The 56,318-nt window shown below is 72.0% G+C and carries 48 protein-coding genes (1 of these 48 cut by a window edge); 26 read left to right on the forward strand and 22 right to left on the reverse strand.

Annotation, left to right across the window (positions count from 1 at the left end; genetic code table 11):
• From IF20_RS29955 to IF20_RS29975, 5 genes are all read left to right on the forward strand, one after another.
• Positions 1-436 carry the final stretch of an ROK family glucokinase gene (locus IF20_RS29955; RefSeq protein ID WP_052868509.1) on the forward strand. 686 nt of this gene lie to the left of the window's left edge, so the window shows 436 of its 1,122 coding nt (coding positions 687-1,122); its start codon lies beyond the left edge, outside the window; the stop codon is at positions 434-436.
• A 20-nt stretch (positions 437-456) separates the two neighbouring features.
• Positions 457-1,104 carry a hypothetical protein gene (locus IF20_RS40605; protein WP_199896789.1) on the forward strand — a complete coding sequence of 216 codons (648 nt, stop codon included), beginning with the start codon at positions 457-459 and terminating at the stop codon, positions 1,102-1,104.
• A gap of 210 nt (positions 1,105-1,314) precedes the next feature.
• On the forward strand, positions 1,315-2,604 hold the full coding sequence (gene pcaDC, locus IF20_RS29965; RefSeq protein WP_052868510.1) for a bifunctional 3-oxoadipate enol-lactonase/4-carboxymuconolactone decarboxylase PcaDC: 1,290 nt from the start codon (positions 1,315-1,317) through the stop codon (positions 2,602-2,604).
• Positions 2,605-2,666: 62 nt separating this feature from the next.
• Positions 2,667-3,308 carry an MBL fold metallo-hydrolase gene (locus tag IF20_RS29970; RefSeq protein ID WP_052868511.1) on the forward strand — a complete coding sequence of 214 codons (642 nt, stop codon included), beginning with the start codon at positions 2,667-2,669 and terminating at the stop codon, positions 3,306-3,308.
• A gap of 39 nt (positions 3,309-3,347) precedes the next feature.
• Positions 3,348-4,127 carry an exodeoxyribonuclease III gene (locus IF20_RS29975; RefSeq protein WP_052868512.1) on the forward strand — a complete coding sequence of 260 codons (780 nt, stop codon included), beginning with the start codon at positions 3,348-3,350 and terminating at the stop codon, positions 4,125-4,127.
• A 67-nt stretch (positions 4,128-4,194) separates the two neighbouring features.
• Here IF20_RS29975 and IF20_RS29980 read toward each other — a convergent pair whose 3' ends face one another.
• Positions 4,195-5,985: an SGNH/GDSL hydrolase family protein gene (locus IF20_RS29980; protein WP_052868513.1), complete on the reverse strand. Its 1,791-nt coding sequence runs from the start codon at positions 5,983-5,985 to the stop codon at positions 4,195-4,197.
• 182 nt (positions 5,986-6,167) lie between these two features.
• Here IF20_RS29980 and IF20_RS29985 point away from each other — a divergent pair, with 182 nt between their 5' ends.
• Complete coding sequence (locus IF20_RS29985; RefSeq protein WP_052868514.1) at positions 6,168-6,590, forward strand: DUF6278 family protein; 423 nt, start codon at positions 6,168-6,170, stop codon at positions 6,588-6,590.
• 102 nt (positions 6,591-6,692) lie between these two features.
• On the opposite strand, the gene IF20_RS29990 is transcribed toward IF20_RS29985, so the two are convergent.
• Positions 6,693-7,448, reverse strand: coding sequence for a GntR family transcriptional regulator (locus IF20_RS29990; RefSeq protein WP_052868515.1), 756 nt, complete (start codon positions 7,446-7,448; stop codon positions 6,693-6,695).
• A 179-nt stretch (positions 7,449-7,627) separates the two neighbouring features.
• Between IF20_RS29990 and IF20_RS29995 the strand changes: the two genes are divergently transcribed.
• Genes IF20_RS29995 through IF20_RS30010 form a run of 4 tightly spaced genes read left to right on the forward strand, consistent with a single transcriptional unit; the run spans position 7,628 to position 10,818 of the window.
• Positions 7,628-8,371, forward strand: coding sequence for an amino acid ABC transporter ATP-binding protein (locus tag IF20_RS29995; protein ID WP_052868516.1), 744 nt, complete (start codon positions 7,628-7,630; stop codon positions 8,369-8,371).
• 7 nt (positions 8,372-8,378) lie between these two features.
• Positions 8,379-9,302: a glutamate ABC transporter substrate-binding protein gene (locus tag IF20_RS30000; RefSeq protein ID WP_110944666.1), complete on the forward strand. Its 924-nt coding sequence runs from the start codon at positions 8,379-8,381 to the stop codon at positions 9,300-9,302.
• A gap of 17 nt (positions 9,303-9,319) precedes the next feature.
• Positions 9,320-9,964: an amino acid ABC transporter permease gene (locus IF20_RS30005; RefSeq protein WP_052868517.1), complete on the forward strand. Its 645-nt coding sequence runs from the start codon at positions 9,320-9,322 to the stop codon at positions 9,962-9,964.
• The gene (locus tag IF20_RS30010) at positions 9,961-10,818 is read left to right on the forward strand and encodes an amino acid ABC transporter permease (protein WP_052868518.1); all 858 of its coding nucleotides are present in this window, start codon (positions 9,961-9,963) and stop codon (positions 10,816-10,818) included. The genes IF20_RS30005 and IF20_RS30010 overlap by 4 nt, the downstream gene beginning before the upstream one ends.
• Positions 10,819-10,854: 36 nt before the next feature.
• On the opposite strand, the gene IF20_RS30015 is transcribed toward IF20_RS30010, so the two are convergent.
• Together IF20_RS30015 and IF20_RS30020 are read right to left on the reverse strand one after the other, a co-directional pair.
• Positions 10,855-12,435, reverse strand: a complete 1,581-nt coding sequence (locus IF20_RS30015; protein WP_052868519.1) for a CocE/NonD family hydrolase — start codon at positions 12,433-12,435, stop codon at positions 10,855-10,857.
• Positions 12,436-12,554: 119 nt separating this feature from the next.
• Positions 12,555-13,286 carry a hypothetical protein gene (locus IF20_RS30020; RefSeq protein ID WP_052868520.1) on the reverse strand — a complete coding sequence of 244 codons (732 nt, stop codon included), beginning with the start codon at positions 13,284-13,286 and terminating at the stop codon, positions 12,555-12,557.
• Positions 13,287-13,432: 146 nt separating this feature from the next.
• Here IF20_RS30020 and ggt point away from each other — a divergent pair, with 146 nt between their 5' ends.
• Together ggt and IF20_RS30030 are read left to right on the forward strand one after the other, a co-directional pair.
• Positions 13,433-15,256 (forward strand): gamma-glutamyltransferase, encoded by a 1,824-nt coding sequence (gene ggt / locus IF20_RS30025; RefSeq protein ID WP_110944667.1) that lies wholly within the window; start codon positions 13,433-13,435, stop codon positions 15,254-15,256.
• Positions 15,257-15,386: 130 nt separating this feature from the next.
• A complete protein-coding gene (locus IF20_RS30030) occupies positions 15,387-16,793 on the forward strand; it encodes an amidase (RefSeq protein ID WP_052868521.1) in 1,407 nt (468 codons plus the stop codon).
• A 69-nt stretch (positions 16,794-16,862) separates the two neighbouring features.
• Here the strand turns inward: IF20_RS30030 and IF20_RS30035 are convergent, their stop codons facing one another.
• Complete coding sequence (locus tag IF20_RS30035; RefSeq protein ID WP_052868522.1) at positions 16,863-17,414, reverse strand: isochorismatase family protein; 552 nt, start codon at positions 17,412-17,414, stop codon at positions 16,863-16,865.
• A 2-nt stretch (positions 17,415-17,416) separates the two neighbouring features.
• Positions 17,417-17,848, reverse strand: a complete 432-nt coding sequence (locus IF20_RS30040; RefSeq protein ID WP_052868559.1) for a MarR family winged helix-turn-helix transcriptional regulator — start codon at positions 17,846-17,848, stop codon at positions 17,417-17,419.
• Between the two features lie 211 nt (positions 17,849-18,059).
• Between IF20_RS30040 and IF20_RS30045 the strand changes: the two genes are divergently transcribed.
• The 4 genes from IF20_RS30045 (at position 18,060) to ligD (IF20_RS30060) (ending at position 22,931) form a co-directional block, all read left to right on the forward strand.
• Positions 18,060-19,484 (forward strand): hypothetical protein, encoded by a 1,425-nt coding sequence (locus tag IF20_RS30045; protein WP_052868523.1) that lies wholly within the window; start codon positions 18,060-18,062, stop codon positions 19,482-19,484.
• A gap of 176 nt (positions 19,485-19,660) precedes the next feature.
• Positions 19,661-20,503 (forward strand): nitrilase-related carbon-nitrogen hydrolase, encoded by an 843-nt coding sequence (locus IF20_RS30050; RefSeq protein WP_052868524.1) that lies wholly within the window; start codon positions 19,661-19,663, stop codon positions 20,501-20,503.
• A complete protein-coding gene (locus IF20_RS30055) occupies positions 20,500-21,831 on the forward strand; it encodes an aspartate aminotransferase family protein (protein ID WP_052868525.1) in 1,332 nt (443 codons plus the stop codon). The genes IF20_RS30050 and IF20_RS30055 overlap by 4 nt, the downstream gene beginning before the upstream one ends.
• 119 nt (positions 21,832-21,950) lie before the next feature.
• Entirely contained in the window at positions 21,951-22,931 is a 981-nt protein-coding gene (gene ligD, locus IF20_RS30060; protein WP_052868526.1) for a non-homologous end-joining DNA ligase, read from the forward strand.
• A 15-nt stretch (positions 22,932-22,946) separates the two neighbouring features.
• Here the strand turns inward: ligD (IF20_RS30060) and IF20_RS30065 are convergent, their stop codons facing one another.
• Positions 22,947-23,252 carry a hypothetical protein gene (locus tag IF20_RS30065; protein WP_199896790.1) on the reverse strand — a complete coding sequence of 102 codons (306 nt, stop codon included), beginning with the start codon at positions 23,250-23,252 and terminating at the stop codon, positions 22,947-22,949.
• Between the two features lie 134 nt (positions 23,253-23,386).
• A complete protein-coding gene (ligD, locus tag IF20_RS30070) occupies positions 23,387-24,280 on the reverse strand; it encodes a non-homologous end-joining DNA ligase (RefSeq protein WP_052868528.1) in 894 nt (297 codons plus the stop codon).
• A gap of 72 nt (positions 24,281-24,352) precedes the next feature.
• On the opposite strand from ligD (IF20_RS30070), the gene ku reads away from it, so the two are divergent.
• Entirely contained in the window at positions 24,353-25,417 is a 1,065-nt protein-coding gene (gene ku, locus IF20_RS30075) for a non-homologous end joining protein Ku (RefSeq protein WP_052868529.1), read from the forward strand.
• Between the two features lie 105 nt (positions 25,418-25,522).
• Here ku and IF20_RS30080 read toward each other — a convergent pair whose 3' ends face one another.
• The gene (locus IF20_RS30080; protein ID WP_052868530.1) at positions 25,523-25,933 is read right to left on the reverse strand and encodes an ATP-binding protein; all 411 of its coding nucleotides are present in this window, start codon (positions 25,931-25,933) and stop codon (positions 25,523-25,525) included.
• A 594-nt stretch (positions 25,934-26,527) separates the two neighbouring features.
• The gene (locus tag IF20_RS30085) at positions 26,528-27,613 is read right to left on the reverse strand and encodes a nitroreductase family protein (RefSeq protein WP_052868560.1); all 1,086 of its coding nucleotides are present in this window, start codon (positions 27,611-27,613) and stop codon (positions 26,528-26,530) included.
• Between the two features lie 203 nt (positions 27,614-27,816).
• Between IF20_RS30085 and lpdA the strand changes: the two genes are divergently transcribed.
• The 6 genes from lpdA (at position 27,817) to IF20_RS30115 (ending at position 37,103) form a co-directional block, all read left to right on the forward strand.
• Positions 27,817-29,220 (forward strand): dihydrolipoyl dehydrogenase, encoded by a 1,404-nt coding sequence (gene lpdA / locus IF20_RS30090; RefSeq protein ID WP_052868531.1) that lies wholly within the window; start codon positions 27,817-27,819, stop codon positions 29,218-29,220.
• 197 nt (positions 29,221-29,417) lie between these two features.
• A complete protein-coding gene (locus IF20_RS30095) occupies positions 29,418-31,403 on the forward strand; it encodes an ATP-binding cassette domain-containing protein (protein ID WP_052868532.1) in 1,986 nt (661 codons plus the stop codon).
• Positions 31,381-31,575 carry a hypothetical protein gene (locus IF20_RS30100; protein WP_052868533.1) on the forward strand — a complete coding sequence of 65 codons (195 nt, stop codon included), beginning with the start codon at positions 31,381-31,383 and terminating at the stop codon, positions 31,573-31,575. The genes IF20_RS30095 and IF20_RS30100 overlap by 23 nt, the downstream gene beginning before the upstream one ends.
• 216 nt (positions 31,576-31,791) lie before the next feature.
• Positions 31,792-32,628 (forward strand): endonuclease I family protein, encoded by an 837-nt coding sequence (locus tag IF20_RS30105; RefSeq protein WP_234426867.1) that lies wholly within the window; start codon positions 31,792-31,794, stop codon positions 32,626-32,628.
• A 487-nt stretch (positions 32,629-33,115) separates the two neighbouring features.
• Positions 33,116-34,666: a M4 family metallopeptidase gene (locus IF20_RS30110; RefSeq protein WP_110944674.1), complete on the forward strand. Its 1,551-nt coding sequence runs from the start codon at positions 33,116-33,118 to the stop codon at positions 34,664-34,666.
• A gap of 172 nt (positions 34,667-34,838) precedes the next feature.
• Positions 34,839-37,103, forward strand: coding sequence for a terpene synthase family protein (locus IF20_RS30115; RefSeq protein ID WP_052868535.1), 2,265 nt, complete (start codon positions 34,839-34,841; stop codon positions 37,101-37,103).
• A gap of 61 nt (positions 37,104-37,164) precedes the next feature.
• Here the strand turns inward: IF20_RS30115 and IF20_RS30120 are convergent, their stop codons facing one another.
• Entirely contained in the window at positions 37,165-37,362 is a 198-nt protein-coding gene (locus IF20_RS30120; protein ID WP_052868536.1) for a hypothetical protein, read from the reverse strand.
• 367 nt (positions 37,363-37,729) lie between these two features.
• Here IF20_RS30120 and hydA point away from each other — a divergent pair, with 367 nt between their 5' ends.
• From hydA to IF20_RS30135, 3 genes are all read left to right on the forward strand, one after another.
• A complete protein-coding gene (hydA, locus tag IF20_RS30125; protein ID WP_052868537.1) occupies positions 37,730-39,136 on the forward strand; it encodes a dihydropyrimidinase in 1,407 nt (468 codons plus the stop codon).
• 88 nt (positions 39,137-39,224) lie between these two features.
• Complete coding sequence (locus tag IF20_RS30130) at positions 39,225-40,229, forward strand: TIGR03842 family LLM class F420-dependent oxidoreductase (RefSeq protein ID WP_052868538.1); 1,005 nt, start codon at positions 39,225-39,227, stop codon at positions 40,227-40,229.
• Between the two features lie 11 nt (positions 40,230-40,240).
• Complete coding sequence (locus IF20_RS30135; protein WP_199896791.1) at positions 40,241-41,767, forward strand: NCS1 family nucleobase:cation symporter-1; 1,527 nt, start codon at positions 40,241-40,243, stop codon at positions 41,765-41,767.
• Between the two features lie 43 nt (positions 41,768-41,810).
• Here IF20_RS30135 and IF20_RS30140 read toward each other — a convergent pair whose 3' ends face one another.
• From IF20_RS30140 to IF20_RS30190, 11 genes are all read right to left on the reverse strand, one after another.
• Complete coding sequence (locus IF20_RS30140) at positions 41,811-42,314, reverse strand: nucleoside deaminase (RefSeq protein WP_052868540.1); 504 nt, start codon at positions 42,312-42,314, stop codon at positions 41,811-41,813.
• 392 nt (positions 42,315-42,706) lie between these two features.
• Positions 42,707-43,519 (reverse strand): xanthine dehydrogenase accessory protein XdhC, encoded by an 813-nt coding sequence (gene xdhC / locus IF20_RS30145; protein ID WP_199896792.1) that lies wholly within the window; start codon positions 43,517-43,519, stop codon positions 42,707-42,709.
• Position 43,520: 1 nt separating this feature from the next.
• Positions 43,521-45,911 carry a xanthine dehydrogenase molybdopterin binding subunit gene (xdhB, locus tag IF20_RS30150; RefSeq protein ID WP_052868542.1) on the reverse strand — a complete coding sequence of 797 codons (2,391 nt, stop codon included), beginning with the start codon at positions 45,909-45,911 and terminating at the stop codon, positions 43,521-43,523.
• Entirely contained in the window at positions 45,908-47,389 is a 1,482-nt protein-coding gene (locus tag IF20_RS30155) for a xanthine dehydrogenase small subunit (protein ID WP_052868543.1), read from the reverse strand. The genes xdhB and IF20_RS30155 overlap by 4 nt, the downstream gene beginning before the upstream one ends.
• A gap of 594 nt (positions 47,390-47,983) precedes the next feature.
• Positions 47,984-49,312: an erythromycin esterase family protein gene (locus IF20_RS30160; RefSeq protein ID WP_052868544.1), complete on the reverse strand. Its 1,329-nt coding sequence runs from the start codon at positions 49,310-49,312 to the stop codon at positions 47,984-47,986.
• A gap of 86 nt (positions 49,313-49,398) precedes the next feature.
• Positions 49,399-50,154: a thioesterase II family protein gene (locus IF20_RS30165; protein WP_052868545.1), complete on the reverse strand. Its 756-nt coding sequence runs from the start codon at positions 50,152-50,154 to the stop codon at positions 49,399-49,401.
• Positions 50,155-50,169: 15 nt separating this feature from the next.
• Positions 50,170-50,985: a winged helix-turn-helix domain-containing protein gene (locus IF20_RS30170; RefSeq protein ID WP_052868546.1), complete on the reverse strand. Its 816-nt coding sequence runs from the start codon at positions 50,983-50,985 to the stop codon at positions 50,170-50,172.
• 51 nt (positions 50,986-51,036) lie between these two features.
• Complete coding sequence (locus IF20_RS30175) at positions 51,037-52,215, reverse strand: cytochrome P450 (RefSeq protein WP_052868547.1); 1,179 nt, start codon at positions 52,213-52,215, stop codon at positions 51,037-51,039.
• A 58-nt stretch (positions 52,216-52,273) separates the two neighbouring features.
• Positions 52,274-53,548: an MFS transporter gene (locus IF20_RS30180; protein ID WP_110944671.1), complete on the reverse strand. Its 1,275-nt coding sequence runs from the start codon at positions 53,546-53,548 to the stop codon at positions 52,274-52,276.
• Positions 53,548-54,528: a TauD/TfdA family dioxygenase gene (locus IF20_RS30185; protein ID WP_234426868.1), complete on the reverse strand. Its 981-nt coding sequence runs from the start codon at positions 54,526-54,528 to the stop codon at positions 53,548-53,550. The genes IF20_RS30180 and IF20_RS30185 overlap by 1 nt, the downstream gene beginning before the upstream one ends.
• Positions 54,529-54,553: 25 nt before the next feature.
• Positions 54,554-56,318: condensation domain-containing protein (locus IF20_RS30190; protein WP_234426869.1), on the reverse strand; the 1,765-nt coding region annotated here is incomplete at its 5' end.

Below are 56,318 nucleotides of genomic sequence, written 5' to 3' on the forward strand. Positions count from 1 at the left end.
TGCCGACTCCCCGGTCGCGTACAACATCATCGAGCGGGTCGGCGGGCACATCCCGGACATCACCGGGCCGCTGATCACCGAGCTGGCCCGCGAGGGCGACGCGATGTGCGTCGAGCTGTTCGCCGAGATCGGCCAGTGGCTGGGCGTGGGCATCGCCAACCTCGCCGCCGCGCTCGACCCGTCCTGCTTCGTCATCGGCGGCGGCGTCAGCGCCGCGGACGACCTGCTCATCGGCCCGGCCAGGGACGCGTTCCGGCGCACCCTCACCGGGCGCGGCTACCGCCCCGAGGCCCGCATCGCACGGGCCCAGCTCGGCCCCGAGGCCGGCATGGTCGGCGCCGCCGACCTCGCTCGCCTGGTGGCCCGCCGCTTCCGCCGCGCCAACCGCCGCCGGGTCGAGCGCTACGAACGCTACGAACGGGCCGGCCGCCGATGACCGACGTGGAACAGGCTCCCGTGAGCGAGCACCCCGAGCGCCCCGACCGGGCCGAGCCCGTCGACGGCCCGGGCCCGAGGGGCCCGGCCGGCCCGTCCGGGCCCGCCGGCCCCGAGGGGCCCGGCACTCCCGAGGGCGGGACGCACGCGCCGCGACCGAGCCGGCGCCGCCGCTGGCTCACCGGGTTCGTCGTCTTCCTGCTGATCGTCATCCCGGCCGGCTACCTCGCGCTCTCCGCCGCGCAGAGCCGCGACAGCGGTCAGGAGAAGGAGGAGCGGGCCGCCATGGCGGGCCTCACCTGGCACTGGCCCTCCAAGGTGCAGCGGCGCATCTACGACGTGCGGATACCGGCCTACTCGTACCCGGTCGCCTTCTTCGAGACCAACTCCTTCAAGACCAGCTCGCTGTACGTGACGTTCCGTACCTCCCAGGCGGGCCTGGACGAGTTCCTGCGGAACTACGGGCGCACCCGCGCGGACCTGAAGAAGGACGCCGTCACGATCTCGCCGGAACAGGCGAAGCGGGTCAAGTGGGACTTCACGATCGGGGACGGCTACGCGGGCATGGTCCACAAGGAGCAGGCCCCGCGGCCCACGCAGCGGATAACGGTCGACTTCGCCGAGGACGGCCACCCCGTGGTGTACGTGGTCTCCACGACCCGCTTCTGAGGGCGCGGCCGGCCGCCGCCGACGGCCCGGACGGACGGATTCCGGTGGCGAAACTCTGATGGAGAACGCCGACCGGATCACAGTCGGACGTTCCGGGCCAGCCGGTTATGAGCCGAATCCGCCGCCATGACCGACTGTTCCGGCCGTCCCGGCGTCCGGTTGCTGACCCGGGTGTCAAAAGCGCACGGTTTGATTGGGTAGCGTGGCCGGGTGAGCGAGAAGACCCTGCAGCACCGGATCGACGGCCCCGACGACGCGCCCGTACTCGTCCTGGGCGCCTCGCTGGGCACCACATGGCACATGTGGGACCGGCAGATACCCGAACTGACCCGCCAGTGGCGCGTCATCCGCTTCGACCTGCCGGGCCACGGCGGCTCCCCCGCTTACCCCGCCGCCTCGATCGCCGAGCTCGCCGACCGGCTCGTCGCCACCCTCGACGACCTCGGCATCGACCGCTTCGGCTACGCCGGCTGCGCCATGGGCGCCGCCATCGGCGCCCAGCTCGCGCTCGCCCACCCCCAGCGCCTCTCCTCGCTCGCGCTGGTCTCCGCCTCGCCCCGCTTCGGCACCGCCGACGCCTGGCGGCAGCGCGGCGTGGTGATCCGCACCAACGGCCTGGACCCGATCGCCCGCACCGCGCCCGAACGCTGGTTCACGCCCGGCTTCGCCGCCGCCCAGCCCGCCATCATCGAGTGGGCCGTACAGATGGTGCGCACCACCGATCCCGGCTGCTACATCGCCGCCTGCGAGGCGCTCGCCGCCTTCGACATCCGAGGCGAGCTCGGCCGGATCTCCGCGCCCACCCTCGTGGTCGTCGGCTCCGAGGACCTGGTCACCCCGACCGCCGACGCCCGCACCCTGGTCGCCGGGATACAGGACGCGGCTCTCGCCCTGGTGCCCGGCACCTCCCACCTCGCCCCGGTCGAGCAGCCGGCCGCCGTCACCGAACTGCTCATCCGGCACTTCTCCACCTCCTGGCAGGACAAGCCGGCCGGGCAGGCCGCGCTCGGCGCCACCCCTCCCAAGCCGGTCCTCGACCCGGCTCCGCCGCAGCAGCCGCAGCCCCAGCCGCCGGCCGTCGCCATAGAGGCGCCCGCCGAGCAGCCGGAAATGGTGCGCACCGGCTCCTACGAAGAGGGCATGAAGGTCCGCCGCGCGGTGCTGGGCGACGCGTACGTGGACCGCGCCGCGGCCGCCGCCGACGACTTCACCGGCGACTTCCAGGACTTCCTCACCCGCGTCACCTGGGGCGAGGTGTGGACCCGCTCGGGTCTGGACCGCCGCACCCGCAGCGTCATCACGCTCACCGCGCTGGTCACCGGCGGCCACCTGCAGAACCTGGCCGTCCACGTCCGCGCCGCGCTCCGCAACGGCCTCACCCCGGCCGAGATCAAGGAAACCCTGATCCACACCGCGGTCTACAGCGGCATGCCGGCCGCCGGCGCCGCCTTCGACGTCGCCCAGCGCGTCATCCGCGAGGAGACCACGCCGGAGGACTGAGCGCCGGTGGCACGGCCCCTCGGGTCCGCCCGCCGCACAGGGCGGCGCGGCAGGATGGGGACATGGAACTCGAACTGACCAAGAAGACCCACGCCTGTGTCCGGCTGGCCAAGGACGGGCGGACGCTGGTCATCGATCCCGGTGGTTTCAGCGAGGCGGACGCGGCCGTCGGCGCGGACGCGATCCTGATCACGCACGAGCACCCGGACCACTTCGCGGAGGACCGGCTCCGGGCCGCCATGGACGCCAACCCGGCCGCCGAGATCTGGACCCTGGCCTCCGTCGCCGAGCAGATCTCGGCCGCGTTCCCCGGCCGGGTGCACACCGTCGGCGAGGGCGACGCCTTCACCGCCGCCGGCTTCGAGGTGGAGGTGCACGGACAGCTGCACGCCGTGATCCACCCGGACATCCCGCGGATCACCAACGTCGGCTACTTCGTGGACGGCACCGTCTTCCACCCCGGCGACGCGCTCACCGTCCCCGGCCGCCCGGTCGACACCCTGCTGCTGCCCGTGCACGCCCCCTGGAACAAGGTCTCCGAGGTCATCGACTACGTGCGCGAGGTCCGGCCGCGGCGCGCCATCGACGTCCACGACAGCCTGCTCCAGGAGCACGCCCGGCCGATCTACGACCGGATGATCGGCCAGCTCGGCGGCGCCGACCACGACCGCCTCACCCCAGGTCAGACCCAGTCGCTGGGCTGAGGACGGCGACTGTCGGAGGCGGACGGTAGGTTGGCACTCATGCGCATCGCGACCTGGAACGTCAATTCGATCACCGCCCGCCTTCCCCGGCTGCTGGCCTGGCTGGAGAACACCGGCACGGACGTGCTGTGCGTGCAGGAGACCAAGTGCTCCAAGGAGCAGTTCCCCTTCGACGAGCTGCGCGAGCTGGGGTACGAGGCCGCGGTGAACGCCACGGGCCGGTGGAACGGCGTGGCCATCCTCTCCAAGGCGGGCCTGGAAGACGTGGTCGAGGGCCTGCCCGGCGACCCCACGTACGACGGCGTGGCCGAGCCCCGCGCCGTCTCGGCCACCTGCGGCCCGGTCCGCGTCTGGTCGGTGTACGTCCCCAACGGCCGTGAGGTCGAGCACCCGCACTACGCCTACAAGCTCCAGTGGTTCGAGGCGCTCAAGGCGGCCGTCGCGGGCGATGCGGCGGGCAGCCGCCCGTTCGCGGTCATGGGTGACTACAACGTCGCGCCGACCGACGACGACGTCTACGACCTCGCCGCCTTCGAGGGCGCCACGCACGTCACCCCGGCCGAGCGCGCCGCCCTCGCCGACCTGCGCGGCGCCGGCCTGACCGACGTCGTACCGCGCCCCCTGAAGTACGACCACCCCTTCACGTACTGGGACTACCGCCAGCTCTGCTTCCCGAAGAACCGCGGCATGCGCATCGACCTGGTCTACGGCAACGAGCCGTTCGCCAAGGCCGTCTCGGACTCCTACGTCGACCGCGAGGAGCGCAAGGGCAAGGGCGCCTCGGACCACGCGCCGGTGGTCGTGGACCTGGACGTGTGAGCTACCGGTCGGTCCGGCCGTGTGAGCGCCGGGCGGGGCGGCCCGCATCGCCGCCCCGCCCGTCGCCTCACGGCACGAGCTTGCGCAGCTCCACCGACTCCGCGAGCGCCTTCAACCCCTCGTCACCGGGGTGCAGGTGGTCGCCGCTGTCGTAGACCGGCAGCATCCGCTGCGGCCGCTGCGGATCGCGGATCACCGCGTCGAAGTCCAGCACGGCGTCCACGGCGCCGCCGCTGTCCCGGATGAAGGCGTTGACCGCCTGCCGCCGCTGGTCGACCTCCGGGGAGCAGTCGGGGTAGCCCTCGCACGGCGCGACCGTCGCGGCCACCACCCGCAGCCCCCGCTCGTGCGCCCGCCGGGCGATGTTCCGCAGGCCCTCGATCACCTCGGCCGCCGAGGTGCCGGACCGCACGTCGTTGATGCCCTCGAAGACCACGACCGTACGGGCCGAGGTCTGCGCCAGCACGTCCCGCTCCAACCGGTGCTGGGCGCTGACCCCGCCGGTGTCGGTGCTGATCCCGTCGCCCTTGTAGCGGTCGGTGACGATACGGTTCGCCGAGATGCCGTGGTTGATCACGCCGTACTTGGGCAGCGCGGTCTGGTTCTGGAAGCGCCGCGCCAGGGTGTCCGGCCAGCGCCGGTTGGCGCCCTGCGTCGACTTCACCCCGTCGGTGATCGAGTCGCCCAGCGCCACGATCGAACCCGGCCCGCCGGTCACGTCGACGCCCGAGAGGAACGGCCAGGTGGTGAGGGTGCCGGTGTAGGCAGCCGCGCCCGCGTCGCGGGTACGGTCGCCGCTGCCGGTCGCGCTCACGTACGACCGCTGGATGGCCTCCTTGTGCACCGGGGCCGCGCCGACCGGGCCCGCGAGGTGGAAGCTCACCAGGAGGTTGGTGTCGGCGGGCACGGTGAAGCGGACCGGGTCACTGAAAGCCTGTGCCCCGGCGGGGACACGGGTCGCGCGCTTGCCGCCGAAGGTGAGCGGCACCGGCTTGCCGACCGCCTGCGCGCCGTCGCGCTGCACGGCGACGCTCGCCGCGCCGATGTCGACGGGCGTGGCCGCGAAGGTGTTCTCCAGTCGGATGCGGGCCTGCCGGCCGCCGGCGCCCGCGTGCACCACCAGCCGCAGCGTCTGGTCCCGCCACGGCCCGACCGTGGTGTAACCGGCGCTGCTGGCCGCCCAACTCCCGGTCCAGCCGGGGGTGTCGCGGCGCAGCGCCGCCGAGAAGACGTGCAGGTCACGGTCGGGCCCGGGGTCTTTCGGCAGGACGACCGAGCGCACCTGCCGGCCGGGGCGCACCGGCACGGTGACCGCGTACAGCCGGACCGCCTCCGTGCGCTGTCCGGCCGCGGAGTTGGTGTGCGGCAGCGCCACCGCCTTGGTGCTGAGCGGTCCGCTCCGCCAGTCCGGCGCGGTCAGTTCGTACGCGCTGCGCGAGCCGTCCCGGTACTGCACCGTGCCGGTGCCGGTGACGTCCCCGCCGGTCGCGGCGACCAGGAAGGTCAGCGCCGTGCCGGGGCCGGAGAGCTGGACCGCCTGACCGTCGGCGCGTACGTTGTCGGGCCTGCCGGGGGCGGTGTGTGGCCAGGTCAGCCGGGTCGCGTCGAGCTCCAGTGACCGGCCGGGCGTCCAGCCGGCCGCGGCCAGGTCCTGGGCCGAGAGGGAGTTGCCGGCGCCGTCGAAGTCGGCGCCGCCGGCTCTGGTGTCGTCGCTGACCGCGGTGTTGTCGAAGAGTCTCGCCAACGGCTGCGGAGCCGTGGCGGCTTGTGGGCCGGCGGCGGTCGCCGGGACGGCGGTCCCCGCGACCGTGAGGGCGAGAGCGAGCGGAACGGTGGTGCCCCATTGTCGTACGCGCATCAATCGTCTCCTTGGGTGGCGGGTGAGCCAGGTGAAGAGCGTGATCCGGTCGAGCCGACACGAGCGCCATGAACGTAGAGAGACGGGCGGGGGGCGTCAAGGAAGCGCGGAGTGACGACCGGATGATGCGGTCGCCGCGCGCCTGTGGCCGCTGCCCGGGTGGGAGTGGGACGCTGCACCACATGAACATGTCTTTCCTGGACAAGTGGCGCAAGCACCCCGTGGCCCCCGGCGAGGTGAACGCCGACCCCGAGGCCACCGCCGAACTGCTGTCGGAGTGCGAGCTGCTGCGTGCCCAGGCCGAGTCGGAAGGCGTGGAACTGGACGACTCCCCGGGGTCGTTGGCCGACCTGGACCAGTTGCGTCCGGTCTGGCGCGAGGACCCGGAGGTGGAGCCCTGGCTCGGCAACGACGCCGGGCTCTACCTCGGCACCGTGCTCGTGCGCACGGTGCACGGCGCCGCCTGGAAGATGTGGCCCGACGGGCAGCCCGTGGTGCGGATGCCGTCCGGGCGCGAGGTGGACGTGGTGGCCGCGGGCCTGGAATGGGCGGCCAGCGGCGCCCCCGAACTCTCCCGGCTCTACACCGAGGTCGCCGGCAGCTGAGCGGCACCGACCCGCGGCCGGTGCCCTCCGGCGGGCCCGCGGTCACCGTGACGGGCCGTCAGCACCCCGGTGGACAGCACCCCGCTACCGGACAGCGCCCCGCTAGACGAACGCGATGTCGTACGCCAGCCGCCAGCGGTCGGCCCGTACGACGATGTCCGAGGTCTCCACGGGGCGCCCGTCCGCGTCGAAGTGGGTGCGCTCGACCACCGTGACGCAGCTGCCCGGCGGGCAGCCCAGCGACTCCGCCTCGGGGCTGGAGGCGGGCCGGGAGCCGACCCGCTCCTCGGCGCGCACCACCCGGATGCCGATGGCCGCCATCCGCCCGCGCACGCCGCGGCGCGCGTAGGGCCCGCACTCGGGGAACACCACGTCCGTGCCGTCGGTGATGGCCAGCGGCTCCCAGCTGGTCGCGAGCTGCACCGGCTGGCGGTCGGCGAGGTACTCGTACTGCGAGCAGACGACCGTGTCGGCCGGCGCGATCCGCAGCCGCCGGGCCACCGGCTCCGTGGCAGGCACCGTCGTGGAGGTCGCCTCCCACGTCAACGGCGCGCCGTCCGGACACTTCGCAAGGGTGATGCTGGCGGCGAAGGGGGAGTCGACGGCGCCGGTGGAGCGCAGCAGGGTGCCCAGCGGTGCCCGGTCCGCGACGAACACCCCGCGCCCGAACTGCCCTTCCGCGTACCCCGCCGCCTTCAGCAGCCGCACTGCCCGGTCCACGGTCTGGTCGCTGGCCTCGTACGCGCGCTTCAGCTCGGCGCGGGAGGGGATCCGCGCGCCGACCGCGAGGACGCCCTCGTCGATCTGGTACCGCAGATCGTCGGCGATGCGCTGGAAGACAGGCCGGTGCTCACCCATGCCCGACAGGCTAGGTACGCAGGCGCGTTCTGTGTACCTAGGGACTGCGGGGAAATGCCGGTTCTCCGGTGGGGTGCCGCCGGGGCCGTTCCGGGCGTGTCCTCGATCGCCCGCCAGGCGTTATTTGGGGTAGTTTGCGAATTTGCCGCTGGTACGGACGAGAGTGAGCAGGGCTGCATATGGCCGGTGACGCGCTGATCGAGATGCGCAGGGTCAACAAGTACTACGGGAAACTCCACGTCCTCCAGGACATCGACCTCACCGTCGGCCGCGGCGAGGTGGTCGTCGTCATCGGCCCCTCCGGCTCCGGCAAGTCGACCCTCTGCCGCACGATCAACCGCCTCGAACCGATCCAGTCCGGCACCATCACGCTGGACGGCCGCCCACTCCCCGAGGAGGGCCGCGAGCTGGCCCGGCTGCGCGCCGAGGTCGGCATGGTCTTCCAGTCCTTCAACCTCTTCGCGCACAAGACGGTGCTGGCCAACGTGGCGCTCGCGCCGATGAAGGTGCGGAAGACCCACAAGGAGGCGGCCGAGCAGCGAGCCCGCGAACTCCTGGAGCGGGTCGGGCTCGCCGCGCACGCCGACAAGTACCCGGCCCAGCTCTCCGGCGGTCAGCAGCAGCGGGTGGCCATCGCCCGCGCGCTGGCCATGGAGCCCAAGGCGCTGCTCTTCGACGAGCCGACCTCGGCGCTGGACCCGGAGATGATCAACGAGGTGCTGGAGGTGATGCGGCAGCTCGCCCGGGAGGGCATGACGATGGTCGTGGTCACGCACGAGATGGGCTTCGCCCGCTCGGCCGCCAACCGCGTGGTCTTCATGGCGGACGGCTGCATCGTCGAGGACCGCACCCCCGAGGACTTCTTCACGGCCCCGGAGAGCGACCGCGCCAAGGACTTCCTCTCCAAGATCCTCAAGCACTGAAGCGGGGGTGACCGCAGTGAAGACGTTCCCACGGGCCGCAGCGGCCCTCCTCCTCGCCGCCCTGGCCGTTCTCGCCGCCGCCTGCGGCAAGCCCGGCAGCCCGCCCGCCAAGGGGCCGCGCGGCGACGAGCTCCCGCACTACCCCGTACAGACCCGCTTCCAACTGCCCGACTCGCCTACCTGGCAGAAGGCGAAGCGGCGCGGCCACTTCGCCGTCGGCGTCAAGGAGGACCAGCCCTACCTGGGCGAACGCGATCCGGCTTCCGGCGAGTACCGCGGCTTCGACATCGAGATCGCCAAGATGATGTCCGCCGCGCTCGGTTTCGACCCCAAGGGCATCGCCTACAAGGCGATCGCCTCGGCCAACCGCGAGACCGCCCTGCAGAACGGCCAGATCGACTACTACGTCGGCACCTACACCATCAACGACCTGCGCAAGAAGCAGGTCGGCTTCGCGGGCCCGTACTACAGGGCGGGCCAGAGCCTGCTGGTGCGCAAGGACGAGACGGACATCAAGGGGCCCAAGGACCTGGCCGGCAAGCGGGTCTGCTCCGCCGCGGGCTCGACCCCGTACCAGCGCATCAAGGCCGACCACCCCGAGGCCGTGCTCGTCGCGTACGACACGTACTCCATCTGCGTCGACAACCTGCTCACCTTCCAGGTCGACGCGGTCACCACCGACGACGCGATCCTGCTCGGCTACGCCGCCAAGGCGCCCGACGAGATGAAGCTGGTCGGCAAGCCCTTCTCCGAGGAGCCGTACGGCATCGGCGTCCCCCTGAAGGACCCGGCGCTGCGCTTCGCGATGGACGACGCGCTCGAAGCCGCCGAGAAGAACGGCAACTGGAAGAAGGCCTACGACGCCACCCTCGGGCTCTCCGGAGTGCCCGCGCCGAAGCCGCCCAGGATCGACCGCTACACGGTCAGCTGAGGGAGCCCCCGACACCCATGGACGTACTGACCCACAACTGGTCCCTCTACGGCAAGGGCCTGCTCGGCACCGTCGAGCTCACCGTCTTCGCCTCACTGCTCGCCCTCGTGCTCGGCGTGATCATGGCGGGCTTCCGGGTCGCCCCGGTCGGCTCGCTGCGCGCCTTCGGCACGGTGTGGGTGACGGTGCTCCGCAACACCCCGCTCACCCTGCTGTTCTTCGCGGTCCTGCTCGGCCTGCCGCGCTTCGGCCTCGCGCTGCCCTTCAACGTCTTCGCGATCCTCGCGCTGGGCTGCTACACCTCGGCCTTCATCTGCGAGGCGGTGCGCTCCGGCATCAACACCGTGCCGGTGGGGCAGGGGGAGGCGGCCCGGAGCCTGGGCATGACGTTCGGTCAGACGCTGGGCGCGGTGGTGCTGCCGCAGGCGTTCCGTACGGTCATCCCGCCGGTGGGCTCCACGCTCATCGCGCTGGCCAAGAACTCCGCGATCGCCGGCTCCTTCAGCGTCGTCGAGCTGCTCGGCACCTACAAGACCCTCAACGAGCTGGGCTACAGCATCATCTGGTCCTTCCTCTGGATCGCCGTCGGCTATCTGATCGTGACCCTGACCATCAGCGCGCTGTTCAACGTGCTGGAGAAGCGCTGGGGAGTCGCCCGATGAGCAGCACCGCCCTGTACGACGTACCCGGGCCGCGGACCCGCGCCCGGCACCGCCTCTACGGTGTCGCGGCGACCGTGGTGATCCTCGCCGTGCTGGCCTGGGTCTGCTACCTCCTGTACGACACGGGGCAGTTCGAGGGGCAGAAGTGGACGCCCTTCGAGTACCGGGGCATCCAGGAGCTGCTGCTGCGGGGGCTGGGCAACACGCTCAAGGCGTTCGCCATCGCGGCGGTGCTCTCGCTGGCGCTGGGCACGGTGCTGGCCGCCGGGCGGCTGTCCTGGCACCGGCCGGTGCGCTGGCTGTGCACCCTGCTGGTGGAGTTCTTCCGCGCCATGCCCGTCCTGGTGATGATCTTCTTCATCTACGTGGCGCTGCAGGCCGAGCCGCTGACCGCGCTGGTGGTCGGCCTGACGCTCTACAACGGTTCGGTGCTCGCCGAGGTCTTCCGCGCGGGCGTGCACTCCGTCGAGCGCGGCCAGCACGAAGCGGCGTACGCGCTGGGCATGCGCAAGACGCAGGTCATGACGCATGTGCTGGTCCCGCAGGCGGTCCGGGCCATGCTGCCCACCATCATCAGCCAGCTGGTCGTCGCGCTGAAGGACACCTCGCTCGGGTTCCTCATCACCTACGAGGAGTTCCTGCACGCCGGCAAGCTGATCGCCTCCAACCTCGACTACGACCTGCCGTTCATCCCTGTCGTACTGGTCATCTCGCCGATCTACATCGGGATGTGCATGCTGCTGTCCTGGCTCGCCACCTGGGTGGGCCGGCGGCAGCGGCGCAACCCGAAGGTCGAGGGCGAGGTCGGCCCCGCCGAGCCGGGCACGCTGCTGCCGGGCGGGCCGCAAGGGTGATCCGCCCGGCCGCGCACGTACGGAAGTGACGTACCGTCAGTCCCGTACCGGTACCGACACCCACGACGGGTCGTCGGCCGGCGAGGAGAAGGTGAGCTTCGCGCCGTCCGGGTTGTGCTCGATGTAGAGCGGGTCCACGGAGTCCACCACCACCGCCAGCTTGTGTCCGGCGGGCACGTCGTAGGCGGTGGAGAAGAGGTCCAGGTCCATCGCGAACGGCTTGCCCGGCTCCTTGCCGTGGAAGGTGAACGGCGCGTGCGTGACGAGCTTTCCGGTGCCGAGCGGGCCGACGTCGTAGAGGTAGGCCACGGCGGTGCCGCTCTCGGCGGTGCTGGTGAGCGTGGTGTGCAGCTGCGTGGTGCCGCGCACGCGCTGCTGCGTCTCGTACCGCTCGGACTGCCAGACGGCCGCGGCCGAGCGGGGCAGCAGCGGGATCGACGCCATCGGCGGCACCTTGAAGAACTGGTCCAGCATGCTGGAGAGGAAGATCGTGCCGCCGTTCGCGCCGCTGTCGCGGTTCGTGGCGATCTCGTGCGTGCCGTTCAGCGGGATGCGCCGCTGGCCGGACGGCACGTCCTTCCAGCTCGCGTACCCCTCGTACGCGCCGGTGGAGCGGGACTTGAGCAGCACCGGGGACTCGCGGTCCACGCCGTTGTCGGCGCCCTTGAGGTAGTGGTCGAACCAGCGCTTGGTGTCGGTCCAGGTGTCGTTGGGCAGCCCGAGCAGGCCGGTCGCCTCGGCGGTGGCGTGGTCGCCGGGCCGGAATTCCAGCCGCTTGGGGCCCGTGAGCTTGTCGAAGAAGTCGGCGTACTGGTTCGGCGGGAAGATCGAGTCGCCCCAGGCGTTGCCCAGCATGACGGCCGCGCCGTTCTTGTTGATCCGGTCGAGGTAGGTCGCGGGGGAGCGCTTCTTCCCCCACGCGATCATCTCGTCCTCCTTGGCCAGGTTGGAGCCGAGGAAATCCTTCATGATCGTCCTGAGCTCGTCGCTGGGGCGGCCGGTGAGCTCGCCCGCGCCGGCCAGCAGCCCGGCGGCCTGGGCGTGCTGGGTGCGCCCGCTGTAGATGGAGTCGATCAGGTTCGCCCAGCCGCTGAGCGCACCGACCGCCTTGATGCGCGGGTCGAAGGCAGCGGCGAGCAGGGAGATCCCGGCGCCGTAACTCACCCCGGCCATACCGACCTTGTCCGGGTCGGCCGGGGTGTGGGCCAGCGCCCAGTCGACGACCTTGCGGGCGTCGGCGACGTCCTGCGGGCCCGCGGTCTCGATGTTCCCGCCGGACTGCCAGAAGCCGCGCGAGTTGTACCCGACGACGACATAGCCCGAGTCCGCCAGCTTCTTGGCCTGCGCCACGTACTCGATCTGCGGCATGCCCCAGCTGGTGGGCAGCACGATCACCGGGTACCGCTTCGTCCCGTCGGCGTCGCCGGGCGTGAAGACGTTGGCCTTGAGCGTGATCCCGCCGTCACCTTCGATGTCGACGAACTTCACGGAGGCGGGGGCCGAGGCGGCGGCCGGGGCCGCCTGCGCGGCGGGGGCCGTGGCGGTCAGGGTGGTGGCGAGAACGGCCGCGGAGACGGTACCGATCGCGGCGCGCAGCGTCGTGCGGGAGGGCGTCATCTACTGCTCCAGTCTCGGCGTGGGGGGACACCGGAGGGGTCGGTGTCGAAGTGACTGGAGAGTAAGGTGTGGTCGTTACCGGAGGTAACCCGTCGGTAGGTTACGCAACAGTAAAGATCTCATGCCTTGTGTGCGGCCGCCTTCGTCAGCGCCTCCTTCGTCACCTCCGCGACCTGCTCCACCACGTCAGGGCCGTACGACTGCGAGTTGACCACCTTCAGCAACAGGCAGAACTGACCGTCCGGACCGTGCTTGCGGGCCAGCCGCGCCCGGTTGCGCACCAGGTGGCGGACGGCCGCGCGGTGCGTGACCGGCCGCTGGCCCGCCGCCAGGAACACCGGCCGGCCCCCTTCGCCCGCCGTCAGCCGCGCCAGCAGCACGTACTCCACCGTGCCCGGCTCCATCGCGTAACTGCTGCCACCGATGACGAACGTGCCACGCCCGACCCCCGACGCGTCACCCGGCTGCACCTGCACGCCCGGCAGCAGATTGGCCAGGTGGGCGGCGAGCCGCCGGTGCGCGGTCGGGTCGCCGACGCAGAACTCCGTGCGTGCGCCGAAGCCCTGGAGGCCGGTGTCGTGCGGCGCGACCTCGGCGTGCGCCCCGCAGTTCTCGATGACCGAGGCGAGCCCGAGCATCGCCAGCGCGTCGTGGCGGGGGATGCTCCAGTGCGCCGAGGAGCTGTCCCGGTGGGTGACCAGGACGCACTCGGCGCCGTCCGGCAACCCGAAGAAGGCGCGCTCGCGGGCCAGTCGGCGGCGGCTCGCGGCGGACCGTAAGGCCCAGCCGCCCGCGAGACCGAGGAGCAGGGCAGCGGCGGCGGCGATGACGGGGAGGAGGGGGTTGTCCATGGGCCGGGAGGGTAGCGGCCGTTCGGGTGGGCATCGAGGGGCGAGTGGGTACCGGTGCGATTGTCCGGGTTCGTCGCCCTGTCGCGCCCGGTAAGCCACGGGTAGGCTCCGGCCCCTGGCGCGAACTCGATGGAGGGAAGGCTCAGATGACGCATGTCCGACGCCTGTCGGTACTGGCCGTGACGGCCGTGCTGGCCGGTTCGCTGGCCTCCGTACCGGCCAGTGCCCGCCCGGCAGCGGCCCCCTCGACCGAGCCACCGCCCAAGTCACCGGTCGCGGTGGGCTCCGGCGGCGCGGTCTCCAGCGTCGACGCCGACGCCTCGGCGGCCGGCATCGAGGTGCTGAAGAAGGGCGGCAACGCCGTGGACGCGGCGGTCGCCACCGCGGCGGCCCTGGGTGTCACCGAGCCGTACTCCGCGGGTGTCGGGGGCGGCGGCTACTTCGTGTACTACAACGCCAAGAAGCACTCCGTGCAGACGATCGACGGCCGCGAGACCGCGCCGCTGACCGCGGACAAGAACCTCTTCCTGGAGAACGGCAAGCCGATCCCCTTCAGCGAGGCCGTCACCAGCGGCCTGGGCGTCGGCACCCCCGGCACCCCCGCCACCTGGGACACCGCCCTGCACAAGTGGGGCAACCGCTCGCTCGGCCAGGTGCTCGCGCCCGCGACCCGGATCGCCCGCGACGGCTTCACCGTCGACGAGACGTTCCGCAAGCAGACCGCCGACAACGCCGACCGGTTCCGCGACTTCCCCGCCACCGCGAAGCTGTTCCTGCCCGGCGGGCAGCCGCCGGCCGTCGGCACCACCCTGCGCAACCGCGACCTCGCCGCCACCTACGACGAACTGTCGAAGAAGGGCGTGGACGCGCTGTACCGCGGACGGCTGGGTGAGGACATCACCCGCACCGTCGAGCAGCCGCCCGTCCGGCCGGGTGCCACCCGCAAGGTGCGGCCCGGCGACCTGACCGCCGCCGACCTGGACGCGTACGAGACCAAGGTCCAGGCGCCGACGAAGACGAAGTACCGCGGCCTCGACGTCTACGGCATGGCCCCTTCCTCCTCCGGCGGTACGAGCGTGGCCGAAGCGCTCAACATCCTGGAGAACTACGACGTGGCCAAGTTGAGCGAGAAGCAGTACCTGCACCGCTACATCGAGGCCAGCCGGATCGCGTTCGCCGACCGCGGCCGCTGGGTCGGCGACCCGGCCGCCGAGAAGGTGCCCACCAAGGAGCTGACCTCCCAGAAGTTCGCCGACTCCCGGGCCTGCCTGATCAAGGGTGACGCGGTCCTGAAGAGCCCGCTCGCGCCCGGTGACCCGCGCCACCCGAAGCCCTGCGCCAACGGCGGCAAGGCCGCGCCGACGACGTACGAGGGGGAGAACACCACCCACCTCACCGTCGCCGACAAGTGGGGCAACGTGGTCGCCTACACCCTCACCATCGAGCAGACCGGCGGCAGCGGCATCACCGTCCCCGGCCGCGGCTTCCTCCTCAACAACGAACTCACCGACTTCTCCTTCACCCCGGCGGCCCCCGGCGTCCCCGACCCGAACCTCCCCGGGCCCGCCAAGCGCCCCCGCTCCTCCATCTCGCCCACCGTCGTCCTCGACCACGGCAAGCCGGTCCTGGCCGTCGGCTCGCCGGGCGGAGCCACCATCATCACGACAGTTCTGCAGACGCTTCTCGGCCACCTCGACCGCGGCCTGCCGCTCGTCGACGCCATCGCGGCGCCCCGCGCCAGCCAGCGCAACGCCGCGCAGACCGAGCTCGAACCGGCGCTGTACGACAGCAAGCTACGCAAGGAACTGGAGGCGCTCGGCCACTCCTTCAAGGAGAACCCCGAGATCGGCGCGGCCACCGGCGTCCAGCGGCTGAAGGACGGGCGTTGGCTCGCGGCCGCCGAGAAGGTGCGCCGCGGCGGCGGCTCGGCCATGGTCGTGCATCCCCACGGTCACGCGAACGGCAGCTGACCGTATACGGAACAGCCGTCTCCGGCGCCCGCCCAGGGGCCGGAGGCGGTTGAAACCGGCTCGTACGCATGCTTACTCTGCGCACCTCTGTCAGAACGGACAGTCAGGGCGAGAGGCAGGCGTGCGCGCAATGGGGGACAGGTTCGAGGGGCTGGCCGAACAGGCCAGGGCGCTGGGCGACGGTGACACCACGTCGGCCGAGCTGGTCCGGCGTTCGCTGGAGCGCATCGAGGCGACGCGGGGCACCGTGAACGCCTTCCGGCTGGTACGTGCCGAGGCGGCGCTCGCCGAGGCGGAGGCGGCCGACCGCAGGCTCGCGGCGGGGGAGCGGCTGCCGCTGCTCGGCGTGCCGGTCGCGGTCAAGGACGACACCGATGTGGCGGGCGCGCCCACCGCGTTCGGGTGCGCCGGCACGTTCCCGCCCAAGGCCGAGGACTCGGAAGTGGTCCGGCGGCTGCGCGCGGCCGGCGCGATCGTGGTCGGCAAGACCAACGCGTGCGAGCTGGGCCAGTGGCCGTTCACCGAGGGCCCCGCTTTCGGCGACACCCGCAATCCCTGGAGTCCGGCGCACACCCCCGGCGGCTCCTCGGGCGGCTCGGCCGCCGCGGTCGCCGCCGGCCTCGTGCCCGCCGCGCTCGGCACGGACGGCGCGGGCTCGGTCCGCATACCCGCGGCCTGGACCCACCTGGTCGGCATCAAGCCGCAGCGCGGCCGGATCTCCACCTGGCCCGAACCGGAGGCCTTCCAGGGCATCACCGGCATCGGGCCGCTGGCCCGCACGGTCGAGGACGCGGCGCTGCTGCTGGAGGTGTGCAGCGGCAACCACCGGCACGACCTGCACCGCCCGAGGCCGGTCGCGCCCCGTGCGGCGGTCGGCCGGGACCCGGGGCGGCTGCGCATCGCGCTGTCCTGGAAGGCCGCCTGGACCGGCACGCCGCGCCCGCTCCACCCCGAAGTGCGCGCCGCCGTCACCGACCTCGCCCGCACGCTCGCCCGCCTCGGGCACCTCGTCGAGGAGGCCGAACCGGACTACGGGCTGATCGGCCTCTCCTTCGTGCCGCGCGCGACGACGGGCGTACGGGAGTGGACCGAGCGGGTGCCGGACCGCTCCCTGCTGGACCGCAGGACACGGGACGCCGCGCGGCTGGGCCGGCTGCTGGGCGGCCGCGCCCTGCGGGCGGCGCGGGCCGCCGAGGCGCGGCAGCAGAAGCGGGTGGGCGCGGTCTTCGGGCAGTACGACGTCGTCCTGACGCCGACCACGGCCACCCCGCCGCCGCGGATCGGCACCCTCGCCGCGATGAACGGCTGGCGCACCGACCGGGCGATGATCGCGGCGTGCCCGTACGCCTGGCCGTGGAACGTGCTCGGCTGGCCCGGCATCAGCGTCCCGGCCGGCTTCTCCTCGGCCGGACTCCCGCTCGGCGCCCAGCTGCTGGGCCCCGAGGGCGGCGAAGCCCGCCTCATCTCCCTCGCCGCCCGGCTGGAGGACGACCTCCGCTGGCACGAGAGGTGGCCGCAGCTGAGAGCGGGGGCCTGAGGGCGGGGGCCCGGAAGCGGGGGCCTGGGAGCGGGGCCTGAGGCAGGTGGCCGCACCGCGGCCCGGGACTCAGCCCAGCAGCTTCACGATCGCGTCGGTGGTGTCCGTCTCGCCCAGCCGCGGGAAGATCTTCTCGACGCTGTTGCGGTGTGCGTCGGCGTCCATGTCCGTGACCGCGTCGGTCGCGACGGTCACGTGGTAGCCGTGCTCGTACGCGCTGCGGGCCGTGGACTCCACGCCGATGCTGGTCGCGATGCCGCCCAGCACGACCTGTGTGACGCCCAGGCGGCGCAGCTCCATGTCCAGCGGCGTGCCGTGGAAGGCGCCCCAGGTCTTCTTGGTGACCAGGACGTCCGAGGGCTGCCGGTCCAGCTCCGGGACGAGCTCGGCCCAGTCGGCGGGCGGGTTGCCGGCGCGCGCCGGGCCCTCGGTGCGGCCGGGTGCGCCGCCGGTGACGTTGACCAGCACGACCGGCAGGTCACGCGCGCGGAAGGCGGCGGCCAGCCGGGCGCCCCGCTCGATGACCTCGGCGGCGGGGTGGGCGGTGGGCAGCGCGGCGATGCCCTTCTGCAGGTCGATCAGGACCAGTGCGGTCTTCGGGTCGAGCGTGGTGGCGGTCATGGTCAGGTCTCCGTCAGTCGTTTCAGCAGCGCGGCGGCCTCGGCCAGTACGCGCTGCTCGTCGGGGGTGGTGTGCTCGGCGATGGCCACGCTGAGCCAGTTCTGCTTGGCCCGCCGGAGGCCGGCCAGTACCTCTCGGCCCTCCTCGGTGAGCGCGAAGACGACCTGGCGGCCGTCGGTGGGGTGCGGACTGCGCGCGACGACGCCGCGCTCCTCCAGAGCGGCCAGCGTGACCCGCATCGACTGCGGGCGTACCAGCTCGGCCCTGGCCAGCGCCGCGGTGGTGGCGGGCCCTTCCAGGTCCAGCCGGGCGCAGACCGCGCGCTGGGTGGGGGTGATCCCGTCACCCGGCGATTCGGCACGCAGTCGGCGCATCAGCAGGCCGACGGCCGCACCGAGGTCCGTGACGAGCTGTTCGTGCTCCTTGCCTGGCATGGGCGCCACCCTAGAAAGTCGACAGGAAAGCTTGCAAGTTTTCCTGTCGACCGTGATGATCACGCCGTTGTTGCCGGATACCTGCCCCCGCGCCCCGCCAGGAGTGGAAAACTCCCTGTAGTCGTTGTGTCACACAGGACCCAACACGACCGGAGCGCAACTGCGGTACCGGCGCGGTGGCGCGCGGCACCAAGGGGGGAGAGGGGACGGCATGGCAGAGGCACGGTTGCGGGACTCCGTGGACGCTTTCGCGCACTTCCTGGGCGAGCTCACGGCGGCGCTGCACCCGGCCGAAGGCTGGTACGGCGTCTTCGCGCGACGCGACCCCGAAGGGTTGCGGGCCTGCCTGGAGGGGCGCGAGGTGCCGCCCTGGGACGTGGTCGAGTCGCTCCTCCACGACCTGGCCGGGCGGCGCGGCGAGCAGGCCGCGGCGGAGGCCGGGGCGCGCGCCCGGGAGCTGCACGGGGCGGCGGCCGCCGCGTACGACGTGCTGACCGGCGGCCCGGCGGCGCTCCGCGCCCGGTTCGACGCCATGCTCGACGAGCTCCACCACGCCACCGGCCGCGAGCGCGAGCTGCGCGCCGCGCTCCAGCAGGCCGACGCGGCCACGGACACGGCGGCGCTCGAGGGCGAACTGGCCTGGATCGCCGACGACGTGGCCCGGGCGCGGGCCCGCGTGCGGGAGATCCGGCAGCGAATGGCGGACAGCGCGACCAGCGCGACCAGCGCGACCAGCGCAGCCAGCGCAGACAGCACGGCCAGCGCGGACACGACCGCTCCGCCTCCCGCGTCCGGCGCCCACGCGCCGTACGGGTCCTACGCGCCCGGGGCAGGCGCCGTCGCGCCGTACGGCACCGCGGACGAGGCGCTCGCGCCGTACGAGGATCCGGCGGGCGACCCGGCGGCGGAGTCGGCGGACGACCTCGCCGGCCGAAGAGCCCCCGAGGGCCCCGGAACCTCCGGAAGCATCCCTTCCGCCGGTTTCCGGGAGAACGAGGAGGGGCGAAATCCGGCCAAGGAGGGGGAGTGGTCGGCGGTCGGGCGCGACAGCGGACCGGCAGCGGCCCCGCCGGACTTCCCGCAGCAGAGCTCCCAGGCCGTCACCAACGCCGTGTCCCACCTCGCCGAGCTGCGGGCCGCCGGGCGCGGCGGCGAGGCGCACGCCGTCCTGTGCGCCGCGGCCCGTCGCCCCGCCGAGGAACTGCCGCGCATCGCCGCCGAGCTGGAGCGGGCCGGCCTGGCCGCCGACGTGGCCACGCTGCTGTGGGAGGTGGCGTGTCTGCCGCCCGAGCCGCTCGCCGCGGCGGCCGGCGCACTGGCCGCCGCCGGCCGCGTCCAGGACTGCGTGAGCCTGCTGCGGCAGGGCGTGGCCCGCCCGGTCGGCGAGGTGGGGGACGCCGCGCTGGCCCTGCGGCAGGCGGGCCGTACGGCCGAGGCGCGGGAGTTGCTGGCCGCGATGGTGCGGGCCCGGACCTCGGAGGAGGCGGCCGGGCTCGCGGCGACCACGGATGCGCCCGAAGTCCTGCTGCCGCTGCTGGTGGAAGCGGCGGACCGGGTGTCCGAGCACCGCCGCCGGGACCTCGTCCACGCGCTGCGGACGGCCGGGGTGTCCGACCGCCTCATCGGTGTCCGCTGACCCGTGCGCACCACGGCTCACGGGAGTTCGTACGGCCGTTCCCACCGGGCGGGGGATCGGCCGGACGGCGCGGCCGAGATGGTCTTGCCACGGTGCACAAGGCGTCCTACGGTCACCTCCACACGCGTAGAGCTCGCGCGGACCGGTTGTCTGACGCCCTGGCAAAGGAGCAGCTCATGGCCGATGTCGTACGTGCCGCACTGGTGCAGGCGACCTGGACGGGCGATACCGAGTCGATGATCGCCAAACACGAGGAGCACGCCCGCGCGGCGGCCGCGCAGGGTGCGAAGATCATCGGCTTCCAAGAGGTCTTCAACGCCCCGTACTTCTGCCAGGTGCAGGAGCCGGAGCACTACCGCTGGGCGGAGCCCGTCCCGGACGGGCCGACCGTCCGCCGGATGCAGGACCTGGCCCGCGAGACCGGCATGGTGATCGTCGTGCCGGTCTTCGAGGTCGAGCAGTCCGGCTTCTACTACAACACCGCCGCCGTCATCGACGCCGACGGCACGGTCCTCGGCACGTACCGCAAGCACCACATCCCGCAGGTCAAGGGGTTCTGGGAGAAGTACTACTTCAAGCCGGGCAACAAGGGCTGGCCGGTGTTCGACACCGCGGTCGGCAAGGTCGGCGTCTACATCTGCTACGACCGGCACTTCCCCGAGGGTTGGCGGCAACTGGGCTTGAACGGCGCCCAGTTGGTCTACAACCCGTCCGCCACCTCCCGCGGCCTGTCCGCCTACCTCTGGCAGCTGGAGCAGCCCGCCGCCGCGGTCGCCAACGAGTACTTCGTCGCCGCGATCAACCGCGTCGGCACCGAGGAGTACGGCGACAACGACTTCTACGGCACCAGCTACTTCGTCGACCCGCGCGGCCGGTTCGTCGGCGACGTGGCCAGCGACAGCAAGGAGGAACTGGTCGTCCGCGACCTGGACTTCGGGCTGATCGACGAGGTGCGGCAGCAATGGGCGTTCTACCGAGACCGCCGTCCCGACGCCTACGAAGGGCTGGTCCGGCCGTGACCGATCACCACACCGACGCCGCCGGCCTGTACGCCCGGCACCGCGCCGTCCTCCCGGAGTGGCTGAGCCTGCTCTACGACCGCCCCATCGAGCTGACCCACGGCGAGGGCCGGCACGTCTGGGACTCCGACGGCAACCGCTACCTCGACTTCTTCGGCGGCATCCTCACCACGATGACTGCGCACGCGCTGCCCGAGGTGACCAAGGCCGTCGCCGAGCAGGCCGGGCGCATCATCCACACCTCCACGCTGTACCTCTCCCGCCCGATGGTGGAGCTGGCGGAGCGGATCGCGGCGCTCTCCGGCATCCCCGACGCGCGGGTCTTCTTCACCACCTCCGGCACGGAGGCCAACGACGCGGCGCTGCTGCTGTCGACCGCGTACCGCCGCTCGAACCAGATCCTGGCGATGCGCAACAGCTACCACGGCCGGTCCTTCTCGGCGGTGGGCATCACCGGCAACCAGAGCTGGTCGCCGACCAGCCTCTCGCCGCTGCAGACGCTGTGGGTGCACGGCGGGGTGCGCAGCCGCGGCCCGTTCGCGCACCTCAGTGACGCGCAGTACATCGAGGCGTGCGTCGCGGACCTCAAGGACGTGCTCCAGCAGACGTCCGGCGGCGTGGCCGCGCTGATCGCCGAGCCGGTCCAGGGCGTCGGTGGTTTCACCGCACCGCCCGACGGGCTGTACGCGGCCTTCCGCGAGGTGCTGGCCGAGCGCGGCATCCTCTGGATCAGCGACGAGGTGCAGACCGGCTGGGGCCGTACGGGCGACCACTTCTGGGGCTGGCAGGCGCACGCCGCGAGCGGCCCGCCGGACCTGCTGACCTTCGCCAAGGGCATCGGCAACGGCATGTCCATCGGCGGTGTGGTGGCCCGTGCCGAGGTGATGAACTGCCTCTCCGCCAACTCCATCTCCACCTTCGGCGGCAGCCCCGTCACCATGGCGGCAGGCCTGGCCAACCTCGCCTACCTCCTCGAACACGACCTCCAGGGCAACGCCCGGCGCGTCGGCGGCCTGCTCATCGAGCGGCTGCGGGCGGTCTGCGCCGGCCTGGACGTCGTGCGCGAGGTCCGCGGGCGTGGCCTGATGATCGGCATCGAGCTGGTCGACCCGGGCACGGACGAGCCGTCGCCCCGGGCCGCCGCGGCCGTCACGGAGGCGGCGCGGGAGCGCGGGCTGCTCATCGGCAAGGGTGGCCTGAACGGCGCCGCCCTGCGCATCGCGCCCCCGCTCTCGCTGACCGTCGCGGAGGCGGAGGAGGGCGCCGACCTGCTCGCCGACGCGCTCCAGGAGGCACAGAAGCGCCTCGCGGGCGCGGCGATCGGCTGACCGCCGTAGGGGTTCGCGCCGGTGGCAGTCGGGGGCCGGTGCGAACCCTTACGGCGGTGGGCCTGCCGGCGACGCCGGCCGAGGTCGCGCGGGCCCGCGCCAGCGCTGATCATCGGAGCATGGCTCCGCCCGCGCCCCGGCCCGCAGATCCGCCCGGCCCGTCCGGGCTCCGGCCCATGCTCGCCACGCCCGGCCCGCTGCCCGCCGACGGCACCGACCCGCAGTGGGCGTACGAGGTGAAGTGGGACGGCGTACGGTGCCTCGCCGAGGCGCCGGGCGACGGCTCCCTGCGGCTCGTCACCCGGGCGGGCAACGACGCCACCCGCACCTACCCCGAGCTGACCGGCCTCGGCGACCGGTTGCGCGGCCGGTCCGCGGTCCTGGACGGCGAGGTCGTGGTGCTCGACGAGGCGGGCCGGCCGGACTTCGGGCGGCTCCAGCGCCGGATGAACGTCGCCGATGCCCGCCGCTCCGCCCGGCTGCGCGCCGACCACCCCGTCCACCTCGTCCTCTTCGACCTGCTGTACCTGGACGGGCGGCCGCTGCTGGACGCGCCGTACGAGGAGCGCCGGGAGCTGCTGTCCGGCCTGGCGCCGGCGGCCCCGGAGTGGTCGACGCCCGGCCACGTCGTGGGTCAGGGGGCCGAGGTGTGGGAGACGACGCTGCGGAACGGCCTGGAGGGCGTGGTCGCCAAGCGGCTCGGCTCCCGCTACGCCCCGGGTGCCCGGTCCGCCGACTGGCGCAAGACCAAGCACGTCCACACCCTCGACGTGGTCATCGGCGGCTGGTGGGAGGGGCGCGGCGGGATCGCCGGGCTGCCCGGTTCCGTGCTGGCGGGGATCGAGGAGGCGGCCGGGCTGCGGTACGCGGGCTCGGTCGGCTCGGGGCTCTCCGGCCGTGAACGGCGCGAGCTGGCCCGGTACTTCGAGGTGCTCGCCCGCGACACCTCGCCGTTCACCGGCCCGGTGGAGGTGCCGGGCGCGCGCTGGGTCGAGCCGCGGCTGGTCGCCGAGGTGAGCTACTCCGGCTGGACGTCACAGGGCCGCCTCCGCCACCCCACCTGGCACCGGCTGCGGCCCGATCTCACCCGGTTGGACTGACCGAAGGCAGGTGCCTCACTGCCACCGGTCGTACGCGTCGAGGACGGTCATGATCCCGTCCTCCCAGGTCGGGAAGAAACCCCGGATCTGGGAGAGGGACACCGACCCCTGACGGCGCTGCCCGTCCATCGCGTACACGACGTGGTTGCGGCCGCTCGCCGTGGACACCTGGCCCACCCTGGTGAAGCCGCAGTCCTTCGGGTTCGGGTCGGTGCAGACGAAGATGTAGTAGTCCGGCATGCCGGGTTCCGAGGCGAGCGGGACGAGGAAGAGGCCCCGCCGTTCCACCTCGCGCCGCACGCGACGGTCGATCCTGGACACGTCAGCAATCGTCATGGCAAGCCCCCGTGCTCACTCGGGCCACCACACCGGTGGCCTGTCACAGTCTGCGCGGCAGCCGCGGCGCACACAAGAAGAATCCCGCAATGCCGTTGAGTCGGGCGGGAGTTGGCGTCCTACCGTCTCCTGCCCGGCAACGGCTTCGCCCGGTTGAGGTTGATCAGCGGGCCGAGCAGGTCGCCGTATCGCTCCCGGCGCTCCGCGATGTCGTCGATGACGAAGTGCAGCTCGGCCGGGTCGGTGCAGTCGGCGATCTCGTCCCAGGTCACCGGGGTGGAGACGGTCGGCTCGGCCCGGGCGCGCACGGTGTACGGGGCCGCGGTGGTCTTCGCCGCGCTGTTCTGGCTGAAGTCGAGGAAGACCTTGCCGGGCCGCAGCGACTTGGTCATCCGGTGCACGACCTGGTCGGGCAGCTCGTGCTCGGCCTCGATGGCGATGCCCTTGGCGTACGCGGTGACGTCGTCGGACGGGGTGGGTTCGATGGGGGCGAGCAGGTGCAGGCCCTTGGAGCCGGAGGTCTTGGCGTACACGTGCAGCCCGTCGGCCGACAGCCGGTCGCGCAGCCAGCCGGCGACCGCGCAGCAGTCGACGATCGTGGCGGGCGCGCCGGGGTCCAGGTCCCAGACCATCCGGTCGGCCACGCCGGGATCGTCCGTACGCCACTGCGGCGTGTGCAGCTCGACGACCAGGTTCGCCGCCCACATCAGGGAGGCGGTGTCCTGCAGGACCACCTGGCGGCCGGTCTTGCCGCTGCGGCGGGTGAGATCGACGGTCTTCACCCAGGCGGGGGTACCGGGGGGCACGTTCTTGGTGAAGAAGGTCTCGCCGTCCGGGCCGTCGGGGTAGCGCAGGAAGGAGACCGGGCGGTCGTGGAGGTGGGCGAGCATCGCGCCCGCGGTCAGCGCGTAGTAGTGCAGCACCTCGCCCTTGGTCGTCCCGGTGGCCGGGTAGAGCACCTTGTCCAGCCGGGTGACCGTCAGCCGGCGTCCCTCGATCTCGGTGATCGGCATACCCTGAGAGTCCCACGAATCAGGACATAAAGGATGAAGTAAAGAGAGTAAAGAGAGCCAAGGGACGCACGTATGAGATCCATCTGGAACGGGTCGATCTCCTTCGGCCTGGTCAGCATCCCGGTGAAGATGTACAGCGCGACGGACAGCGCCTCGGCGGTCTCCTTCGTCCAGATCCACGAGAAGGACGGCGGCCGCATCCGCTACCGCAAGGTGTGCGAGCTGGACGGCGAGGAGGTGTCCCAGGACGAGATCGGCAAGGGCTACCAGGCCGCCTCGGACCTGATCGTCCCGCTCAGCGACGCCGACCTCGCCTCGCTGCCGCTGCCCACCACCAAGACGCTGACCATCCTGGCGTTCGTCGACGCCGCCGACATCGACCCGCTGCAGATGGACAAGGCCTACTACCTCGGCGCGAACGGCCCGTCGGCGGCCAAGCCGTACGTCCTGCTGCGCGACGCGCTGGTGCACCACCAGAAGGTGGCCATCGGCAAGGTCGCGCTCCGCAACCGCGAGACGCTGGCCATGCTGCGGGTGCACGACGACGCGATCGTGATGCACGCGCTGCTGTGGCCGGACCAGATCCGCTCTCCGCAGGGCCTGGCCCCCAAGGAGGACGTGCAGATCCGGGACAACGAGCTGACCCTCGCCGAGACCCTGATGGACTCGCTCGGCGAGCTGGACCCGGCCGAGCTGCACGACGACTACCGGGACGCGGTCGAGGAGCTGGTCTCCGCGAAGCTGGAGGGCGGCGAGCCGGCCGTGTCGTCGGCAGGCCCGAAGCGCGGCGGCAAGGTCATCGACCTGATGGCGGCCCTGGAGGACAGCGTGCGCGCGGCCCAGCAGGAGCGCGGCGGTACGGGCGAGGAGTCGGACTCGGGCGGTTCCGTCACCCGGCTGCGCCGCAAGGCGGCGGATTCCGCGGAGTCCGGGGAGGGCGCGGAGCGGCCGGCCCGTAAATCCTCGGCGCGGACGGACGGGAAGACGGCGGGGAAGCGGACCGCGGCCAAGAAGACGGCCACGAAATCGGCTGCGTCGAAGAAGGGCGCGTCCGCCGGACAGGGCGGTGCGGCCAAGAAGACGGCGGCGAAGAAGACCCCGGCGAAGAAGACCGCGTCACGCCGCAAGGCCGGCTGAGCGGCCGGACGGGCGGCGCGGGTGCGGTCCGCGCGTGGCGGGGCGGGGTCCCGGCCCCGGTGGTGCGTCCTGCGGCACGACGGCCGGCACGGTGTCCGCCGCTCTTCACGTGCCCGCGAGGACCGCCCGTACGGTCTTGCCGCCGCCGCGGTCCGCGGTGATGTCGAACTGCCGGGCCAGCAGTCCGACGATGGCCATGCCCCGGCCGCCGGTCGCGTCCTCGGTGAGCGGCTTGACGGCGGGGGTGTGCGGGTCGTCGTCGTGCACCTCGATGGTCACGCCGCTCGACGCGGCGCTGAGGCGCAGCCGGCAGCGGCTGTTGCCGTGCCGTACGGCGTTCGTGACCAGCTCGGACACGATCAGTACCGCTTCGTCCACCCGGCCCGACACCCCGTCGGGCATCGCCGGATGGCCGAGGAAGCCACTGGTCAACCTCCTGGCCCAGCGGGCCGACGCGGCTTCCTGCGGCAGCGCGTACTCGACGCGCGCGGCACGGTTCCTGCTGCTCGCGTGCATGGGGTCTCACTCCCTCCTGTGACGGTGGCGGAGGGACTGCGGACACAGCGTCGGCCCCTCCACCGCTGGCCGCGATCACTCGCGGCCTGCCGACGGGAGCGGTCATTCCCGCTCGGCGCCGCGCCAACCATCCGCAACCCGTTTGCCGAGCCGCTGTGACGGAGTGAACACGCCTGATGAGAGGGCGACCGGCGCCGGCAGGCGTACGAGGGCCCGAACCGGGCACACGCCACGTCCCCGGCGTGCGCCCGCGGCGGGACCGGATCAAGCCGATCCCGGTGGCCGCGAGCCGCCGCCGCGCGGTCCCGCACGGCCGGATACGGGGCGCCGCCCGTCCCCCCGTGCCACCCGGCGGCCCCCGATTCGACCCGACCGCTAACGATGGTTTACTATTCAAGAGAAGTGAGGGACGGATACGGCACCGCCGACGACCTCGCTCCCCGGCGCCCCCGCGGCAACCGCGGTCGCGCCCCACACACCAGCCCCGGCCGGCTTCCCCCGTCTGGCCGGGGCTTCCCCCTTTCCGGACGCGGTGCGCCCGGCGGCCTACGTGCGATCCCGCCGTACGGTCCACGCCCCGCCTGGCCGGGCGGCCTACGGCGCGTCGAACTCCAGGACCTCCTCGACCGGACGCCGTGGCGTCGCCGCACCCCGCGGCCCGTACCCGAAGCGCAACGCCATCTGGACCAGGCCGTGACCGGACACCGGTTCCCGTAGCGGCCGGCGCAGCTCCGGCCACTCCAGCGACTGGGTGACGAACGAACTGGAGAGCCCGTCCAGGGTGGCCGCGAGCAGGGTGCGCTGCATGGCCTGACCCGCGCGCAGCCAGTCCTCCGGGCGGTCCCGCTCCGTACTGAGCAGCGCGAGGTGCGGGTGGCTCTCGAAGGTGGCCGTCTCCCGGCCCGCCACCTCCCGCCCGGCCGCGAAGTCGCGCACCGGGGCCCGGCCACCGCGCCGCTCCGGCCCGAAGGCGTAGGCGGGCACCCCGTCGTCCGCCGACTCGGCCGCGGCGCCGATCCGGGTCCACTCCGCCAGGTCCGGGCGGGCCGGGACCGGCTCCCGGTCGTCGCCCGCGCCGCCGGCCGGCGGGTCCGCGCCGGAGCCGGTGGCGGCGCCCCCGGCCGCGTCGTCCGCCGCCGCGCCGCGGTCGCGTTCCTCGCCCTCCTCGGCCGGCTCCAGCACCAGTTGGAGGTGCCGGCCGACGGGGAAGGAGAGCGTGGCGCCCTCCTGCTCGGCGGCGTGCCGCAGGCCGGTGAGCTGGGCGGCGGTCAGCCCGGTCGCCTCGAAGGGGTACCGGCTGCTGTGCCGTTCGTGGACCGCCGGGTATAGCCGGCGCAGCCGCTCCGTACCGCCGTCCGTCTCCCCTTCGGGGTCCAGCTCCACGACCGCGAGCAGGGCGGGCCGCTCGGCGTCCGGCAGCAGCGTCGTACGGACGGGCAGGTCGGCGTGGGCCGCCGACGCCCGCAGGTTGAACAGGGCGGCGCCGCAGTCGATGTGCAGCGCGCGGCCGTCGGGATCGGCCTGCGGCAGCGCCCGCTCCTCATCGGCCCAGAGCCGCAGCGTGCGGCAGCCGGGGGAGCAGCGGAACCGCCAGGGCTGGGCGTTGTGCATCGACGGCGCGGCGATCGCGTCGGTCACCAGCGCCGTCACGGTCAGGTCGTCGGCTGCCTGTGTGTCCACCGGGGCCTCCAGGGGGTGGGCGACCGGGCGTGGGGCCTCCTCCAGAGTGGCCCGAGCCGGCGCCGGCCGCATCGGGAGAAGACGCAACCCACGGAATGTTCCGATAAGAGAAATAATTTTTCCGCATTACGGGTGTCCGGTGTCACACGTTCGGGATCTTCAATGCCCTGCGCGGGCCGTGGACACCGACCTACGCTGCCCGTATGAGTGCACACTTTGACGTCGTCGTCCTCGGCGCGGGCCCGGGTGGGTACGTCGCCGCGATCCGCGCGGCCCAGCTCGGCCGCAGCGTGGCGATCATCGAGGAGAAGTACTGGGGCGGGGTCTGCCTCAACGTGGGCTGCATCCCCTCCAAGGCCCTGCTGCGCAACGCCGAGCTGGCGCACCTGTTCACGCAGGAGGCGAAGGCGTTCGGCATCCGTTCCACCGGCGAGGTGTCCTTCGACTACGGCGCGGCCTTCACCCGCAGCCGCAAGGTCGCGGACGGGCGCGTCAAGGGCGTGCACTACCTCATGAAGAAGAACGAGATCACCCAGTACGAGGGCCGCGGCACCTTCGCCGACCCGCACACCCTCCAGGTCGCGCGCTCCGACGGCGGCTCCGAGACCGTCACCTTCGACCACTGCATCATCGCCGCCGGCGCCACCACCAAGCTGCTGCCCGGCACCGCTCTGAGCGAGCGGGTGGTGACGTACGAGGAGCAGATCCTCAGCGAGGAACTGCCCCGCAGCATCATCATCGCGGGCGCCGGCGCGATCGGCGTGGAGTTCGCGTACGTGCTGCGCAACTACGGCGTGGACGTCACGATCGTGGAGTTCCTGGACCGGCTGGTGCCCTTGGAGGACGCCGAGGTCTCCGCCGAACTGGCCAAGCGGTACAAGCGCCTGGGCGTCAAGCTGCTGACCGGTACCCGCGTCGAAGGCATCGACGACGACGGCAGCGGCACGGTGAAGGTGCACGTCACCACCGGCGGGCAGCAGCAGACCCTGGAGGCCGACAAGGTCCTGCAGGCGATCGGCTTCCAGCCGCGCGTGGAGGGCTACGGCCTGGAGAACACCGGTGTGAAGCTCACCGAGCGCGGCGCCATCGACGTCGACGCCCGCTGCCGTACGAGCGTGCCGCACCTCTTCGCCATCGGCGACGTCACCGCGAAGCTGATGCTCGCGCACGCCGCCGAGGCCATGGGCATCGTCGCCGCCGAGACGATCGCGGACGCCGAGACCATGGAGCTGGACTACGTCATGATCCCGCGGGCCACGTACTGCCAGCCGCAGATCGCCAGCTTCGGCTGGACCGAGGAGCAGGCCCGCGAGCAGGGCTTCGACGTGCAGGTCGCGAAGTTCCCGTTCACCGCGAACGGCAAGGCGCACGGCCTCGGCGACGCCACCGGCTTCGTCAAGATCCTCAGCGACGCGCGGTACGGCGAGCTGCTCGGCGCCCACCTCATCGGCCCCGAAGTCACCGAGCTGCTGCCGGAGTTGACGCTCGCTCAGCAGTGGGACCTGACCGTCCACGAGGTCGCCAGGAACGTGCACGCGCACCCCACGCTCGGCGAGGCCGTCAAGGAGGCCGTGCACGGGCTCGCGGGACACATGATCAACTTCTGACGGGCCAGGCCACCCCCTTGATCGCGGCACTCCGTGCCCCCTGAGCGCCGAGCCGAAAACAGGCGGCCGCTCCGCACGGCCCGGAGACAATGGCACGGGCGTCCGGTGAACGGTGCGGGACGGTTGTGCGTGTGGGGGTGGGGCCCGTGAGCCGAGGGAAGAGGCGCATCCGGCGACGGAAGCAGGATGCGCTGCCGGTGACGCGCAGTGAGCGCCTGATGTTCGGCGGCGCGCTGCGGTACGACCTGTCGTTCACCCGGCACGAACAGCCGCTGCTACGGCTGTCGTTCTGGCAGATGGCCCGGCAGTTCCCCGCCATGGCGGCCCTGGTGGGCCGGGCCGCCTGGCGGGAGGACCGGCGGGCCCTGCTGGCGCTGCTCGGCGCCGAGGCCGGGCAGGGGCTGACCCGTGCGTTCGTGCTGGTGGCCACCAACCGGGTACTGGTCGCGCTGTTCGCCGGCGGGCCGACCGTGGAGCGATTACGCCAGGCGCTGCCGGCGCTGCTCGCCGGCTGCGCCGTCGCGGCCGTCGCCGCCCTGCTCTCGGCCGTGTCGGTCGCCGCCTCCGGTCGGCTGGAGCCCAAGGTCGAGCGGGTCTGTACCGCCCGCTTCTACCGCGGCGCCGTCCGGGTGGAGCTCGCGGCCCTGGAGGACGCGGACTTCCACCGCACGCTGGACGCCGGGCGCTTCGGCACCGACTCCGTCCGCATGATGCTCCGGTCCTCGATCACGGTCGTCAACGCCCTGATCGCGCTGCTCGCCTCCGCCGTCGTACTGGCCCTGCTGCATCCGCTGCTCGTCCTGATGCTGGTGCTGATCGCCGCGCCCAAGGGCTGGGGCGCGGTCCTCTCGGCCCGCCGGCAGTACGCCTCGCGGCATGCCTGGATCGAGCACCGGCGCGCCATCTCCGTCGTCACCCAGAAGATCACCGAGCACGGCTGCGGCCCCGAACTGCGCGTGCACGGCGCGGGCCGGATGCTGACCGACGCCTACGACGACATGTCGATGACGATGGAGAAGGAGCAGCAGCGGCTGGCCACCGCCGAGGCCGCCACCCAGACCGCGGCGGCCGCCGTCGCCGGCCTCGCCACGCTCGCCGCGTACGGCGTCCTGTGGCTGCTGCTCACCGGCGGCGGCATGCCGTTGGCGGTGGCCGGCACGGCGGTGATCGCGGTACGCAGCGCCGGTTCGGGCTTGACCGCCCTCGTCCTCCAGGTCAACCGCCTCTACGAAGAGGCCATGTACCTCCAGGACCTCCAGGACGCCTGCGAGGGCGCCGAACGGCAGGCCATCCCGGCCGGCGGCACCCCGGTCCCGCGGCCGCTCACCGAGATCCGCCTGGCGGACGTGAGCTTCAGCTACCCCGGCGCGTCGGAGCCCGCGCTGCGCGGTGTCAGCCTGACCATCCCGCGCGGCCGGGTCGTCGCCCTGGTCGGCGCGAACGGCTCGGGCAAGACCACCCTCGCCAAGCTCGTCGCGGGCCTGTACCTGCCCGGCGCCGGGCGGCTCACGTGGAACGGCGTGGACCTGCGGGAGGCGGACAGGGACGCGATCTTCGACCAGGTCGCGGTGCTCGGCCAGGACTTCCCGCGCTGGCCGATGACCGCCCGCGCCAACGTCCACATCGGCCGCAGCGACCAGCGGCCCGACCAGGAGCGCATCGAGCGGGCCGCGGCCGAGGCGGGCGCCGCCGACCTGGTCGAGGGGCTGCCGCACGGCTGGGACAGCCTGGTCGTCAAAGGCTTCGAGCGCGGCACGGACCTCTCCGGCGGCCAGTGGCAGCGCCTGGGCAGTGCGCGCGCCCGGTACCGCGGAGCGCCGCTGCTGATCGTCGACGAGCCGACCGCGGCCCTCGACCCGCAGGCCGAGGTGGCGGCGTTCCGTTCGCTGCGCTCGCTCGCCGACGACGGCACCACCGTCCTGCTGATCACCCACCGGCTGGCCGCCACCGCCACCGCGGACCTGATCTACGTACTGGACCGCGGCCGGCTGGCCGGCGCGGGCACGCACCGCGAGCTGATGTCCGTACCGGGCGGCCTGTACCGCGCCATGTACGAACTCCAGGCCGCGCAGTACGCCGTGGACGGCACGGGGAACGGCGTGCCGCGGGCCAACGGTGCGCCGCGGCCCAGGAACGCCGGTACCGGCCCGGGTGATTCCCATGTCGACCGCGTCCAGGGGTGACGCCCCGCGCCGCCTGCCGCCCGCTCCGCTCCGCCCGCGCCTCGGCCCGCTGGCGAGCACGCTGCGGGACGTGCTGGGGTGCCTCGGGGTGATCGTGACGGCGGTGCTGGTCTCGCTGGTGTGCGTCCTGCTGTCGCAGGCGTTTCCGCAGCTCGCGGAGATCTCACCGTGAACGTCCGGGGTCGTCCGGGCCGGCGGCGGGCACGGAACTCCCGCTCTACGCCTGTAGATCTCCACATTCTTGACACATAATCACACCCCAAAGGTCACGCGGCGGGAATCGCGGCGGTGGCACGCTGCCTCCGGCCGGTCATTCGCCGGCCGGCCCCGGCCCGCACCCCCCACTTCAGCGGACCGGCCCACGTGCATGGGGGAGAGGACACCACTCGTGGACATATCCCGTACCACTCGGCGCAGAATCGTCACGGCACTCACCGGTACCGCCCTGCTCGCGCTGGCCGTGCAGGTGCCGGCCACCGCGGCCCCCGAACACGCCGTCCACCACGGCGCCACCGCCGCGTCCGCCACCACCGCGTACGACGACACGTACTACAAGGACGCGGAGGGCAAGGCCGGCCCGGAGCTCAAGTCCGCGCTGCACAAGATCATCAGCTCCGGTGTCAGCAAGCTCAGCTACGACCAGGTCTGGGACGCCCTGAAGGTCACCGACCAGGACCCGAAGAACTCCGGCAACGTCATCCTGCTCTACACCGGCCGTTCGCAGAGCAAGGACGACAACGGCGGCGACCCCGACCAGTGGAACCGGGAGCACGTCTGGGCCAAGTCGCACGGCGACTTCGGCACCTCCACCGGGCCCGGCACCGACATCCACCACCTCCGCCCGGCCGACGTCTCGGTCAACAGCACGCGCGGCAACAAGGACTTCGACAACGGCGGCAGCGAGGTCGGCGAGGCGCCCGGCAACTACACCGACGGCGACTCCTTCGAGCCCCGCGACGCGGTCAAGGGCGACGTCGCCCGCATGATCCTCTACATGGCCGTCCGCTACGACGGCGACGACGGCTTCCCCGACCTGGAGCCCAACGACAAGGTCGACAACGGCTCGGCGCCCGCCATCGGCCGGCTCAGCGTCCTGAAGACGTGGAGCGAGCAGGACCCGCCGGACGACTTCGAGAAGAACCGCAACCAGGTCATCTTCGACAAGTACCAGCACAACCGGAACCCGTTCATCGACCACCCGGAGTGGGTCGACGCGATCTGGTGACCGTCCCGCACGGTCAGGGGTGGCCGCCCGCCGCGGCGGCCACCATCCGGCCGCCCGGCTCCCGCGAACATGCGGCGAGCCGGGCGGTTCGCGTATCCGCGCGGACCGATCCGCGACCCGGTCGCCTGCCCCGAGTTCGCGACGCAGTGATCGCCGTTCGGATAACGGCCGGTCAAATTCACGTTACTGATCTGTCGGAAACGGTCAGAGGATGGCACGCTTCCTCCGGCTCACAGCATTCGCACAGCTGACGGGCCTGGTTCCGCCTGCGCGGTTCGGCGTCGTGGGCGGAGCCGTCGTATGCACCGCAGCTCGGCCTCGTACCACCAGCACCACTCCTGTACCGGCGGACGGCCCCCACCCACGGCCGTCCGTTTCCCCCTCGACGGGCCGCCACCTCGCGGCCCCGCACCAAGGAGAACGCGTGAGAGGTTCCGACAGACGTCACCACACCGTCCGTGCCGCCGCCCTGGTCGCTTCCGCGGCCATGGTCGTACTCGGCGTCCAGAGCGCGCCGGCCAACGCCCAGGCCGACCGCGAGGCCGGTGCCACCGCCGTCGCCCTGTCGGCCGGCCAGCGTGCCGCCGCCATCAAGGACGCCCAGGCCGAAGCCGCCACCACGGCCGAAGCGCTCGGCCTCGGCGGCAAGGAGAAGCTGGTCGCCCGCGACGTCGTCAAGGACGCCGACGGCACCGTGCACACCCGCTACGAGCGGACCTACGCCGGCCTGCCCGTCCTCGGCGGCGACCTCGTCGTCCACGTGAAGAAGGACGGCGCGCGCAAGGTCACCAAGGCGACCAAGGCCCGGATAGCCGTGCCGACCACCACGGCGGAGCTCCCCGCCGCCGGCGCGAAGAAGGCCGCACTCAAGGCCTCGGCGGCGGAGCGGAACACCAAGGCCGACGCCGACCAGGCGCCGCGCAAGGTGATCTGGGCCGCCACCGGCAAGCCGGTCCTCGCGTACGAGACCGTCGTCAAGGGCGTCCAGAAGGACGGCACGCCGAGCGAGCTGCAGGTCGTCACCGACGCCGCCACCGGCAAGCGGCTCTTCGCCGACGAGCGCATCGAGACCGGCACCGGCACCGGCGTCTACAGCGGCACGGTCACCCTCGGCACCACGCTCAACGGCTCGTCCTACGAGCTCCGGGACGGCGCACGGGGCGGGCACCGGACCTACGACCTGAACCAGGGCACCTCCGGCACCGGCACCCTCTTCAAGGACGCCGACGACGTCTGGGGCGGCGGCCGCCAGTCCGCCGCCGTCGACGCCCACTACGGCGCCGCCACCACCTGGGACTTCTACAAGAACGTGCTGGGCCGCAGCGGCATCAAGAACGACGGCGTCGCGTCCTACTCCCGCGTCCACTACGGCAACTCCTACGTCAACGCCTTCTGGTCCGACAGCTGCTTCTGCATGACGTACGGCGACGGCGCGGGCAACGCCAACCCGCTGACCTCCCTGGACGTGGCGGCGCACGAAATGAGCCACGGCGTCACCTCCAACACCGCCGGGCTGCGCTACAGCGGTGAGTCGGGCGGCCTCAACGAGGCCACCTCCGACATGTTCGGCACCTCCGTCGAGTGGTACGCCAAGAACGCCAACGACCCGGGTGACTACCTCATCGGCGAGGAGATCAACATCAACGGCGACGGCTCGCCGCTGCGCTACATGGACAAGCCCAGCAAGGACGGCGCGTCCAGGGACTACTGGTCCTCGACCCTGGGCAGCATCGACGTCCACTACTCCTCGGGCCCGGCCAACCACTGGTACTACCTGCTCTCCGAGGGCAGCGGGGCCAAGACCATCAACGGCGTGAGCTACAACAGCCCGACCTACGACGGCAAGGCCGTCACCGGGATCGGCCGCGCCAAGGTCGAGAAGATCTGGTACAAGGCGCTCACCACGTACATGACCTCGACCACCAACTACAAGGCGGCCCGTACCGCCACGCTGTCGGCGGCCACCGACCTCTACGGCTCCGGCAGCGCCGAGTACAACGCGGTGAACGCGGCCTGGGCCGCGATCAACGTCCGCTGAGGCACCGTCCGGCACGACCGCTTTTCGATCACTCGTCCGGGTGACTCCTCCGGTATCCCGCTTTTCGGGCCGCCGCGTGGGTAGCACCCGGACGCACGCCGGGGGGCGACGGGCATCCGCGAGGGTGCCCGTCATGCCTGCTCCCCGGCACCGTCGAGAAAGGCCGGGGACCGTGACACAGCCCTTCCACCTGCCGGACTTCTACACCCCGTATCCGGCACGCCTGAACCCGAACCTCGAAGCGGCCCGCACGCACAGCAGGGCGTGGGCGCGCGAGATGCAGATGCTCGAAGGGTCCGGCATCTGGGAGCAGCGGGACCTCGACGCGCACGACTACGCACTGCTCTGCGCCTGCACCCACCCCGACTGCGGCGCCGACGACCTGGCCCTGGTCACCGACTGGTACGTCTGGGTCTTCTTCTTCGACGACCACTTCCTGGAGACCTTCAAGCGCTCCGGCGACCGCGAGGGCGGCAAGGCCTACCTCGACCGGCTGCCCGCCTTCATGCCGATGGACCTCGCCGAGGGCATGCCGGAGCCGACCAACCCCGTCGAGGCCGGGCTCGCCGACCTGTGGACCCGTACGGTCCCGGCGATGTCCCCGAAGTGGCGCGCACGCTTCGCGGAGAGCACGGTCAACCTCCTCAACGAATCCCTCTGGGAGCTGTCCAACATCAACGCCCACCGGGTGGCCAACCCGGTGGAGTACATCGAGATGCGCCGCAAGGTCGGCGGCGCGCCCTGGTCGGCCGGGCTGATCGAGTACGCGGCGCGGGCCGAGGTCCCCGCCCGCATCGCGGCCTCCCGCCCGCTGCGGGTGCTGCGCGACGCCTTCGCCGACGCCGTGCACCTGCGCAACGACATCTTCTCCTACCAACGCGAGGTGGAGGACGAGGGCGAGTTGAGCAACGGCATCCTCGTCCTGGAGCGGTTCCTGGACTGCTCGACCCAGGAGGCCGCCGAGGCCGTCAACGACCTGCTGACCTCCCGGCTCCAGCAGTTCGAGCACACCGCGCTCACCGAACTGGAGCCGCTCTTCGCCGAGTACGCCCTCGGCCCCGAAGAGCGGGCCGGCGTCCTGGCGTACGTGAAGGGCCTCCAGGACTGGCAGGCCGGCGGCCACGAATGGCACCTGGTCTCCAGTCGGTACATGAACGGCGCGGGGGAGGGCGGCGCCGCCGCGCCGCCGCGCTTCTTCTCGCTGCCGCTGGGCGCCCTGGGCCTGTCGGCGCTGGACGTCACGCAGGGCGTGCCGACGACGCCGCGTGCCGAGGCCGCCCGCGCCCGCACCTTCACCCACATACCGTTCGCCGAGGTCGGCCCCACCCGGCTGCCCGACTTCAAGCACCCGCTGCCCGCCACCCTCTGCCCGCACCTGGACACCTCGCGGCGGCACGTCGTCGACTGGGCACACCGGATGGGCATCCTGGCGGAGCAGCCCGGCATCCCGGGGTCGGGCGTCTGGACCGAGGCGAAGCTCCTCGACTACGACCTGCCGCTGTGCGCCGCGGGGCTGGACCCGGACGCCACCCTGGAGGAGCTGGACCTCAGCTCGGCGTGGCTCGCCTGGGGCACGTACGGCGACGACTACTACCCCGCGGTGTTCGGCCGCCGCGGCGACCTGGCCGGCGCCAAGGCCATGGACGAGCGCCTGGCGGCCTGCATGCCGCTGGACTGCGCCCCGCCGCCGCCCGCCACCCACGCGCTGGAGCGCGGCCTCGCCGACCTCTGGCGGCGCACGGCGGGACGGATGAGCGCGGCGGACCGCCGGCGCTTCCGCGACACGGTGCGCGTGATGACCGGAAGCTGGCTCTGGGAGCTGGACAACATGGTCCAAAACCGCATCCCCGACCCGGTCGACTACATCGAGATGCGCCGGCACACCTTCGGCTCCGACCTGACGCTGAGCCTGTCGCGGATCAGCCACGGCAACACCGTGCCCGAGGAGCTCTACGCGAGCGGGCCGTGGCAGGCCCTGGAGAACGCCGTCATCGACTACGGCAGCCTGACGAACGACGTCTTCTCGTACCAGAAGGAGATCGAGTACGAGGGCGAGGTGCACAACGCGATCCTCGTCGTGCAGAACTTCTTCGACGTCGACCACCCCACCGCGCTGCGCATCGTCGACGACCTCATGAACGGCCGGCTGGAGCAGTTCGAGCACATCGTGGCGAACGAACTCCCGGTGCTGTTCGACGACCTCGCCCTGTCGGCCGAGGCCCGGCAGGGCGTCGCCGACTACCTCGCCGAGCTGCGCGACTGGATGTCCGGCATCCTGCGGTGGCACCACGACTGCCGCCGCTACAAGGAGAGCGACCTGCGCCGCCACCACGGGACGGCGGAGCCGGTGCCCACTGCCGTCACCCGGAGCCTGTCGGCCCCCAGAGGAATCGGTACTGCGGCGTTCCGGGTACCGCGGCCGGAGCTCATGGGCTGACGCGTCCGGGCAGGAGAGAGGGCCTGCCCGGTGGTCCACCGGGCAGGCCCTCACCCGATCCTCAGGGCAGGATCTTCTCCACGGCCGCCCGCCCCTCGTCGGCGAGCTTGCGGCGTGCCCATTCCAGATTCTTGGGCGTGATGTCACGCCCGGTCGCCATCACCAGGTCCTCCGGGCTCACGTCCGCCGCCGGACCGCTGTGCAGACTCCGGTCCGGGGTGCGGAGATCGTCGGGCTCGGGCCGGGAATTCTTGTCCATGCCGCCTCCTCGCGCCTCACGGTTGCCCTCCATGTTCCCGGCATACCGCCCCATATGCACCTTGAAGCACGGAGTGACCATGCGTACGCACCGGACACCCTGAGTGAGGAGCGAAGGGCGGGGGTGCGCGGGCAACACGCCGGTTCCCGCACGGTGGCGACGGCGGTATTGCCCGGCCGGGTGTCATGCTTCTACCGTCTGTGAATCCGGTCGCACTCTACGTGTGTAGAACGGCCGCGACGCGTGACGCGGTGTCAGGGACGGCAAGGGTGGGTCGGTGCCCGGGTGACGATGCGCGTGGGCCCCTTCTCCCGCTTCTCCCGTTCCGGCCGGTGCCGGGGAGCTGCTGGTGGAAGGGGACGGGACTGTGAGTCGTACGGTCATCCGCGGCGGGCTGGTCATCACCGCCGCCGACGAGATCCATGCCGATGTCCTGATCGAGGGCGGCCGGGTCGCCGCGCTCGCCGCGCACGGGCAGGAGGCGGCGCTGGGCTGGACCGAGTCCGCCGACCGGGTCATCGACGCGACCGGGAAGTACGTCATCCCGGGCGGCGTGGACGCGCACACGCACATGGACTTCCCGTTCGGCGGGACCGCTTCCTCCGACACCTTCGCGACCGGCACCCAGGCCGCCGCGTGGGGCGGCACCACCACCATCATCGACTTCGCCGTGCAGTCCCGCGGCAGGTCGCTGCGCGAGGGCCTGGACCAGTGGCACGCCAAGTCCGACGCGCAGTGCGCCGTCGACTACGCGTTCCACATGATCCTCTCCGACGTGAACGAGAACAGCCTCAAGGAGATGGACCTCCTGGTGGCCGAGGGGGTCACCTCCTTCAAGCTCTTCACGGCCTACCCGGGCGTCTTCTACAGCGACGACGGGCAGATCCTGCGCGCGATGCAGCGGGCCGCCGGGAACGGCGGGCTGGTGATGATGCACGCCGAGAACGGCATCGCCATCGACGTCCTCGTCCAGCAGGCGCTTGCCGAGGGCCGCACCGATCCCCGCTACCACGGCGAGGTGCGGCGCGCGCTGCTGGAGGCCGAGGCCACGCACCGCACGATCCAACTCGCCCGGGTCGCCGGCGCGCCCCTCTACGTCGTCCACGTCTCGGCCGAGGAAGCCGTCGCCGAGCTGACCCAGGCCCGCGACAAGGGGCTCCCCGTCTTCGGCGAGACCTGCCCGCAGTACCTCTTCCTCTCCACCGACAACCTCGCCGAGCCCGACTTCGAGGGCGCCAAGTACGTCTGCAGCACGCCGCTGCGGCCCCGGGAGCACCAGGCGGCGCTGTGGCGGGGCCTGCGCACCGACGACCTCCAGGTCGTCTCCACCGACCACTGCCCCTTCTGCTTCCGTGGCCAGAAGGAGCTGGGCCGCGGCGACTTCTCGAAGATCCCCAACGGCATGCCGGGCGTCGAGAACCGCATGGACCTGCTCCACCAGGCCGTGCTGGACGGCCACATCAGCCGCCGCCGCTGGATCGAGATCGCCTGCGCCGCGCCCGCGCGGATGTTCGGCCTCTATCCGAAGAAGGGCACGATCACGCCGGGCGCCGACGCGGACATCGTGCTCTACGACCCGCACGCCGAACAGGTGATGTCGGCCGAAACCCACCACATGAACGTGGACTACTCCGCGTACGAGGGGCGGCGGGTCACCGGCCGGGTGGAGACTGTCCTCTCCCGCGGCGAACTCGTCATCGACCAGCGCGAGTTCACCGGGCACGCGGGCCACGGCCAGTACGCCCCGCGGGCCACCTCCCAGTACCTCTCCTGACCCGGCCCTTCCCAGGGCCCTTCCGCTCCGCCCGGGCACCCCCTTCGGACGTCGTTCCTCATCACCGGCCCTACACCAGGGAGTAGAGATGGACTTCGGAGTCGTCCTGCAGACCGATCCGCCCGCCGCCGCCGTGGTCGGCCTCATGCGCCGCGCCGAACGGCAGGGCTTCCGCTACGGCTGGACCTTCGACTCCGCCGTGCTCTGGCAGGAGCCGTTCGTCATCCACAGCCGCATCCTGGAACACACCGACCGGCTGATCGTCGGCCCGATGGTCACCAACCCCGCCACCCGCACCTGGGAGGTCACCGCCTCCACCTTCGCCACCCTCAACGACATGTACGGCAACCGCACCGTCTGCGGCATCGGCCGCGGCGACTCCGCGATGCGGGTGGCGGGCCGCCGCCCCAACACCCTGGCCCGGCTCGGCGAAAGCATCACCGTCATCCGCGACCTCGCCGAGGGCCGCGAGGCCACCGTGGACGGCAACCCGGTCCGGCTGCCATGGGTCCGCGACGGCCGGCTGCCGGTCTGGATGGCGGCGTACGGGCCCAAGGCCCTGGCGATGGTGGGCCGGCTCGCCGACGGCTTCATCCTCCAGCTCGCCGACCCCTTCCTCACCGAGTGGATGGTCAAGGCCGTACGGGACGCCGCCGCCGAGGCCGGCCGCGACCCCGACGCGCTGACGATCTGCGTGGCGGCCCCCGCGTACATCGGCGAGGACCCGGCCCACGCCCGCGAACAGTGCCGCTGGTTCGGCGGCATGGTCGGCAACCACGTCGCCGACCTGGTGAGCCGGTACGGCGAGCACTCCGGCATGGTCCCCGAGGAGCTGACCGCGTACATCAAGACCCGCGAGAAGTACGACTACGCCCACCACGGCCGGGCCGGCAACCCGGACACCGCCTTCGTCCCCGACGAGATCGTCGACCGCTTCTGCGTCCTCGGCCCGCCCGAGGCCCACATCGAAAAGCTCCGCGCCCTGCGCGCCCTCGGCGTCGACCACTTCGCCCTCTACGCCATGCACGACAGCAAAGAAGCCACGATCGACGCGTACGGCACCGACGTCATCCCGGCCCTGGCGGCGGAGTGAGAACCCCCGCCGTGTCCTCCGACGGCCGCGACGACGGGCCACCGGCCCCGGACGGCCGCGTCGAACTCCCACCGGACGCGATACCCGACGGCCGGTTCAGCAACGCCGACCTGCGCCCCGTGCCCGCCGCCGAACGGCACTGGACCACGTACAACTTCGCCGCCCTGTGGGTGGGCATGGCGCACAACATCCCGTCCTGGACGCTGGCCTCCGGCCTGGTCGCGCTCGGCATGGACTGGCGGCAGGCGGTGTTCACCATCGCCCTCGCCAACGTCATCGTGCTGTTCCCCATGCTGCTCACAGGGCACGCCGGACCCAAGTACGGCATACCGTTCCCGGTCCTGGCCCGGGCCTCCTTCGGCCTGCGCGGGGCCAACCTGCCGGCGCTGCTGCGGGCCGCCGTGGCGTGCTGCTGGTTCGGCATCCAGACCTGGATCGGCGGCCAGGGCATCTACATCCTGCTCGGCAAGGTCTTCGGTGGCGGCTGGGAGAAGGCGGCACCCGTCGCCGGATACCCCTGGACCCTCTGGCTCTGCTTCGTCGTCTTCTGGGTGCTCGAACTGGCCATCATCGCGCGGGGCATGGAGACCCTGCGCCGCTTCGAGAACTGGGCGGCGCCCTTCGTCCTGGTCGGCGCGGTCGCGCTGCTGGCCTGGATCGCCGCTCAGGCCGGCGGCCTCGGCCCGCTCCTGGACCAGCCGAGCAAGCTGGGCTGGGGCGCGGACTTCTGGCCGGTCTTCTTCCCGTCCCTGATGGGCATGATCGGCTTCTGGGCGACGCTGTCCCTGAACATCCCGGACTTCACCCGCTTCGGCGCCGGGCAGCGCGCCCAGGTCTGGGGCCAGACGCTCGGCCTGCCCACCACCATGACGGCCTTCGCGCTCCTCTCCGTCCTGGTCACCTCCGGCTCCCAGGCGGTCTACGGCGTGCCGGTCTGGGACCCGGTGGCCCTGGCGGGCAAGGCCGACAACGTCTTCGGCCTGCTCTTCGCCCTCGTCACGGTCCTGATCGCCACGATCAGCGTGAACATCGCAGCCAACGTCGTCTCCCCGGCCTACGACCTGGCCAACCTCGCCCCGCGCCTGCTGACCTTCCGCAGCGGCGCGCTGATCACCGGCGTGATCGGCGTCCTCGTCTTCCCCTGGAAACTCACCGCCACGCCCGAGCTGTACATCTTCACCTGGCTCGGCGTGGTCGGCGGGCTCCTCGGCACGGTCGCCGGCATCCTCATCGCCGACTACTGGATCGTCCGCCGCACCGTCCTGCACCTCGCCGACCTGTACCGGCCGCACGGCCGCTACTGGTACACGGCCGGTTGGAACCGGCGGGCCCTCGTGGCGTTCGTCCTCGGCGGCCTGCTCGCCGTGGGCGGCTCGTACTCGCAACCGGGCAAGGGCCCGTTCCCGGCGGACGGGCTGCTCCCCGTCCTCCGCCCGCTGGCCGACTACGGCTGGGCAGTGGGCCTGACGGCGTCGCTGGCGGTGTACGCGGCGCTGATGGCCGGGGCAGAGGGCGCCAGGACCGCCCGGATGCCCTGACCGGCAGCGGCGGATCCGGTCCGCCGCCGCCGGTCAGGACTCGTCAGTACGCGATGCGGTCGGCCTTGGCCAGCCAGGCGTCGAACGGCGCCGTGCGGTTGGGCAGGTCCAGGTGGTGTACCGCCATGGGCCACATCGAGGCGGGCTTCTTCTCGAACAGGTCGTAGAACTTGCGGTCGTCGAAGCCGGCCACCGCGGCGTCGTGCCGGTCGGCGGCGTAGACGATCCGGTCCACGCGCGCCCACAGCGAGGAGGACAGGCACATCGGGCACGGCTCGCACGAGGTGACCAGGGTGCAGCCTTCCAGGGAGAAGGTGTTCAGCTCCCGGCAGGCGGCCCGCAGCGCGGTGACCTCGGCGTGCGCCACGGGGTCCAGGGTCGCGGTGACCTGGTTGTTGCCGGTGGCGACGACCTCGCCGTCCTTGGCGACCAGGGCACCGAACGGGCCGCCGCCGTTGGCCACGCTGGTGGTCGCCAGCTGGATCGCCTCCTGCATCCAGGCGGTCTCGAGGTCCTGCACGTTGGTTTCCTGAGCCTGAGTGGTCATCGTGTTGCTCCTTCGGGAAAAGTGGGGAGGCGGGTGTGGGATGCCGCTTCGCAGGGCGGCGGCCCGCGGCGGCCCTACCGGCCGGCACGCCTGTGACCTCGCGACGTGACGCCAAGTACACAGCCAGGGGAGCCCTTCCAGCCAGGCGAGGAAGGCATGAAAGATGGCCCGGTCGGAAGGCGATGTTCGTAGCTTCCTACGGGACCCGGTCGAGGGCCACGATGTGCGAAAAGTCCGTGGTCGCGCGCGGCGGGAAGAGAGAGAACGCGGAACGGCCATCGCGGGCTCCCCGTGCAGGTGACGGCCGGGGAGGGCGCGATGGCCGTCGTTGTCGGTGTGTCCTCGGGCGGTACCGGGCGGGCGGAAGGCGTTGTACCGCGTCCGGCACCGCTTCAGTGGCGGTCCTGCTGTGCGAAGGTCTGGAGCAGGTCCGCCGCGACGCCCACCGCGATCGTGGCCGGTTCCTTGCCGGTGATCCCGGGCAACCCGATCGGGCACTTGATCCGCTCGATGGTGGCGTCGTCGTGGCCGCCCTCGGTGGACAGGCGCTTGCGGAACCGCGCCCACTTGGCGGCCGAGCCGATCAGCCCGATCGAGCCGAGGCCGGGGGTGCGCAGGGCGGCGTCGCACAGGGCGGCGTCCTCCGCGTGATCATGCGTCATGATCAGGACGTGGGTGCCGGCCGCCAGCTCCTCCAGCACCGCTTCCGGAAGCAGCGGCGTGTGGTGCACGTGGACCTGCGCCACCGCGTCCGCGAGCACCTCCAGCCGTTCGTCGGCGAGCATGTCGGGTCGTGAGTCGATCAGATGCAGATCGAGGTCGTGGCGGGCCAGGATGCGGGCCAGCTCGTAGCCGACGTGCCCGACCCCGAAGATCGCCACCGCCGGTACCACCGGCAGCGGTTCGAGCAGCACGCTGACGGTTCCGCCGCAGCACTGCACCCCGTGCAGGCCGGTGACCTTGTCGTTGAGGGCGAAGTCCAGCAGCTCCGTCTCCGGGGCGGCCGAACCGATCAGCTCGCGGGCGCGGTCGATCGCGACGGCCTCGATGTTGCCGCCGCCGATCGAGCCCCACGTCTCGTTCCGTCCCACGACGAGTTTGGCGCCGGCCTTGCGGGGCGCGTGGCCGCGCACGGTCGCGACGGTCACGAGCACGCCGGTCTCCCGGCGGGCTCGCAACCGCGCGGCCGCGGACACCCAGGTCATGTCAGGCATTGCTCAAGACGTGCGCAGCGGTGGGGGATGCGCTGTCGCTGCTCCCCGTGTTGCCGCCGCGGGCTGCTTCGACGGCCCAGTACACCGCCTCCGGGGTGGCCGGGGAGGCGAGCTCCACGCTGACTCCGGCGGGCCCGAACGCCGCGGCGGCCTGCCGCAGCGCTTCGCGCACCGAGAACGCCAGCATCAGCGGGGGCTCACCCACCGCCTTGGACCCGTAGACCGCGCCGTCCTCGGTGGCGTTCTCCAGGAGCGTGACGTTGAACTCCTCGGGCATCTCCGAGAAGCTCGGCAGCTTGTACGTACTGGCCGCCTGGGTCAGCAGCCGGCCGCGGTTCGGCCCGTCACCGGTGTCCCAGCGCAGATCCTCCAGCGTCAGCCAGCCCGCGCCCTGCACGAAGCCGCCCTCGACCTGACCGATGTCGATCATCGGGGAGAGGCTGTCGCCGACGTCGTGCACGATGTCCACCCGCCGGATGCGGTACGCGCCGGTGAAGCCGTCCACCTCCACCTCGGTCGCGGCGGCGCCGTGGGCGAAGTACTTGAACGGCGAGCCGCGGAACGTCTTCGCGTCCCAGTGCAGCCCCTCGGTCCGGTAGTACCCGGCCGCCGACAGCTGGACGCGCTGGAAGTACGCGGTGCGCACCAGGTCGTCCCAGGCCAGCTCCTGGTCGCTGCCCAGGGCGCGTGCGACGCCCTCGACGATGCGTACGTCCGAGGCGTTCGCGCCCAGCTGGGTGGAGGCCACCTGGAGCAGCCGCTCGCGCAACTGCTCGCAGGCGTTCTTGATCGCCCCACCGTTCAGGTCGGCGCCCGAACTGGCCGCGGTGGCGGAGGTGTTGGGCACCTTGTCGGTACGCGTCGGGGCGAGCCGGACCTTGTGCAGCGGGATGCCCAGCGTGGTGGCGGCCACCTGCAGCATCTTGGTGTGCAGGCCCTGGCCCATCTCGGTGCCGCCGTGGTTGATCAGGACCGAGCCGTCCTTGTAGATCAGCACCAGCGCGCCGCCCTGGTTGAAGGCGGTGAGGTTGAAGGAGATGCCGAACTTGATGCCGGTGATCGCGAGGGCCCGCTTGGTGTGCGGGTGCGCGGCGTTGAAGGCGGCGATCTGACGCTTGCGATCGGCGATGCCGGCGTCGTCCTGGACCTGCTGCCAGACGGTGGAGATCCGCTCGGCCTGCGTGACCGGCTGTCCGTACGGCGTGGTCTGGCCCTGACCCGGCCGGTAGAAGTTGCGCTCCCGCAGCTCCATGGGGTCCAGGCCGAGCCGCGGCGCGCAGCGGCCCAGGATGTCCTCGATCACCAGCATGCCCTGCGGTCCGCCGAACCCGCGGAAGGCGGTGTTGGAGACCGTGTGGGTCTTGGCGATGCGACCGGCGACGCGCGCGTTGGGGATCCAGTACGTGTTGTCGATGTGGCACAGCGCGCGGGCGAGGACCGGCTCGGACAGGTCCAGGCTCCAGCCGCCGTCCGCGGTCAAGGTGGCGTCGAGGGCCTGGATACGGCCCTCGGCGTCGAAGCCGATCTTCCACGTGGAGTGGAACCCGTGCCGCTTGCCGGACATGGTCAGGTCCTGGGTCCGGTTGAGCCGGAACCGGACGGGGCGGCCGGTCAGCTTGGCGCCGAGCGCGGCGACGGCCGCGAAGCCGTGCGGCTGCATCTCCTTGCCGCCGAAGCCGCCGCCCATCCGCAGGCACTGCACCGTCACCTCGTGGCTGGGGACGCCGAGCACGTGCGAGACGATTTCCTGGGTCTCCGAGGGGTGCTGGGTGCTGCTCTGGATGAACACCTGCCCGTTCTCGTCGACCTGGGCGAGCGCCGCGTGCGTCTCCAGGTAGAAGTGCTCCTGGCCGGCGAACTGGAACTCGCCGGTGAACACGTGCGCGGAGTCCGCGAAGCCCGCGTCGATGTCACCGGTCTCCATCACGGGCTGCGCGCCGTGGTAGCTGCCGGCCGCGATCGCGTCCTGGAGCGTGATCAGGGAGGGCTGCTCGTCGAGCTCCACCTCGACGGCCGCCGCACCGAGCCGGGCCGCCTCCAGGGTCTCACCGAGCACCCAGGCGACCGCATGGCCGTGGAACATGACCTCGTCGGGGAAGAGCGGCTCGTCGTGCTTCATGCCGGCATCGTTGACGCCGGGCACGTCGGCGCCGGTCAGCACGCGGACCACACCCGGTACGGCGAGCGCGGGCTCGGTGCGCAGCGCGGTGATCCTGCCGTGGGCCTTCATGACCTGGACCGGGTACGCGTGCAGCACGTCCTTGGTGCGCTGCACCAGGTCGTCGGTGTAGAGCGCCGCGCCGGTGACGTGCAGGCTCGCGCTCTCGTGCGGCATCGGGAGGCCGACGACGGGCTTCTCGGGACGCTCGGACAACTGGCTCATGACGACACCGCCTCAGGGGTTCGTGCGTACAGCTTCAGCAGGCTCTGGCCGAGCATCGCGGCGCGGTAGTCGGCGCTGGCCCGGTGGTCGTTCATCGGCGTGCCCTGGGCCCGCAGCACCTGCGCCGCGGCCTCGACGGTCGCCGGCACCCACGGCTTGCCCTCCAGGGCCGTCTCGGCGGCGAGGGCGCGGATCGGGGTGGCGGCCACGCCGCCCAGGCCGATGCGGGCCTTGCGTACGACGCCGTCCTCGATGTCGAGCGCGAAGGCGACCGCCACGCTGGAGATGTCGTCGAAGCGCCGCTTGGCGATCTTGTGGAAGGCCGTGACCGGCGACAGCGGCAGCGGGATGCGTACCGCACGGATCAGTTCACCGGGCCGGCGCACGCTCTGGCGGTAACCGGTGAAGTAGTCGGCCAGCGGGACCACCCGCTCACCGTCGGCGTCGGCGAGCACCAGCGACGCCTCCAGCGCGAGCAGCACCGGCGGGCTGTCACCGATGGGGGAGCCGGTACCCAGGTTGCCGCCGAGGGTCGCACCGTTCCGGATGAGCCGGGACGCGAACTGCGGGAACAGCTCCGCCAGCAGCGGGACCCGGCCGTCCAGCCGGCGCTCGATCTCGGTGAGCGTCAGCGCCGCACCGATCTCGATGTGGTCGGACTCGATGCGCAGCTCCCGCAGCTCGGGCAGCCGGTCGATGCCGACCACGCAGTCCTCCCGCCGGGAGCGGATGTTCACCTCCACACCGAAGTCGGTGGAGCCGGCGACCACGACCGCGTCGGGCCGCTCGCGCAGCAGTTGCAGCGTCTCGCCCAGGGTGTTCTTCCGCACGAACACCTTGTCGTCCTGGGCGTACTCGGTGGCGACCGGGGCGGGCGGGGACTGCTCGCGCCGCTGTGCCAGCGGGTCGTCCTCGGTGGGCTCCCCCACGGCGAACGCGGCATCGCGGATCGGGCGGTAACCGGTGCAGCGGCACAGGTTTCCGCTCAGCGAGTGCAGGTCGAAACCGTTCGGCCCGTGCTCGGAGTCGGTGCTGTCGGACGGGGCCGACGCCGCGCCCGAGTCCGCGTGCGCGCACCGGTCGGGCCGGTAGTACTCGGCGGCCATGCTGCAGATGAAGCCCGGCGTGCAGTAACCGCACTGGGAACCGCCGCGGACCGCCATCTCCTCCTGCACCGGGTGAAGCGTGGGCGGTGTGCCGGGTTCGCCGGCGGTGGCGAGGCCTTCGGAGGTGATGACCTCCTGGCCGTCGAGCGCCGCGGCCGGGACGAGGCAGGCGTTGACCGCCACCCAGTCGGTCGGCTTGTTCACTCCGGGGCGGGCCACCAGGACCGAACAGGCGCCGCACTCGCCCTCGGCACAGCCCTCCTTGGTGCCGGTGAGGCCGCGCTCGCGCAGGAAATCCAGCACCGTGGTGTGGGGCGCAGCCGGCGAGATCGGTGTTTCTTTCCCATTGACCGTGATCCGCGCCGTTACCATGGCACATCCTCATTTCGGCGCGCGGTGATGGTTGTCCTAGTTGCCATTTCAGGAGCTTTCTTTTTCGAAGGCGCAGCTCAGAAACCGCAGCGTGAATCGGCACAGCTCGGAATTGCGCAGCGAATATCGGTGCGCAATGACGTGCCGCGGGCGGTGACAGAAAAAATGCCGGGGCCGCGAGAGGGCACGCCGGAAAGAGGCTGCTCAGCAGCCGTGTGCTACCCGACCCGGGACCCAGGCGGCCCGGTGAGCGAGGCGATGCAGGTCGAAGATGGTGGACATCCGACTTCGCCTCCTTTCAGCAGCTCACGAGTCGGTGCACTTGACGCTACGTCGCCGCGGAACCATCGGTCAAGACCCCTGCCGAGAGGAATTACCGGCTCGCCGCCGCGGTGCTCCACCGTGTTGCTGACGCCCGCCACACCGGTCGCGACGGCATGCCGGACCATTCGTGCGGGAGTGGGAAAACCTGTGGCGCGGGCGGCGTGACGGGCGGAGATACCGGTCGGCCCCGTCCCGATGGGACCGGGCGGCCACAGGCCGGTGCCGGCCCCGTCCACGGGAGCCGGCACCGAACCTCGATCCGCGGGTGGGTCACCGGGGAGTGACCAGGAGGTGGGCCGGGGTCAGGTGGTGGAGGTGGAAGACGATGTCGTGGGACCGGGCCGGGGCGATGCGGTGGGCGGGCTCGGGGTAGTCCGTGCCGATACTGCGCGTCGGACGGGGCGTGCGCAGCCAGTCGCGGGCAGAATCGGAGACGGTACGCAGGTCGACGAGGTAGTCGGTGCGGCGCACGCGGTCGAGGAAGTGCTCGGTGCTGTCCTTCGCAGGCCCGCCGAGGGTGTAGACGCGGGTCTTGCCGTCGGGGCCGGCCGCGTTGAAGGAACCGTCACCGAAGGACGCGCCGACGCTCACGTAGTCATCGCCCAGGAGCTCCCGCAGATCCGCGCCTTGCATGCGCGGGTAGCGGGGGTCGGAGGTGCGGTACGAGACGTGGGCGTTGTGCGCCGACAGCAGCACCTTCTGGCCCGTCCGGGCCTGCCACCAGGCGACGTTGTCCGCCATGAGCCGGTCGCGGTAGCCCATGGACGCCCTCAGGTCGTCCTTGTCGTCGAAGTCGAAGGCGTAGCCCCGGGCGGTCTGCGCGATGGCCCGGGCGTTCTGCACGGCCCAGGCGCGGGAGTTCTCCGTCGCGCCTTCCGGCACCGGCTGCGCGGCGAGGAGGGTCAGGGCCGAGGCGGTCCGCGACGCCATGGCCCGGCGCTCGGCCAGCGGGCGGTTCAGGTAGTCCTTCATGTACGTGCCGGCGGTGGTGGTGGGGCGCAGCCCCCGGTACAGCGCGGTCATCCGCGGCAGGAGGGCGGGCCGGTGCCGGGCCACGTACCGGAGCACCGCGTCGTACAGTTCCGGGCCGGCGTACGCGAAGTCGTCGCCCAGGAAGCGCACGGGGTCGTCCGGGTGCTGGACGTTGTACGCGCGCATCCACTTGACGAGGGCGAGGTACTCCTTCGTGTTCCACCACGCGTAGGTGTCCTGGAACTCGTCCTGCATGATGCGCCGCGGGTCGCCCTCGCCCGTCCGCACGTACGTGTCCAGCCGCCGGCCGGTGCTCCAGCTCGTCTCCAGCGCGAAGGCGCGGAACCCCTTCTGCTCCACCAGGTAGCGCAGCACGCGGTGCTTCATGGTGAAGAACTCGTGGGAGCTGTGCGTCGCCTCGCCCAGCCCGACCACCTTCGCGTCGCCCACCATGCGCCCGAAGGGCCGCAGGTCACGCAGATCGCCCTGCGGCTCGGACGTGCGCAGTGGGTAGGCGCTGCGCTCCATGGCCTGGAGGGCCCGCTCCTCGGACGGTGGGAGCGCGGCGGCGCCCAGGATGCTCCCGCAGAGCACGAGTGCCATGAGTACGAGACGGGTGCGAGTCATGACTCAAGCCTGCGCGCCCGGCCCGCCGCGCGACATCCGGCGCGCCCCCGAGTCGCCCGGCACCTCCCCCGACCGGGATCATGCCGCTAAACCGGAAGGGACGTCCGAACCGGCAGGGACGTCGCCGGCGCCATGACCGTACGGGCCACTTGCTCGGCGGCGGGCACCAGGTAGAAGTGGTCGCCCTCGAAGACCGACAGGGCGAAGGAGCCCGCCGTCGTGGCGCGCCATCCCAGCGCCTGCTCCGGGGTGACCCGGGGGTCGCACGAGCCCGTGAGGGCGTGGACGTCGGCGCGCAGCAGCGGTGCGTCCGGGTCCCTGCGGTACGTGTCGATCAGACGGTAGTCGTTGCGGATGATGGGCAGGAAGAGGTCGCGCAGATCCGGGTCCTCGAAGACGGCGGCGTTGGTGCCGCCCAGCGAGGTGACCGCCTCGACCACCTCGTCGTCGGTCCGCACGGTGGTGCGGGAGGCGTCGTCGGGGGCTCGGCCGGAGACGCACAGGCGGGTGATGTGGGTCGTACCCGCCCGTTCGAGGCGGAGGAGGGTCTCATAGGCGACGGCCGCGCCCATGCTGTGGCCGAAGAGCACCGTGGGCAGCGGCGGCAGCGCCGACAGTTCGGCGGTCAGGGCCGCCACCAGCTGTTCCATCGCCGGGACCAGCGGCTCGCGCAGCCGGTTCTCGCGGCCCGGGTACTGGACGGCCAGGAGCTCCGACTCCGGGCCTGCGTACCGCTGCCAGCCGCGGTAGAAGCTCGCGGCGCCGCCGGCGTGGGGGAAGCAGATCAGGCGGCGGTGGGGCCGGCCGGGGGAGGTGTGGCGGGTGAGCCAGGACGAGTGCATGCGGGGTCCGTTTCTTCAGCCGAGGATGGCCTCGCCCAACGGGGTGAGGCGGTGGACCGTCAGGTTCTGCCGACGTTCCGTGATCACGAATCCCGCCCGGCGCAGCACGGTGAGGTGCTTGCTGGCGGACGGGCTGGATATGTCGAGGCGGTCGGCGACCTGCCCCGTCGAGCGGGTCTCCCGCAGGGCGGCCAGCACATCGGCCCGCGTGCGGCCCAGCAGGGCGTGCAGGGCCGACCCGCCTTCGTGGCCCTGCCACAGCGTGGCGGCGGATTCCGCGTCCGGGGTGACGTTGTAGACGAGGATCGGCAGCCCGTGCCACCCCATGCGGTCGTCGATCAGGATCGGGTGCGGTGCGAACAGGGAGGGCACGAGCGTCATGCCCCGGCCGGCCAGGGGGATGCGCCGGGCCGGCTGCGGATTGTCGATGCGGAGCACCGGGGCTTCCCAGCGGACGTCCGGATGCCTGCTGTTCAGCACCTGTTCCATGCCGCCGGTCAGTACCGTCCGGCCGCATGTGTCGCGCTCCGCTTTCAGCAACCGGTGAATGCCGCCCCAGAAAGGCTCGACGGCCACGGTGTGGAACGTGTCCGTATCCGGCGGAAGCGGTGAGGTGAGCGTCTCCACAAGGGATTGGGAGGGCTCCGTCGCCGGGTGCGCGGCGGACAGCCTGCGCAATCGGCTACGGGCCGCCCGGCGCCATTCGAAGAGGGCGTCGCGTTTCTGTTCCGCCAGCCGCCCCCAGGCCAGATGGCTCTCGAACGCCATGCCCAAAGAGGCGATGATGCGTATTCGGGCCAGGTCTTCGACTCGAAGAAACAGTTCCTGCATGACAAGCTCCCCCGTGTTTTTGCAAGATCATATGGGACGGCGCGGAGGTACTCAGCGCCAATACAGGGAGACTTCCAGGCGACTGTAGCCCTGCACGAGATTCGACCGCATCCACGTCGCCTCTCCACGCAGGTTCACCGCCCGCACCTCCGCCGTCAGCTGACGCAGCAGTTCCCGCAGTTCGAGCCGGGCGAGGGCGGCGCCGAGGCAGTGGTGCGGACCGTTGCCGAAGCCCAGGTGCCGGTTGGCGGCGCGGTCGGGCACGAAGCGGTGCGGGTCGGGGAAGAGCCGTTCGTCGCGGTTCGCGGCGGACAGCCAGGCCACCACCGGCTGACCCTTGTGGATCTCCTGGCCGCCGATCTCGCAGTCCTCGGTCGCCACGCGCAGCACGTGCGCCGCCGGAGAGGTCCACCGGACCACTTCCTCCACGGCCCGGTCCATGAGGTCCGGGTCGGCGTGCAGGGCGTCCAGGGCACCGGGGAACGCGTGCAGGGCGTGGAAGGCGCCGGTGATCGAGTGCCGGGTGGTCTCGTTGCCGCCGATCAGCACGTTGTCGCAGTTGATCAGCACGTCCTCGGTGGTCAGCCGGCCGTCCGCGAGCAGCGCGCTCACCAGGTCCGGCCCGGGTTCCCGCTGCCGGCGCTCGATCAGTTCGTGGAAATAGAAGAGGATTTCCGTGTGTGCCTCGGCGGGCGTCATCTTGTCGAAGCTGCTTTCCTCGCCGCCGAAGGCGTGGTTGGTCAGTTCGATGAGCTGTTCCCGCTCGCTGAGGGGGACACCGATGACCTCGCAGACGATCGCGGCGGGCAGCCGCGGGCCGACGCTGAGCGCGATGTCCGTGGAATCCTCCGTGCGCAGCCGCTCGACGATCTCCTGCACCTCGCGCTGCAGCACCGATCGGAGTTCGGGGGCGCGCAGCCGGGAGAGGAAGGGGCCGATGAGGCGCTTGAGGACGGAATGCCAGTTCCCTTCGCTCACCACCAGCATCCGGCCGCCGGAGTTGTCGGGGTGTTCGGCGTCAAAACCGATCATCATGCCGTACTCGGAGGTGAAGGGAGCCTTGGGGGAAAGGACGGCGGATACGTCGCGGTGGGAGAAGACCGACCAGAAGCCGGACGGAGAGAATCCCGGCTCACTCCATACCTTCGCGTCCGACCGGATGTACTCGTCCCACATCCCGAAGCGGGCGTCGGTGGTGTAAAGGTCGGGGTTGGCCAGATCGATTGTCATGGTGAACTGTTCTTGCCTGTCTGTGAGGGGTGTGCGGCAGGGGTCTGCGGGCCGGCCGTCATGCCGGGGCCCGGTCGGGCTCGGGAGCCGGTTCGGCCGCCGTCGGCGCTTCCGGCTGTCTGGGCTGCGGTACGTCACGCAGGGCGGGGCTGAGCAGGGTCAGCAGCGCGACGACCGCCATCACGGCCGTACAGCCCAGCAGCCCGGCGAACCGGCCCGCCAGGTCCAGCACGACGCCGCCCGCCAGCGGGGCGACCGCGCCCCCGCCGCCGCTCGCGACGGCCGCGACGCTCATCACCCGCCCCCGGTGGCTGTCCGGGGTGAGCCGCAGCTGGTGCGTGGTGAAGTAGGCGTTCGCCGTCGGCGCCGCGAAGGCGACGGCGCCCAGCAGCACCCCCGGTGTCCAGCCGCCGGGCAGCACCGCGATGCCGGCGGTCAGCACGACGAAGGCCCACAGCACGACGTGGATGGGCCAGGCGCCGGTGAGGACGCGTTGCAGCAGCGGCGCGGCCAGGGCGCCCAGCAGGCCGCCGACGCCCAGCAGCCCGGCCATGGCTCCGATGAGCCCGGTATGCATGCCGCTGGTCTGCGCGGAGGCGATGACGATGAAGTAGATGACGCCGAAGAAGAAGTTCGTCGCCGTCGCACAGACCAGCCCCACGCGCAGGAACGGATGGCGCAGGATCCAGCGGATCCCCTCCAGCAGCCCCCGCCCGCCGGCCGCCGGCCGGTCCGCGGTGGGGCCGGTCGGCGGCCGGCGCTTCAGGAACAGCAGCAGCACCAGCCCGGTGAGGTGCGCGAGGCACCCCACGACGAACGGGAAGGCGTTCTTCACCGCCAGCAGGAACCCGCCGGCAGAGGTGCCGGCGAGCTGCCCCGCGTACGTACGCGCCGCGTTCATCGCCACCGCGTCGGAGAGCCGTTCCTCCGCCACCAGGCTGGGGATCATCGCTTCGCCCGCCGCCGTCATCAAGGCGGTCGCCGCCCCGTTGACGAGGGCCAGCCCCACGAGCGCGGGCAGGGAGACGGCGCCGGCCCACAGCAGCGCGGCGAAGGCGCCGAACACGGCGACCAGCGTGCCCTGGCACCACAGCAGCACGCTCCGGCGGTCGTACCGGTCGGCGACGGCGCCGGCGGGCAGCCCCGCCAGGAGCAGCGCCGTCGCGTCGACGAAGCCGATGACGCCCGCCTGCGAGGGCGAACCCGTGAGGGCGAGGACCAGGAGCGGCAGCACGATCAGCGACGTGCTGTAGGACGCCTCGCCCAGCGCCGAGCTCACCCACAGCAGCGTGAAGCCGCGCGCACCGCCGCTCTTCCGGGTACGGTGCCGCATCAGCCGAGCAGCCGCGAACGCGACTCGGTCCGCACGTAGGTGCGTCGCAGGTCGCGCACCAGGCTGGTGCGCTTGAGCCAGCGGTCCGTCCCGTCGTAGCGCGGCGTGAAGGTGTCCCGGCCGTGGATGACCCGGTAGTTGTCGATGAACGCAGCCTCACCGGGGCTGAGGACCAGCCGCTCCGCCGCGGCGGCCAGCGCCTCGGCCGCCTCGTTCAGAGCCCGTTCGGCCGTGGCGTCACCGGGCACGGCGCTGGTGAAGTCGGCGTCGATCCGCAGGTAGGGCGCCTCCTGTGGGCCGAAGAGCACGGAGGCCACCTCGTGCGGGCGCTCTTCCAGGGCCGAGGGGTTCTCCGCGCTGTGCTGCGGCACCACGTTGTGCGAGTCGTCCGGGAAGAACCGGAAGCGGTCCTCGTGCAGCACCTGCCGCACCGGCTCGTCGAACTCCACGGAGTCCAGCAGCGCCACGGTCGTCCCCACCGCGTCGGGGTTGCGGAGGCACATCAGCGCCACGTAGTCGCCCCGGCAGGCGTGGAACACGTCCTCCGTGTGCAGCGTGAGCTGCTGCTGACTGCTCGCGCTGGTCAGGGAGTTCTCCTGGCCCTTGGACGGGCAGACGTCGTGCACGAGCCGGCCGTTCTGCTGGTTGGCCCAGCCGAACGCGTCGCCGAGAACGGAGCCGATCAGCAGCAGCACCAGCTCCTCGCGGATCGCGGCGCCCTCCTTCTCCGCGACCTGCCAGCTCGGCGGGGTCGGTACCAGGTCCGCCGCGACGGGCAGGTTCGCCACCACGATGACGGCGTCCTCCGCCCCGCGCGACGCCACCAGGAAGCGGCGTACGCCTTCCGGCATCCGCTCCGCCTCGACGCGGATGTCGTCGGCGTACTCCAGCGGGTCCCAGACCGGGTGGGACGCCAGGAACTCGTCGGCGATGCCGGCCAGTATGTTCTTCTCGTCGTCACTCAGTACATAGCGAGCCACAACAACAGCCTTCCGATAGGTCCGTTCAGTTACCGGCCGCGGCGACGATCTGCCGCAGCGCGGTGGCGAAGTCGTCCGCGAGCCGGCGGACGGTGGTGGGGGTGTGGGCGGCGGAGGAGTGCAGCCAGTCGATGCGCAGCTCGCCGTCGCTGACGGCGGCCACGACGTCGAGCAGGTGCGGGCGCACCTCGTCCGGCGCCTGGTCGGCCCCGAGGCCGGCCAGCCGGTCCCGGAGCAGTCCGTCGTGGTCGGCGGAACCGCCCCACTGCCCCAGGTAGTTGAAGCTGATCCGCGGGCGCGGGGCCGCCGCGAGGGCGGTGTGCGCCGGGCTGCCCGGCTCGGACAGGTAGCGCAGGGCGCCGTAACCGAGACCGCGTCCGGGCAGCTTGCGCAGTGCCTTCTTGACGGCCTTCAGCGCCGGGCCCCAGTCGCCCTCGGGCACGTCGAGCCGTACGGGGTGGATGGTGGTGAACCAGCCGACGGTGCGGGACAGGTCGATGTCGTCGAAGAGCTCCTCGCGGCCGTGGCCTTCGAGGGCGACGGTGACCGGGGCGCCCGCCCAGTCGTGCAGGACGCGGCCGAGCGCGGCGAGCAGGACGTCGTTGATCTGCGTGCGGAACACGGCGGGCACCCGCTGCAGCAGCGCCTTGGTCTCCGCCCTGCCGAGGGTGACGGACTCGACCGCGAGCTCGCCGTACGTGCTCGTGGCCGGGCCGTCGCACGGGATGTCCACGGTGCCGGACGAGACCTTCCGCCAGTAGCCGGTCTCGTGGTCGAATCCGCCCGAGCGGACGTGCTCGGCGAGCCGCCGCGCCCACTGCTGGTAGCTGCTGGACTTCGCGCCCAAGGAAACCTGCCGCCCCGCGGTGAGCTGGGCGTACGCGGTGGCCAGGTCCTCCAGGAGGATGCGCCACGACACGCCGTCCATCACCAGGTGGTGCACCGCCAGGAACAGCCGCGGCGGGGCCGCCGCGTCAGGCATGCGCAGGAAGACCCCCTTCACCAGGGTGCCGTCGCGCAGGCTCAGCGCCCGCTGGGCCTCCGACGCCGCGTCGTGCAGCGCCCGGTCCTGGCCGGGCCCAGCGGGCACGTCCCGCACAAGGAGCAGTTCGCCGGGGCGTGCGCCGTACTCCTGGCGCCAGCCGCCCGCACCGTCCGCCGCGAACCGCATGCGCAGCGCGTCATGGTGGTCGACGCACGCGAGCAGGGCGCGCTCCAGCACGGCGGGGTCGGTGCCCGGTGCCAGGGCGACGTGCACGGACATCGCGTACCGGTCTGGGTGCGCAGTGTGTCCCTCGAAGAACCACCGCTGTACGGGGGTGAGTTCGACCGGCCCGGACACCTCGGCCGGCTCGTCACCGGCGACCGTGGCGGTGTCGGCACACTCGAGCACGTCGGCCAGTTCGGCCACCGTCTGGTGCAGGAACATCAGCTTCGAGGTCAGCCGCAGACCCTCTTGCCGGGCGTGCGAGATGACCTGGATGGAGAGGATGGAGTCGCCGCCGAGCTCGAAGAAGTTGTCGTGGATGCCGACCTTCTCGGCGCCGAGGACCTGGAGCGTGGCGCCCAGGTGCGCCCGCAGCTCGGTGGTGGGCAGCGCGGTGCCGGTGACGACGTACGCGATCAGTCGGCGGTGCCCGTCGGGGGACTCGTGGACGGTGACGACCGTTTCCCGGACGTCCGGATGGCGCAGGAGGGTGGTTTCGATCTCGCCGAGTTCGATGCGGAAGCCGCGGATTTTGACCTGGTCGTCGGCGCGGCCGAGGTGTTCGAGGGTGCCGTCGGGGCGC

This window comes from Streptomyces niger (assembly GCF_000718305.1).
Lineage (GTDB): Bacteria > Actinomycetota > Actinomycetes > Streptomycetales > Streptomycetaceae > Streptomyces > Streptomyces niger.

Coding starts and splice junctions, on each gene's coding strand:
- IF20_RS29970 (WP_052868511.1), top strand. CDS start 2,667: ATGGAACTCGAACTGACCAAGAAGACCCACGCCTGTGTCCGGCTGGCC.
- IF20_RS29975 (WP_052868512.1), top strand. CDS start 3,348: ATGCGCATCGCGACCTGGAACGTCAATTCGATCACCGCCCGCCTTCCC.
- IF20_RS29980 (WP_052868513.1), bottom strand. CDS start 5,985: ATGCGCGTACGACAATGGGGCACCACCGTTCCGCTCGCTCTCGCCCTC.
- IF20_RS29985 (WP_052868514.1), top strand. CDS start 6,168: ATGAACATGTCTTTCCTGGACAAGTGGCGCAAGCACCCCGTGGCCCCC.
- IF20_RS29990 (WP_052868515.1), bottom strand. CDS start 7,448: ATGGGTGAGCACCGGCCTGTCTTCCAGCGCATCGCCGACGATCTGCGG.
- IF20_RS29995 (WP_052868516.1), top strand. CDS start 7,628: ATGGCCGGTGACGCGCTGATCGAGATGCGCAGGGTCAACAAGTACTAC.
- IF20_RS30005 (WP_052868517.1), top strand. CDS start 9,320: ATGGACGTACTGACCCACAACTGGTCCCTCTACGGCAAGGGCCTGCTC.
- IF20_RS30010 (WP_052868518.1), top strand. CDS start 9,961: ATGAGCAGCACCGCCCTGTACGACGTACCCGGGCCGCGGACCCGCGCC.
- IF20_RS30015 (WP_052868519.1), bottom strand. CDS start 12,435: ATGACGCCCTCCCGCACGACGCTGCGCGCCGCGATCGGTACCGTCTCC.
- IF20_RS30020 (WP_052868520.1), bottom strand. CDS start 13,286: ATGGACAACCCCCTCCTCCCCGTCATCGCCGCCGCCGCTGCCCTGCTC.
- ggt (WP_110944667.1), top strand. CDS start 13,433: ATGACGCATGTCCGACGCCTGTCGGTACTGGCCGTGACGGCCGTGCTG.
- IF20_RS30030 (WP_052868521.1), top strand. CDS start 15,387: ATGGGGGACAGGTTCGAGGGGCTGGCCGAACAGGCCAGGGCGCTGGGC.
- IF20_RS30035 (WP_052868522.1), bottom strand. CDS start 17,414: ATGACCGCCACCACGCTCGACCCGAAGACCGCACTGGTCCTGATCGAC.
- IF20_RS30040 (WP_052868559.1), bottom strand. CDS start 17,848: ATGCCAGGCAAGGAGCACGAACAGCTCGTCACGGACCTCGGTGCGGCC.
- IF20_RS30045 (WP_052868523.1), top strand. CDS start 18,060: ATGGCAGAGGCACGGTTGCGGGACTCCGTGGACGCTTTCGCGCACTTC.
- IF20_RS30050 (WP_052868524.1), top strand. CDS start 19,661: ATGGCCGATGTCGTACGTGCCGCACTGGTGCAGGCGACCTGGACGGGC.
- ligD (WP_052868526.1), top strand. CDS start 21,951: ATGGCTCCGCCCGCGCCCCGGCCCGCAGATCCGCCCGGCCCGTCCGGG.
- ligD (WP_052868528.1), bottom strand. CDS start 24,280: ATGCCGATCACCGAGATCGAGGGACGCCGGCTGACGGTCACCCGGCTG.
- ku (WP_052868529.1), top strand. CDS start 24,353: ATGAGATCCATCTGGAACGGGTCGATCTCCTTCGGCCTGGTCAGCATC.
- IF20_RS30080 (WP_052868530.1), bottom strand. CDS start 25,933: ATGCACGCGAGCAGCAGGAACCGTGCCGCGCGCGTCGAGTACGCGCTG.
- lpdA (WP_052868531.1), top strand. CDS start 27,817: ATGAGTGCACACTTTGACGTCGTCGTCCTCGGCGCGGGCCCGGGTGGG.
- IF20_RS30100 (WP_052868533.1), top strand. CDS start 31,381: ATGTCGACCGCGTCCAGGGGTGACGCCCCGCGCCGCCTGCCGCCCGCT.
- IF20_RS30110 (WP_110944674.1), top strand. CDS start 33,116: ATGGTCGTACTCGGCGTCCAGAGCGCGCCGGCCAACGCCCAGGCCGAC.
- IF20_RS30120 (WP_052868536.1), bottom strand. CDS start 37,362: ATGGACAAGAATTCCCGGCCCGAGCCCGACGATCTCCGCACCCCGGAC.
- IF20_RS30130 (WP_052868538.1), top strand. CDS start 39,225: ATGGACTTCGGAGTCGTCCTGCAGACCGATCCGCCCGCCGCCGCCGTG.
- IF20_RS30140 (WP_052868540.1), bottom strand. CDS start 42,314: ATGACCACTCAGGCTCAGGAAACCAACGTGCAGGACCTCGAGACCGCC.
- xdhC (WP_199896792.1), bottom strand. CDS start 43,519: ATGACCTGGGTGTCCGCGGCCGCGCGGTTGCGAGCCCGCCGGGAGACC.
- xdhB (WP_052868542.1), bottom strand. CDS start 45,911: ATGAGCCAGTTGTCCGAGCGTCCCGAGAAGCCCGTCGTCGGCCTCCCG.
- IF20_RS30155 (WP_052868543.1), bottom strand. CDS start 47,389: ATGGTAACGGCGCGGATCACGGTCAATGGGAAAGAAACACCGATCTCG.
- IF20_RS30160 (WP_052868544.1), bottom strand. CDS start 49,312: ATGACTCGCACCCGTCTCGTACTCATGGCACTCGTGCTCTGCGGGAGC.
- IF20_RS30165 (WP_052868545.1), bottom strand. CDS start 50,154: ATGCACTCGTCCTGGCTCACCCGCCACACCTCCCCCGGCCGGCCCCAC.
- IF20_RS30170 (WP_052868546.1), bottom strand. CDS start 50,985: ATGCAGGAACTGTTTCTTCGAGTCGAAGACCTGGCCCGAATACGCATC.
- IF20_RS30175 (WP_052868547.1), bottom strand. CDS start 52,215: ATGACAATCGATCTGGCCAACCCCGACCTTTACACCACCGACGCCCGC.
- IF20_RS30180 (WP_110944671.1), bottom strand. CDS start 53,548: ATGCGGCACCGTACCCGGAAGAGCGGCGGTGCGCGCGGCTTCACGCTG.